The 54,617-nt window shown below is 70.5% G+C and carries 53 protein-coding genes; 34 read left to right on the top strand and 19 right to left on the bottom strand.

All coding sequences use genetic code 11. The annotated features are described in order from the left end of the window. Window positions 1-124: 124 nt before the first annotated feature. Complete coding sequence (locus tag ACWFRJ_RS44260) at window positions 125-2,125, bottom strand: BTAD domain-containing putative transcriptional regulator (RefSeq protein ID WP_453544716.1); 2,001 nt, start codon at window positions 2,123-2,125, stop codon at window positions 125-127. A gap of 148 nt (window positions 2,126-2,273) precedes the next feature. Between ACWFRJ_RS44260 and ACWFRJ_RS44255 the strand changes: the two genes are divergently transcribed. The 3 genes from ACWFRJ_RS44255 to ACWFRJ_RS44245 all read left to right on the top strand — a co-directional run bounded on the left by ACWFRJ_RS44255 (window position 2,274) and on the right by ACWFRJ_RS44245 (window position 6,262). Further along, window positions 2,274-3,152 carry an alpha/beta fold hydrolase gene (locus ACWFRJ_RS44255; protein ID WP_453544726.1) on the top strand — a complete coding sequence of 293 codons (879 nt, stop codon included), beginning with the start codon at window positions 2,274-2,276 and terminating at the stop codon, window positions 3,150-3,152. A gap of 114 nt (window positions 3,153-3,266) precedes the next feature. After that, window positions 3,267-4,415 (top strand): serine hydrolase domain-containing protein, encoded by a 1,149-nt coding sequence (locus ACWFRJ_RS44250; protein ID WP_453544714.1) that lies wholly within the window; start codon window positions 3,267-3,269, stop codon window positions 4,413-4,415. A 212-nt stretch (window positions 4,416-4,627) separates the two neighbouring features. Further along, window positions 4,628-6,262 (top strand): sigma-70 family RNA polymerase sigma factor, encoded by a 1,635-nt coding sequence (locus ACWFRJ_RS44245; protein ID WP_453544712.1) that lies wholly within the window; start codon window positions 4,628-4,630, stop codon window positions 6,260-6,262. A 97-nt stretch (window positions 6,263-6,359) separates the two neighbouring features. On the opposite strand, the gene ACWFRJ_RS44240 is transcribed toward ACWFRJ_RS44245, so the two are convergent. The 8 genes from ACWFRJ_RS44240 to ACWFRJ_RS44205 form a co-directional block, all read right to left on the bottom strand. Further along, on the bottom strand, window positions 6,360-6,776 hold the full coding sequence (locus ACWFRJ_RS44240; RefSeq protein WP_453544710.1) for a GNAT family N-acetyltransferase: 417 nt from the start codon (window positions 6,774-6,776) through the stop codon (window positions 6,360-6,362). A gap of 163 nt (window positions 6,777-6,939) precedes the next feature. Then, on the bottom strand, window positions 6,940-7,962 hold the full coding sequence (locus tag ACWFRJ_RS44235; protein ID WP_453544708.1) for a hemolysin family protein: 1,023 nt from the start codon (window positions 7,960-7,962) through the stop codon (window positions 6,940-6,942). Continuing rightward, window positions 7,959-9,314 carry a hemolysin family protein gene (locus ACWFRJ_RS44230; RefSeq protein ID WP_453544724.1) on the bottom strand — a complete coding sequence of 452 codons (1,356 nt, stop codon included), beginning with the start codon at window positions 9,312-9,314 and terminating at the stop codon, window positions 7,959-7,961. Before ACWFRJ_RS44230 ends, ACWFRJ_RS44235 begins: the two co-directional genes overlap by 4 nt. A 216-nt stretch (window positions 9,315-9,530) precedes the next feature. Beyond that, the gene (locus ACWFRJ_RS44225; protein WP_453544706.1) at window positions 9,531-10,307 is read right to left on the bottom strand and encodes an ABC transporter permease subunit; all 777 of its coding nucleotides are present in this window, start codon (window positions 10,305-10,307) and stop codon (window positions 9,531-9,533) included. Window positions 10,308-10,339: 32 nt separating this feature from the next. Continuing rightward, window positions 10,340-11,290, bottom strand: a complete 951-nt coding sequence (locus ACWFRJ_RS44220) for an ABC transporter ATP-binding protein (RefSeq protein ID WP_453544704.1) — start codon at window positions 11,288-11,290, stop codon at window positions 10,340-10,342. 86 nt (window positions 11,291-11,376) lie between these two features. After that, window positions 11,377-12,051, bottom strand: a complete 675-nt coding sequence (locus ACWFRJ_RS44215; protein WP_453544722.1) for a response regulator transcription factor — start codon at window positions 12,049-12,051, stop codon at window positions 11,377-11,379. A gap of 23 nt (window positions 12,052-12,074) precedes the next feature. Next, the gene (locus ACWFRJ_RS44210; protein WP_453544702.1) at window positions 12,075-13,265 is read right to left on the bottom strand and encodes a sensor histidine kinase; all 1,191 of its coding nucleotides are present in this window, start codon (window positions 13,263-13,265) and stop codon (window positions 12,075-12,077) included. 82 nt (window positions 13,266-13,347) lie between these two features. Beyond that, entirely contained in the window at window positions 13,348-14,856 is a 1,509-nt protein-coding gene (locus ACWFRJ_RS44205; RefSeq protein ID WP_453544700.1) for a serine hydrolase domain-containing protein, read from the bottom strand. Window positions 14,857-15,024: 168 nt separating this feature from the next. On the opposite strand from ACWFRJ_RS44205, the gene ACWFRJ_RS44200 reads away from it, so the two are divergent. Then, on the top strand, window positions 15,025-15,651 hold the full coding sequence (locus tag ACWFRJ_RS44200) for a TetR/AcrR family transcriptional regulator (protein WP_453544698.1): 627 nt from the start codon (window positions 15,025-15,027) through the stop codon (window positions 15,649-15,651). A 37-nt stretch (window positions 15,652-15,688) separates the two neighbouring features. On the opposite strand, the gene ACWFRJ_RS44195 is transcribed toward ACWFRJ_RS44200, so the two are convergent. Continuing rightward, window positions 15,689-16,075, bottom strand: a complete 387-nt coding sequence (locus ACWFRJ_RS44195) for a hypothetical protein (protein WP_453544696.1) — start codon at window positions 16,073-16,075, stop codon at window positions 15,689-15,691. A gap of 460 nt (window positions 16,076-16,535) precedes the next feature. Between ACWFRJ_RS44195 and ACWFRJ_RS44190 the strand changes: the two genes are divergently transcribed. The 8 genes from ACWFRJ_RS44190 to ACWFRJ_RS44155 all read left to right on the top strand — a co-directional run bounded on the left by ACWFRJ_RS44190 (window position 16,536) and on the right by ACWFRJ_RS44155 (window position 25,929). Beyond that, window positions 16,536-18,515 carry a hypothetical protein gene (locus ACWFRJ_RS44190; protein WP_453544694.1) on the top strand — a complete coding sequence of 660 codons (1,980 nt, stop codon included), beginning with the start codon at window positions 16,536-16,538 and terminating at the stop codon, window positions 18,513-18,515. 159 nt (window positions 18,516-18,674) lie between these two features. Further along, window positions 18,675-19,364 carry an alpha/beta hydrolase gene (locus tag ACWFRJ_RS44185; RefSeq protein ID WP_453544692.1) on the top strand — a complete coding sequence of 230 codons (690 nt, stop codon included), beginning with the start codon at window positions 18,675-18,677 and terminating at the stop codon, window positions 19,362-19,364. Between the two features lie 138 nt (window positions 19,365-19,502). Further along, complete coding sequence (locus ACWFRJ_RS44180; RefSeq protein WP_453544690.1) at window positions 19,503-20,789, top strand: NAD(P)/FAD-dependent oxidoreductase; 1,287 nt, start codon at window positions 19,503-19,505, stop codon at window positions 20,787-20,789. After that, window positions 20,786-21,529 carry a DUF1365 domain-containing protein gene (locus ACWFRJ_RS44175; protein WP_453544688.1) on the top strand — a complete coding sequence of 248 codons (744 nt, stop codon included), beginning with the start codon at window positions 20,786-20,788 and terminating at the stop codon, window positions 21,527-21,529. Before ACWFRJ_RS44180 ends, ACWFRJ_RS44175 begins: the two co-directional genes overlap by 4 nt. After that, a complete protein-coding gene (locus tag ACWFRJ_RS44170) occupies window positions 21,526-22,833 on the top strand; it encodes a class I SAM-dependent methyltransferase (protein WP_453544686.1) in 1,308 nt (435 codons plus the stop codon). The genes ACWFRJ_RS44175 and ACWFRJ_RS44170 overlap by 4 nt, the downstream gene beginning before the upstream one ends. Continuing rightward, window positions 22,830-24,149, top strand: coding sequence for a class I SAM-dependent methyltransferase (locus tag ACWFRJ_RS44165; protein WP_453544684.1), 1,320 nt, complete (start codon window positions 22,830-22,832; stop codon window positions 24,147-24,149). Before ACWFRJ_RS44170 ends, ACWFRJ_RS44165 begins: the two co-directional genes overlap by 4 nt. Continuing rightward, window positions 24,146-24,961, top strand: a complete 816-nt coding sequence (locus ACWFRJ_RS44160) for a DUF1295 domain-containing protein (RefSeq protein ID WP_453544682.1) — start codon at window positions 24,146-24,148, stop codon at window positions 24,959-24,961. Before ACWFRJ_RS44165 ends, ACWFRJ_RS44160 begins: the two co-directional genes overlap by 4 nt. A 218-nt stretch (window positions 24,962-25,179) precedes the next feature. After that, complete coding sequence (locus tag ACWFRJ_RS44155; RefSeq protein ID WP_453544680.1) at window positions 25,180-25,929, top strand: ANTAR domain-containing protein; 750 nt, start codon at window positions 25,180-25,182, stop codon at window positions 25,927-25,929. Window positions 25,930-25,960: 31 nt separating this feature from the next. On the opposite strand, the gene ACWFRJ_RS44150 is transcribed toward ACWFRJ_RS44155, so the two are convergent. Beyond that, window positions 25,961-27,145 (bottom strand): hypothetical protein, encoded by a 1,185-nt coding sequence (locus ACWFRJ_RS44150; protein WP_453544678.1) that lies wholly within the window; start codon window positions 27,143-27,145, stop codon window positions 25,961-25,963. A 284-nt stretch (window positions 27,146-27,429) separates the two neighbouring features. On the opposite strand from ACWFRJ_RS44150, the gene ACWFRJ_RS44145 reads away from it, so the two are divergent. From ACWFRJ_RS44145 to ACWFRJ_RS44105, 9 genes are all read left to right on the top strand, one after another. Then, window positions 27,430-28,200: a GntR family transcriptional regulator gene (locus ACWFRJ_RS44145; protein ID WP_453544676.1), complete on the top strand. Its 771-nt coding sequence runs from the start codon at window positions 27,430-27,432 to the stop codon at window positions 28,198-28,200. Between the two features lie 51 nt (window positions 28,201-28,251). After that, window positions 28,252-28,479 carry a 4Fe-4S dicluster domain-containing protein gene (locus ACWFRJ_RS44140; protein WP_190086068.1) on the top strand — a complete coding sequence of 76 codons (228 nt, stop codon included), beginning with the start codon at window positions 28,252-28,254 and terminating at the stop codon, window positions 28,477-28,479. Between the two features lie 11 nt (window positions 28,480-28,490). Beyond that, complete coding sequence (locus ACWFRJ_RS44135; protein ID WP_453544673.1) at window positions 28,491-29,849, top strand: ABC transporter substrate-binding protein; 1,359 nt, start codon at window positions 28,491-28,493, stop codon at window positions 29,847-29,849. Beyond that, window positions 29,846-30,763 (top strand): ABC transporter permease, encoded by a 918-nt coding sequence (locus ACWFRJ_RS44130; RefSeq protein WP_453544671.1) that lies wholly within the window; start codon window positions 29,846-29,848, stop codon window positions 30,761-30,763. Before ACWFRJ_RS44135 ends, ACWFRJ_RS44130 begins: the two co-directional genes overlap by 4 nt. Further along, a complete protein-coding gene (locus ACWFRJ_RS44125) occupies window positions 30,760-31,548 on the top strand; it encodes an ABC transporter ATP-binding protein (RefSeq protein ID WP_453544669.1) in 789 nt (262 codons plus the stop codon). Before ACWFRJ_RS44130 ends, ACWFRJ_RS44125 begins: the two co-directional genes overlap by 4 nt. Before the next feature lie 42 nt (window positions 31,549-31,590). Further along, entirely contained in the window at window positions 31,591-34,320 is a 2,730-nt protein-coding gene (locus tag ACWFRJ_RS44120; protein WP_453544667.1) for a fumarate reductase/succinate dehydrogenase flavoprotein subunit, read from the top strand. Window positions 34,321-34,470: 150 nt separating this feature from the next. Then, on the top strand, window positions 34,471-35,145 hold the full coding sequence (locus tag ACWFRJ_RS44115; RefSeq protein ID WP_453544665.1) for a DedA family protein: 675 nt from the start codon (window positions 34,471-34,473) through the stop codon (window positions 35,143-35,145). A gap of 99 nt (window positions 35,146-35,244) precedes the next feature. Next, the gene (locus ACWFRJ_RS44110; RefSeq protein WP_453544663.1) at window positions 35,245-36,438 is read left to right on the top strand and encodes a sensor histidine kinase; all 1,194 of its coding nucleotides are present in this window, start codon (window positions 35,245-35,247) and stop codon (window positions 36,436-36,438) included. Further along, window positions 36,438-37,073, top strand: coding sequence for a response regulator transcription factor (locus ACWFRJ_RS44105; protein WP_453544720.1), 636 nt, complete (start codon window positions 36,438-36,440; stop codon window positions 37,071-37,073). The genes ACWFRJ_RS44110 and ACWFRJ_RS44105 overlap by 1 nt, the downstream gene beginning before the upstream one ends. 10 nt (window positions 37,074-37,083) lie before the next feature. Here the strand turns inward: ACWFRJ_RS44105 and ACWFRJ_RS44100 are convergent, their stop codons facing one another. The 3 genes from ACWFRJ_RS44100 to ACWFRJ_RS44090 are packed head-to-tail and all read right to left on the bottom strand — an operon-like array spanning window position 37,084 to window position 39,287. Beyond that, entirely contained in the window at window positions 37,084-37,644 is a 561-nt protein-coding gene (locus ACWFRJ_RS44100) for a TetR/AcrR family transcriptional regulator (RefSeq protein ID WP_453544661.1), read from the bottom strand. A gap of 52 nt (window positions 37,645-37,696) precedes the next feature. Further along, window positions 37,697-39,094, bottom strand: a complete 1,398-nt coding sequence (locus ACWFRJ_RS44095; RefSeq protein ID WP_453544659.1) for an amidase — start codon at window positions 39,092-39,094, stop codon at window positions 37,697-37,699. Next, window positions 39,081-39,287 carry a hypothetical protein gene (locus ACWFRJ_RS44090; protein WP_453544657.1) on the bottom strand — a complete coding sequence of 69 codons (207 nt, stop codon included), beginning with the start codon at window positions 39,285-39,287 and terminating at the stop codon, window positions 39,081-39,083. The genes ACWFRJ_RS44095 and ACWFRJ_RS44090 overlap by 14 nt, the downstream gene beginning before the upstream one ends. Before the next feature lie 138 nt (window positions 39,288-39,425). On the opposite strand from ACWFRJ_RS44090, the gene ACWFRJ_RS44085 reads away from it, so the two are divergent. Beyond that, window positions 39,426-40,316 (top strand): MBL fold metallo-hydrolase, encoded by an 891-nt coding sequence (locus tag ACWFRJ_RS44085; protein WP_453544655.1) that lies wholly within the window; start codon window positions 39,426-39,428, stop codon window positions 40,314-40,316. Window positions 40,317-40,320: 4 nt separating this feature from the next. Here the strand turns inward: ACWFRJ_RS44085 and ACWFRJ_RS44080 are convergent, their stop codons facing one another. After that, a complete protein-coding gene (locus ACWFRJ_RS44080) occupies window positions 40,321-41,241 on the bottom strand; it encodes an AEC family transporter (protein WP_453544653.1) in 921 nt (306 codons plus the stop codon). On the opposite strand from ACWFRJ_RS44080, the gene ACWFRJ_RS44075 reads away from it, so the two are divergent. The 4 genes from ACWFRJ_RS44075 (at window position 41,240) to ACWFRJ_RS44060 (ending at window position 45,262) form a co-directional block, all read left to right on the top strand. Next, window positions 41,240-42,286 (top strand): mycofactocin-coupled SDR family oxidoreductase, encoded by a 1,047-nt coding sequence (locus ACWFRJ_RS44075; protein WP_453544651.1) that lies wholly within the window; start codon window positions 41,240-41,242, stop codon window positions 42,284-42,286. The genes ACWFRJ_RS44080 and ACWFRJ_RS44075 overlap by 2 nt on opposite strands. Before the next feature lie 65 nt (window positions 42,287-42,351). Further along, complete coding sequence (locus tag ACWFRJ_RS44070) at window positions 42,352-43,998, top strand: amidohydrolase (RefSeq protein ID WP_453544649.1); 1,647 nt, start codon at window positions 42,352-42,354, stop codon at window positions 43,996-43,998. Window positions 43,999-44,138: 140 nt separating this feature from the next. Further along, window positions 44,139-45,005, top strand: a complete 867-nt coding sequence (locus tag ACWFRJ_RS44065) for an STAS domain-containing protein (RefSeq protein WP_453544647.1) — start codon at window positions 44,139-44,141, stop codon at window positions 45,003-45,005. 98 nt (window positions 45,006-45,103) lie between these two features. Next, on the top strand, window positions 45,104-45,262 hold the full coding sequence (locus tag ACWFRJ_RS44060; protein ID WP_453544645.1) for a hypothetical protein: 159 nt from the start codon (window positions 45,104-45,106) through the stop codon (window positions 45,260-45,262). 14 nt (window positions 45,263-45,276) lie between these two features. On the opposite strand, the gene ACWFRJ_RS44055 is transcribed toward ACWFRJ_RS44060, so the two are convergent. Together ACWFRJ_RS44055 and ACWFRJ_RS44050 are read right to left on the bottom strand one after the other, a co-directional pair. Continuing rightward, window positions 45,277-47,082, bottom strand: coding sequence for an alpha/beta fold hydrolase (locus ACWFRJ_RS44055; protein ID WP_453544643.1), 1,806 nt, complete (start codon window positions 47,080-47,082; stop codon window positions 45,277-45,279). 162 nt (window positions 47,083-47,244) lie between these two features. Beyond that, window positions 47,245-48,303 (bottom strand): VWA domain-containing protein, encoded by a 1,059-nt coding sequence (locus ACWFRJ_RS44050; protein WP_453544641.1) that lies wholly within the window; start codon window positions 48,301-48,303, stop codon window positions 47,245-47,247. A gap of 239 nt (window positions 48,304-48,542) precedes the next feature. Between ACWFRJ_RS44050 and ACWFRJ_RS44045 the strand changes: the two genes are divergently transcribed. Continuing rightward, on the top strand, window positions 48,543-49,145 hold the full coding sequence (locus tag ACWFRJ_RS44045) for a hypothetical protein (RefSeq protein ID WP_453544639.1): 603 nt from the start codon (window positions 48,543-48,545) through the stop codon (window positions 49,143-49,145). A 34-nt stretch (window positions 49,146-49,179) separates the two neighbouring features. Further along, entirely contained in the window at window positions 49,180-49,638 is a 459-nt protein-coding gene (locus ACWFRJ_RS44040) for an SRPBCC family protein (protein WP_453544637.1), read from the top strand. A gap of 32 nt (window positions 49,639-49,670) precedes the next feature. Here ACWFRJ_RS44040 and ACWFRJ_RS44035 read toward each other — a convergent pair whose 3' ends face one another. After that, window positions 49,671-49,973: a hypothetical protein gene (locus ACWFRJ_RS44035; RefSeq protein WP_453544635.1), complete on the bottom strand. Its 303-nt coding sequence runs from the start codon at window positions 49,971-49,973 to the stop codon at window positions 49,671-49,673. A gap of 139 nt (window positions 49,974-50,112) precedes the next feature. Between ACWFRJ_RS44035 and ACWFRJ_RS44030 the strand changes: the two genes are divergently transcribed. The 6 genes from ACWFRJ_RS44030 (at window position 50,113) to ACWFRJ_RS44005 (ending at window position 54,297) form a co-directional block, all read left to right on the top strand. Continuing rightward, window positions 50,113-50,463, top strand: coding sequence for a hypothetical protein (locus ACWFRJ_RS44030; RefSeq protein WP_453544633.1), 351 nt, complete (start codon window positions 50,113-50,115; stop codon window positions 50,461-50,463). 286 nt (window positions 50,464-50,749) lie between these two features. Further along, on the top strand, window positions 50,750-51,157 hold the full coding sequence (locus ACWFRJ_RS44025; RefSeq protein ID WP_453544631.1) for a rodlin: 408 nt from the start codon (window positions 50,750-50,752) through the stop codon (window positions 51,155-51,157). Between the two features lie 159 nt (window positions 51,158-51,316). Continuing rightward, window positions 51,317-51,742, top strand: a complete 426-nt coding sequence (locus tag ACWFRJ_RS44020; protein WP_453544629.1) for a DUF6299 family protein — start codon at window positions 51,317-51,319, stop codon at window positions 51,740-51,742. A gap of 182 nt (window positions 51,743-51,924) precedes the next feature. Beyond that, window positions 51,925-52,188 carry a BatC protein gene (locus ACWFRJ_RS44015; protein ID WP_453544627.1) on the top strand — a complete coding sequence of 88 codons (264 nt, stop codon included), beginning with the start codon at window positions 51,925-51,927 and terminating at the stop codon, window positions 52,186-52,188. Beyond that, entirely contained in the window at window positions 52,185-53,390 is a 1,206-nt protein-coding gene (locus tag ACWFRJ_RS44010; RefSeq protein WP_453544625.1) for a cupin domain-containing protein, read from the top strand. The genes ACWFRJ_RS44015 and ACWFRJ_RS44010 overlap by 4 nt, the downstream gene beginning before the upstream one ends. Before the next feature lie 10 nt (window positions 53,391-53,400). Continuing rightward, window positions 53,401-54,297: a sucrase ferredoxin gene (locus ACWFRJ_RS44005; RefSeq protein ID WP_453544718.1), complete on the top strand. Its 897-nt coding sequence runs from the start codon at window positions 53,401-53,403 to the stop codon at window positions 54,295-54,297. Here the strand turns inward: ACWFRJ_RS44005 and ACWFRJ_RS44000 are convergent. Continuing rightward, window positions 54,267-54,617, bottom strand: a 351-nt coding sequence (locus ACWFRJ_RS44000) for an acyl-CoA-like ligand-binding transcription factor (protein WP_453544623.1), incomplete at its 5' end; no start/stop codon positions are given. The two genes, ACWFRJ_RS44005 and ACWFRJ_RS44000, sit on opposite strands and share 31 nt — an antisense overlap.

The following is a 54,617-nucleotide window of genomic DNA, read 5'->3' as shown; positions in this document are numbered from 1 at the left end:
CCCCGATCTTCGAGCTGGTCGACTACGGCGTCGTCGGCGACCTCTTCGACGTCGTCCCCGCCCTCACCGAAGAGGTCAACACCCGCAAGGGCTGAGCACAGTCCGTCCGCCTTCCGACGACCGCTCACCGAGAGCGGCGGAGGGCGGCGGCAAGGTCGTCCAGGTGCCGTGCGACCGGACCCAGCGTGAGCAGGCCACTGCCCGCCCCCGCCAACTCCCCTGCGGCGGGGGCCAGTTCCGTACGGGCGCGCTCCATCGTCTCCCGGTCGTCGACGGCGATCGCCGCCCGCCCCGCCAGGCACCACAGGGCTTCGAGCAGGAGGTCGCGGGGCGGTTCCGGGAGGCGGCGCAGTGCCTGCGCCGCCTCGTCGCGGCGGTCCTGGGACAGGAGCGCCAGGGGGCGGGTCCAGGGTTCGTAGGGCCCCCAGTCCGTACTGTCGTCAAGTCCCTGGCCGATCCGTACGTCGGCCGAGGCGGGGGAATCGTTCTGTAGGCGCAGGCACAGCAGGGCGAGCGGGAGCAGTCCGCGTTCCAGGCCGGGCATGCCCGCGCCGTCCAGTCCCGAGGCCGCCTCCTGGTAAGCGGCCTCGGCTGCCGGTGCCGCCTGCCCTGTCGCTGCGAGCCGCAGCGCCGCGTACCACTGGGTGAACACGCCCACCAGGGGCAGCTCATGACGCTCCGCCAGGAGGTTCGCGGCTGCCGCGTGGCCGTCGGCTCCCGGGAAGTCCGCGAGCGCGGCGCGGGCCTGGAGGCGGATGAGGTGGCCGAGGACCTCGTAGGTGGCCAGGCCGTGGCGGGCTGAGAGGGCGACAAGCTCGGCGCCGATCGCGTCCCTGTCTGTGGCAAGGCCCGCGCGGTGGAAGGTCTGCATGTACAGCCCGTTGAGGGCGAACGCGAGGAGCGCCGGGTCGTCGAGGCGGCGGGCGATCTCCTCGGCCTGCCGGGCGGCCTGCGGTCCGCGCGCCGATCTCGTGCCGCGCGACTCCAGGGCGATCGTGGTCAGCAGGCGGGCCCGTGCCGCCGGGTGCGCGTCGGGGCGGAGCGCGGCCAGCGTGCGTTCGGCCGCCGCCACGACCTGTGCGGCCTGCCGTGGGTCGTCGACGCGGGTCCAGTTCGCCGGGACGTCGTACGCGCCGATCACGCGGGCGGTGAGTTCCGCGTCGACGAGTTCCTCCGCCGCCTCGATGGCCGCCACCCGGTGCTCGCGGGCCGCTTCGAGGCCGCCGCCTCCGGTCACCGCGAGGTTGCGCAGCAGGCTCACCGTGGAGTCGAGGCGGGCACGGGCTCCGGATGCCACGGTCCGTTCGTAGGCGGTGGTGGCCTGCGCCCACACCCGTTCCGCCGCGCCACCGGCCGGGGGCGCCGGAAGGTCGAGGTGGTGGGCCTGGCCGAGGATGTCCGTCTCCAGGCGGCGAAGGCCCGGTCCTGGATCCACGCCGAGCTGCTCGACCAGGAGCGTTCGGGCCCGGCGCAGGACCGCGAGCGCGTCGCCCTGACGGCCGGTGCGGTAGAGCGCGAGGGCAAGGAGCCGCCACGCGTCCTCGCGCCAGGGGTGTTCGGCCACGTGCGCGTCCAGGTCCGGTACCGCGTCGGCGGCGCGTCCCAGGCCGAGCCGTGCCTCGGCCCGGCGCTCGACGGCGTGCAGGCGCAGTTCGCCCAGGCGGGAGCGCTCGGTGCGCGCCCAGGTCTCCTCGGTGAAGTCGGCGTAGGCGGGGCCGCGCCACCAGCCGAGAGCCTCCTCCAGGCGGTCGAGTGCGTCCTGCGGCGGCAGGGTCGCGGCGTCGGTGACCGCCTGCTCGAAGCGCCAGGCGTCCACCGTGCCGGGCTCGGCGCGCAGGGCGTACCCCGGGCCTTCGGTGACGAGCAGCCGGGCCGGGGTGCGGGGCGGGCGCTCCGGTTCGAGGGCTCGGCGCAGTGCGGCCACGAAGGTGCGTACCGCCCCGGTCGCGTCCTGGGGCGGGTCCGCCCACAGGTCGTCGACCAGACGGGTCACGGGGACGACGCGGCGGCGGGCGACGATGAGCCGGGCGAGCACCGCGCGGTGCCGCGGGCCCTTCAGCGCGACGGCGGCCCCGGCGCCGTCCCGGGCCACCACAGGACCGAGGACCCCGAACGTGACCTGCACGCCTGACCAGCCTTTCCATGGGCATCCGTGGGCATCAATGGGTATCGACGCTGGTCACGGTAGCGCGCTCATCGGATGCTCATTGGCGCCCGGCAGGCTCGGAGGCACCTGTTCCGCCACCGAGAAGGACGCGACGATGCCCCCAGCCATGACCCCTGCCATCGAGGACTTCACCTACCGGCGCGTGCCCGTCGCGGACGGCGTGAGCCTGAGCGTGGCCGTCGGCGGCTCCGGCCCGCCCGTCGTGCTGCTGCACGGCTTCCCGCAGACCCATCTCATGTGGCGGCATGTTGCGGCCGACCTCGCCGCGGACCACACGGTGATCTGCCCCGACCTGCGCGGCTACGGGGCGAGCGACAAGCCCGCGGAGACCGACGGCAGCACGTACTCCAAGCGCACCATGGCCGCCGACGTCGTCGAAGCGGCGCGTGCGCTCGGGCACGAACGCTTCGCCCTTGCCGGACACGATCGCGGCGCCCTGGTCGCGTTCCGTGCCGGGCTCGACCACCCCGACACGATCACGCACCTGGCCTGCCTCGACGTGCTGCCCACGCCGGACATGTGGGACGTGATGCACGGCGTCACCGCCGCAGTCGGCTTCCACCTCTACCTGATGGCTCAACCGCCTGGCCTGCCGGAGGAGTTGATCGCCGCCGCCCCTGACGCGTTCTTCGGCTACTTCCTCGACATCTGGACGAACGACCCGCAGGCGATCCCCGCCGACGTGCGCGCCGCCTATCTGGACGCCTGTCGCTCCGCGGTGCCCTCGATCGTGGCCGACTACCGCGCATCCGCCGGTATCGACGTCGACCACGACCGCGCCGACCTGGACACCGGCAACCGGCTGAAGATGCCGGTCGCCGTGCTCCAGCAGGACTGGGGCTCCGCGCTCGGCTTCGACGCGGCGGCCCTGTGGAGCGCCTGGGCGCCGGACCTGCGGCACACGCCCGTCACCTGCGGCCACTTCATGGCCGAGGAGGCCCCCGCCGCGATCGCCGGAGCGCTGCGGGACCTGCTCGCCCGCTGAGAGGCACTCCGTGGCCCCCTTCCGCGTAAATGCGTTGGAGCCGGCCGCTCCTGCCGCATAGCGTTCCCCGGTCGAACACGGCAGAGCCGATCACGGGCAAGGGGAGAGAACGCGATGGAGTACAGCGGATGGGCCGACGAGCGGTACGGGGCGGTCGCGGACGTCTTCTCGCGGAACTTCGCCGAGTTCGGTGAACTCGGCGCTTCCGTCGCGGTGTTCGCCGAGGGACGCAAGGTCGTCGACCTGTGGGGCGGGGTCGCGGACGAGCGGACCGGGCGTCCGTGGGACGAGCACACGGTCGTCCCGGTCTTCTCGTGCGCCAAGGGCGTCGTCAGCGTCTGCGTCCATCTGCTCGCCCAGGAAGGGCGCCTGGACCTCGACGCGCCGGTGGCCCGGTACTGGCCGGAGTTCGCGCGCGGCGGCAAGGAGACGATCACCCCGCGCACGGTGCTCGCGCACCGCGCCGGGCTCCCCGCCCTTGACCGTTCCCTGAGCTTCGACGAGATCACCGGATGGACGCCGGTGGTCCGCGCGATCGAGGAGCAGGAGCCGCTCTGGGAGCCGGGCACCGCCCACGAGTACCACGGGCACACCTTCGGCTTCGTCCTCGGCGAGCTGATCCGCCGCGTCACCGGGCTCACCCCTGGCGCGTACTTCCGTGAGGCCGTCGGCGACGCGCTCGGCCTGCGGACCTGGATCGGCCTGCCCGAGGAGGAGGTCGCCCAACTGGCCCGGCTCGTCGAGGCGGAGGGGCGGCCGGGCAACCCCGACCCCCAGTCCCTGGTCATGCGGATCGTGACGATGAACGGGGCGTTCGCCTTCCCCGGCCTCGACGAGCCGCACGGCTGGAACGACCCGGACCTGCTGCGCGCCGAGATTCCCGGCGCGGGGGCGGTGTCGTCGGCGCGTTCGCTGGCGACGCTGTACGCGGCTGCGGCGACCGGAGTCGACGGCTCGGCGCGGCTGCTCACGCGGGACACCGTCACCGACGCGCTGCGCGAACTCACCGCGGGCCCTTCCTGGTCGGGCTTTCCCGACCTGGGCGCCCGCTGGGGTTCGGGCTTCCTGCTCGACGCCCCGCGGTTCCGCCCGATGCTGGGCGCGCGCAGCTTCGGCAACGACGGCGCGGGCGGTCACTTCGCCTTCGGGGACGACGAGTTCGGCGTGGGGTTCGCCTACACCGCGAACCGGATGATCGGCCATGGCGACGCGCGGTCCGCGCGTCTCGTCGGGGCGGTCGAGTCGTGCCTGTCGCGGGCGTGAGGTCCAGTGGCCTCACCGATCGTGCGGAACCGTTCGATGTCCGGTAAGCCGTATATATGGATTTACGCATTCCTGGATCGCTTGCGCCGATGACCAGGTGCGTATGCTCGCCGCAGATTTCTGTTCGCGGATTTCTGTTATCTCCGTGCGCTCACGCGATCTCCCAGGTGTAAGGCCACACGTGCCGACGAAGAAAGCGAGTGAGGCAGTCCATGATCGGTGAACACGATCCTCTGGTGACGGCGGCGCAGACCGGGGACCAGCAGGCGCAGGACGACCTGGTGGCCGGATACCTGCCGCTGGTCTACAACATCGTCGGGCGGGCGCTCGACGGCCACGCCGACGTCGACGACGTGGTGCAGGAGACCATGCTGCGGGCGCTCGCGGGCCTGTCGTCGCTCCGCGACCCGGCGAGCTTCCGGTCCTGGCTCGTGGCCATCGCCATGAACGAGATCCGCAGGCACTGGCAGCAGCGCGCGTCCGGGCAGAAGAGCCCGAGCCCGCTCCACGAGGCGTACGACGTCGTGGACCCCGGCGCGGACTTCGTCGACCTGACCATCATCCGGCTCGGTCTTGTGGGGCAGCGCCGGGAGGTGGCTGAGGCCACTCGCTGGCTGGACACCGACGACCGCGCGCTTCTCTCGCTGTGGTGGCTCGAGGTCTCCGGCGAGCTCACCCGTGCGGAGGTCGCCTCCGCCATGGAGCTGCCGACGCAGCACGCCACTGTCCGGGTGCAGCGGATGAAGACCCAGCTGGAGACGGCGCGGATCGTGGTCCGCGCGCTGGCCGCCTCGCCCCGGTGCCCGTACCTGAGCGACGTGGTGGCCCCGTGGGACGGCACTCCTTCCTCCCTCTGGCGCAAGCGCCTGGCCCGGCACGTCCGCGACTGCGCGGTGTGCTCGGGTCACGGCGCGGGCCTGGTGCTCGCCGAGCGTCTCCTTGTGGGCGTGGCCCTGGTGCCGCCGACCGCCGCGCTGGCCGCCCCCGGTGCGATACGCGCGGTGAGCGCGGGCGACGCGCACCACCTGGCGTACGACGCGCCGCACACGGCGGCCGACGCGCACACCACGGCGCCGAACACGTACGAGATATCCGGCACCCGGAGTGCCCCGGCGAGACACGCCGCACAGCGCCACCGCGGGCTCCCGCGCAAGGGACGTACGGTCGCCGCGGGAGTCGCCGTGCTCGTCGTCGCGACCGGGGTCATCTACTCGGCCACCCGCCCCGCGGACGACGAACAGACGGAAGCGCAGACACTCACCGCGTCGCAGCCGCCCTCGTCGGCGGCTCCGACCACCACGGCCCCCAAGCACAGCAAGTCCCCCTCCGCCTCCCCCAGCCGGACGCGGAAGCCGTCCCCCAAGCCCAAGCCTTCGAAGACGAAGACGCAGGCACCCAAGCCCAAGCCGACACCGAAGCCCACCCGCACGAGCAGCGCGCCCCAGGCTCCGGAGGCCCCGGCGGGCAACTCGTACAGCGCCGAGGTCACCCGGCTCGTCAACGCCGAGCGCGCCAAGAGCGGCTGCGGCCCGGTGACCCTCAACAGCAAGCTGGGCAAGGCGGCGCAGGGCCACTCCGACGACATGGCGGAGCGCGACTTCTTCGACCACACCAACCCCGACGGCAAGGATCCCGGCGACCGGGTCACGGCAGCGGGCTACAAGTGGACCACCTACGGCGAGAACATCGCCGCGGGCCAGCGCACCCCGGCCGCCGTGATGGACTCCTGGATGAACAGCTCCGGCCACAAGGCCAACATCCTCAACTGTTCCTTCAAGGAGATCGGCATCGGTTACCGGCAGGGCAGCGGCGGCCCCTGGTGGACGCAGAACTTCGGCGCGCGGTGACCACGGCGGTCGCATGGTGCGGCGGCTCATCGCGTCCTCTCAGAAACGTGGGCGCGTGATGCGCGCCCGGTCTCCGAGTGCCCCGGTCAGCGGCCGTTCATTCCCGACGCCCCAGCGCCCCGCCGGACCTGGATCCCGGTGGCGACGCGGTGATGTGACGGCACCCCCCGGCTCCCGGCACGAAGTCCATGCCCGTCTCCTCCGCCATCGCGGCGAAGAACTTCCGGCCGCCCGCGGACTGCCTGGATGTACTCCACGCATACGCTGACCAGGGGTCCGTGGCGCGGTGGAGTGCCTCGCGCCCGAGGCCCATGCCCTGCCAGGGGCCGGCGATGGCGATGGTGTTGACGTGCGCGGCGCCGCACAGATGGCACACCTGGTAGTCGAGGTGCCCGATGTCGTGGCCCTTGCCGTCCAGGAGCGTGATGACCTGGCAGCCCGCCGCCACCGTCGCCGGGGCCCACCGGTAGATGACCGCCTGCGGGCAGGGAGGAGGCGGTCTGCGGAACTTCATCGCGGCGCCGCGCTCGCGCGGGATGCTGTGTGACGGTGCGTGACTGCGTCGGCACGGGACATTGCGAGCACAGTAGCTACCGGACACGACGCGCGTACATCCCCGTTCCGCGTGTCTTTTCGGCACGGCATTCCATGCCCGGAGGGGCGGAATCGGATGGCCATCAGGCCGCCTGCCGCGGTTCCATGAGGCGGGCGAGGAGGTCGTCCAGGCTGACCAGGCCGGTGAGACGGCCCGATTCGTCGCAGAGCACGGCGAGCGAGGCACGGCGGCGGCGCAGTTCCTCGACGGCGTGGGCGATGGTGTCGTCGGCGGCGAGTTCCGGGACGGGGCGGGCCAACTCGCGGGCGGTCAGGGCTCGGCCGCGGGCGCGGGCCACCAGGGCGTCACGTGCGTGCACCGAGCCGAGTACGGCGGCGCCGTCCCTGACGAGCAGCCGGGTGCGGTCGCTCGCCGCGGCCACCTCAAGGACCTCGTCGATGCTCGCGTCGGCCGGGACGGACGTGATCTGCGCGGCCGCGGTCTGGAGGTCGCCGACCGCGGTCAGCGGTGCGGTGAGCGAGGTGGTGATGAGACCGGAGTCGGCCTCGCTGATCAGTCCGAGCCGCCACGACTCCTGGACCAGGTGCGTGAGTTGCTCGCGGTTGTGCACCGAGGTGAGCTCGTCGCGCGGGGTGACCTTGCACAGGCGGACGAGCGCGTTGCTGATCTTGTTGAGGACGGTGAGCAGCGGGCGCACGACCTTGACCACGGCCCGGAAGGGCGGGGTGAGCAGCATCGCGGAGCGCTCGGGGTGGGCGATGGCCCAGGACTTGGGTGCCATTTCACCGAGGACCATGTGCAGGAACACCACGACGACCATGGCGAGCGCGAACGCGATGCCGTAGCTGAGCCCGGCGGGCAGGCCCAGCTTCGCGAGGAGCGGGTCGAGTTCGTGGGAGATGGCGGGCTTGGAGACCGAGCCGAGGCCCAAGGTGCAGACGGTGATGCCGAGTTGGGCCCCCGCGAGCATCAAGGACAGCTCCCGCATGCCCGCGAGCGCGGACTTGGCGCCGCGCTGTCCTGCGGCGACCGCGCGCTCCATGCGGTGCCGTTTGGCGGCGACGAGGGCGAACTCGGCGGCGACGAAGAAGCCGCTCGCGATCAGCAGCAGGACGGTGACGAAGAGGGCCAGCGGGAAGCTCATGCGGTGGTCTCCTCTGTGGTCTCATCGGCGGTCGGCACATGCGCACCCGGCAGGCGCTCGATCCGTACGCGCTCCGGTACGTGGCGGTCGAGGCCGAGTACGGCGACGGCGACGCGGCTGCCGTCGGACAGGTCCACGGTCAGACGGTCGCCGATGGCCGGGAAGCGGCCGAGCCGGTCCACGATGAGCCCGGCCACGGTGTCGTAGTCGTCCTCCTCGGGCAGGTCGATGCCGGTCGCGTCGGCCACCTCGTCAAGGCGGCGGCCCGCGTCGACGAACCAGCCGCGGCCGTCGGCGACCGCGAGCGCGACGACGGTGTCGGTCTCGTCGGCGATGTCCCCGACGAGTTCCTCGGCGATGTCCTCGTACGTCACGATGCCCGCCACGCCCCCGTGCTCGTCGAGGACGACCGCGAACTCGTCGTCCCGCTCGCGCATCTGCGCCACCGCGCCCGGCAGCGGCAGGGTGTCGGGAAGGAGCAGGGGGCGGCGGGCCTGTTCGCCCGCCGTGGTGCGGTCGAACCGCCCTGTGGGCAGGCGCATCAGTTCGCGGACCCCGATGACGCCCGCGACGTCGTCCGGGTGGTCACCCATGACGGGGTAGTTCGAGTGTCCGTGCCCGGCGATGAGCCGCACAGCCTCGTCCGCCGAGGCGTCCTTGCGCACGAAGGTGACATCCGCCCGCGGCACCATCACCTCGGCCAGTGTGCGCTCGGAGAACTCCAGGGCATGGTCGAGGAGCTCGGCGCTCTCGCGCGGCAACTGACCGTGCTCGTGGGACTCGCCGATGAGGTGGCTGAGCTCTTCGAGCGTGGCGCCGTGGTGGAGCTCCTCGACGGGCTCGATGCCGATGCGGCGCAGCAGCCGGTTGGCGGCGCTGTCGAAGACACGGACGATCGGTCCGACGACCTTCAGGTACGCCAGCGTCGAGGCGGCGAGGGACTTCGCGAGCCGCTCGGGGACGGCGAGCGCGAGATTCTTGGGGGCGAGCTCGCCGAGGACCATCTGGAGCACGGTGGCGACGACGAAGCCGAGGACCACGGAGAGGGCGGAGACGACGCCGTCCGAGAGGCCGGTGCCGTCAAGGGCGGGCTTCACGAGCCCGGACACGGACGGCTCGGCGAGGAAGCCGACGACCAGACCGGTGACGGTGATGCCCAGCTGGGCGCCCGACAGCATGAACGAGAGCCGTTCGAGGACCTGCACGGCGCGGGCCGCCCGCCGGTCGCCCGCCTGCGCCTCGCGGGCGAGCGCGAGGCGGTCCGCGGCCACGTACGCGAACTCCTGCGCGACGAAGTAGCCGGTGCCCGCGGTCAGGACGAGAACGGCGAGCAGACCGAGTACGGCGGACAGCAACAGTGGCTCCATTCCGATGAAGGGGCGTGCCGGTCATTCTCGACGCGGCCGGGGCATCCCGCCACGCCGGAGGTGGCGCCCCGGCCGTACAGCGACAGTGGGTGGAGAAGTATGGCTAACTTCTACACCCACTGTAAAAGAATCGCAAAATACCTCTCCTGAGTCGCTACGCGGACGGGGTCCGGCCGGGGTGTCACCGGATGCCACGGGATGTCATACGTCGCGTCGGCGCAGGCGCCACGCGGCCACGCCGAGGAGCAGCAGGGTGTAGGCGGCGACCGGACCGAGCGAGGGCCAGGCGCCGAGGCTGCCGACCGTCTCCGGGCCCGCGTCGGAGGTCTGCGTGAGCTTCTCCAGCGCGGCCGTCGGCGTCGCCCCGGCGACCCAGCGCTGCAGATCGCCGAGCAGCGGACCGAACAGGGACGGCAGCAGCAGGACGCCGACCACCGTGACGACGGCTCCCGCCGAGTGCTTCAGGAGGGTGCCGACCGCAAGGCCGAGAAGCCCGACGAGCGCGAAGAGCCCGGCGATGCCGAACAGCGCGGGCAGCGGCTCTCCCTGGGCGTACTTGCCGTCCTCCAGGAGGGCGCCGCCGAGGAGATACGCGGCCGTGCAGGAGACGAGCCCGGTGACGTAGAGCAGACCGGCAAGCAGCGTCGCCTTCGCGGCGAGCACCCGGCCGCGGCGCGGTACGGCGCTCAGGGTGGTGACGATCGTGCCGCTCGCGTACTCGCCGCACACGGTAAGGGCGCCCACCGCGCCCGCGACCATCAGCGAGACGACGCTGAGGGTGAGGCTGCCGCCGAGCACCGTGTCGTCGGGCTGCAGGCTGCCGCTCAGGGCGACGAACAGTGCGCCGACGACGGTCAGTGCGCCGGTCGTCAGGAGGGTCGAGCGCGTGGAGCGCAGGCCTGCGAACTTGGTCCACTCGAAGGCCAGGGCTTCGCGGAAGCCGGGGGCGGCGGGGCTCGCCGTATCTGTCGTGGTCATCGCCATCCCTGTCGCCGTCCTCATCGCCGTCCTCATCGGACCGTTTCCTTCGCCTCGGCTTCGTACGTCGTCCGCGCCGTGCCCCGGTACTCCACCGAAGTCCGCGTCATGTCGGTGTAGACCTCCTCCAACGAGGAGTGGACGGAGGTGAGTTCGTGGATCGCCAGGCCTTGGGTGCGGGCCAGTTCGCCGATCTCGACGGGCGTCAGACCGCCGACCCGCCAGCCGCCGCGCGCGTCCAGGCCCACAGACGCCCCCGCCGTCTCAAGGAGCGCCCGCATCCGCTGTGCCTCGGCGTCGGGTGTGCGCAGGAGGGTGACGCCCTGGGAGTTGGTCTCGATGAAGTCCCGCATGTCCGTGTCCGCGAGGAGCCGTCCCCGGCCGATCACGATCAGGTGATCGGCGGTCAGTTCCATCTCGCTCATGAGGTGGCTGGAGAGGAACACCGTCCTGCCGTCGGCTGCGAGGGACTTGAGCAGGTCGCGGATCCAGCGGATGCCTTCGGTGTCCAGGCCGTTGACCGGTTCGTCGAGGATGAGCACGCCGGGGTCGCCGAGCAGCGCCGCCGCGATGCCCAGGCGCTGGCCCATGCCCAGGGAGAGCCCTTTGGCCCGCCGCCCGGCGACGCCCGTGAGACCCACCGCGTCGAGGACCTCGTCGACACGGCGTCCGCCGATTCCATTGCTGCGGGCCAGGCCGAGGAGGTGCTGTCGTGCGGTGCGCCCGCCGTGCACCGATGTGGCGTCCAGGAGCGAGCCGACCTCGCGCAGGGGTGCGGCGAGTCGGTCGTAGAGCCGTCCGTTGACCGTGACCGCGCCTCCGCTGGGTGCGTCGAGGCCGAGGATCATGCGCATGGTGGTCGACTTTCCGGCGCCGTTCGGGCCCAGGAAGCCGGTCACGCGGCCGGGGTGGATGGTGAAGGTGAGCCGGTCGACGGCCGCCTTGCCGCCGTATCGTTTGGTGAGTTCCCGTGCTTCGATCATGCCGTCGACGCTACGGAGGGGCCGACGCCCCGGACATCTGCCGACGGGAGTCGGCCGCTACTCCCCCGGGAGTAGCCGACCACGGGTCAGCTCTCGCCCGCGCGCACCAGGCCTGTCTCGTATGCGAGCACCACCAACTGCGCCCTGTCCCGCGCCCCGAGCTTCGTCATCGCCCGGCTGACGTGCGTCTTCGCGGTCAGCGGCGACATGAGCAGACGTGCGCCGATCTCGTCGTTCGCCAGGCCGCGGCCGACCAGCGCGAGCACCTCGCGCTCCCGGTCGGTCAGCGGATCGAGGACCCGCAGCGCCTCGGCCTCGGGCGCCTTGAGCCGGGCGAATTCCTCGATGACCCGGCGGGTGACCCCGGGCGACAGGAGGCTCTGCCCTGCGGCGACGGTACGGATCGCGGTGCGCAGGTCGTCCGGTTCGATGTCCTTGAGCAGGAAGCCCGCGGCCCCCGAGCGCAGCGCCTCGAAGACGTACTCGTCGGCCTCGAAGGTGGTCAGGACCAGCACGCGTACGGCGTCGAGGACACGGTCGGCGACGATACGGCGGGTGGCTTCGAGGCCGTCGGCCCGCGGCATGCGGATGTCCATGAGGACGACGTCGGGGCGGGTGGTGCGGGCCAACTCCACCGCGGCGAGGCCGTCCGCCGCCTCGCCGACCACCGTCAGGTCGTCGGTGAGGTCGAGCAGGGCACGAAAGCCCGCGCGAACGACGGTCTGGTCGTCGGCGAGCAACACTCTGATCCGGCCGCTCATGCCGCCCTCCTCCTTCCGTCCGCTCACGCCGCCCCCTCCCCCACAGGAACCACCGCACGCACCCGCCACCCACCGCCCGCCACCGGCCCCGCTTCGAGAGCGCCGCCCACCGCGACGGCCCGTTCCCGCATGCCGATCAAGCCGTATCCCTCCCCCGTGGCCGCGCGGCTCACAGGGGTCGTCGGCCCGTCGTCGGTGACCTCCACTGCGAGCAGGTCGCCCGTCGTGGCCACCGACACCGCAGCGTGGCGGGCGTCCGCATGCTTGATCACGTTGGTCAGCGCCTCCTGGACGATGCGGTACGCCGCCAACTCCACCAGCTGCGGCAGCTGACGGCCACCTGTGTCGGTGTGCAGGGTCACCCGAAGGCCGGTCCCGCGCACGCCCTCCACCAGTTCGCCGAGCTGCGCGAGGCGCGGCGCAGGGTCGACGGAGGCCACCCGATGCCCCGCCCGCAACACGCCCACCGTGGCCCGTAGTTCGCGCACGGCCTCCTTGCCGGACGTCCGCACCTGCCGCATCGCCGTCCGTGCCACATCCGGCCTGCTGTCGAGCGCGTCCAGGGCGAGGCCAGCCTGCACGGTCATCGCCGACACCGTGTGGGCGACCACGTCGTGCAGTTCGCGCGCGATACGCACCCGCTCCTGGTCGACCTTGTGCCGCGCCTCCCGCTCCCGGTCGGCCTCGGCGCGCTCGGCCCGGTCTGCGTACTCCCTCATCAACTCCTGCCGCCCGCGCACCACTTCACCGAGCAGCAGGGGTACGAGCGGCCAGAGCATCTCCAGGAGCGGGGCACCCTGGGGCTGCGCCACGTCCTTGCCCGCGATGACCGACACCACCCCCGAGACGAAGGCAGCGACCACGGCGGTACGCAGCGTGCGGCGCCGGTCGCCCCGCACCGCGACGGCGTACAGCGCGACCATCACCGGAAGGTTGAGCAGCTCCCCGATGTGACCGTAGAGCGCCCAGCCCGCGCAGGCCGCCCCGGTGACGACGGTGACGGCGACCGGCCATCGGCTGCGCACCAGGAGAGCCGCGACGGACACGGCGAACAGGAGCCAGGTCAGCCAGTCGGCCTGCCGGTGATCAGGGTCGTTGACCGACGCGTCAAGACCCGTGGGCAGCGCGACGACCGCGGCCACGGCCAGGTCCATGAGCTGCGGGGGCAAGGGCGGCGCGAGGTGCAGCCGCCAGGGGCGGGAGCTGAGGGTCACGGAACTCACGATAGGAGCAGCGCGCACAGGGCGCGTACGACAGCGGGAGTACCCCTGAGGGTTTCGCGACCGAATCCCCTATCTAACTTTGAGATGTGTCAGGAATCTTTGAGTGGATCCGGCTGCCACGCCGCCGCACGTCCCACACCCCGAGGACCGTACGCTCCACCGCGAGCAGCAAGGCGAGCACGATGGCGGCGATGAGGCCCCACCCCACGTCGGGCATCCACAGCAGCGCCATCGACAGCCTGCCGCCGAGGGTCGAGGGCAGCCACCACAGGAGCGCCGCGACGCCGACGGCCACGGTGACCGACGCGATGGTGGTGACGACGATCCGGCGCCGGGAGCGGGCCCGGACCGCGGCGCGCCGTCCGGGCAGACGGCGCAGGGCCGGGGCGGCCACGCTCAGCAGCAGTGCTCCGGCAAGGCCTGAGGTGATCCAGGGCAGGGCGACGGCGAACCCGTCGACGGGCGTGGTGCGGGGGTCCTCGCCGGAGAGCAGTTGCGCCGTCCCGATCGCGGCGTCGCCGAACTCCTTGGCCCGCAGCTGGTGGTAGGCGTTCTGCAGGACGATCACGGCCCGGTCGCGATCGGGCAGCATGACCATCATGGCCTGGAAGCCGGGCAACGCCCCGTCGTGCCAGACCATACGTTCACCTGTGCCCTCGAGCGTGCCGACCGACCAGCCGAGGCCGTAGCGATCGGCGCTGCTGTCGACATGGCCGCGCTGGGTGTCGGCGATCCCTTTCGCCGACAGGACCCGTCGGCCGTCCAGCTGCCCTCCGCCCAGTTCGGCCACGGCGAATCGGGCCAAGTCCCGCACGCTGCCGCCCACATGGCCGTACGGGACGCCCGAGGTGTCGTACGGAGCGTCGAACGGGACAGGGGTACCGAAGACGGAACGGTGGCCGGGTGCCACCCGCTCACGCATGAAGTCCCGCTCGGTGGCGACGGCGTGCTCCATGCCGAGCGGGTCGAGGATCTTCTCGTGCAGGTAGGTGCCGAACGGCCGCCCGGACACCTTTTCGACCAGCGCTCCGAGTACGGCGTAACCGGCGCTGGAGTAGGCGTAGGAGCCGCCCGGTCGGTCGGTGGGCTCGATCCGCGCCAGGTCGCGGGCCGCACCGGCGAGGGCCCCGGGCGCGTTGTCGTAGCGGTCCCCGATCTCGCCGGACGCGGAGGTGGGGATGCCGCTGGTGTGGGTGAGCAGGTGCCGGACGGTGATGCGGTCGGACACCTCCGGGTCGGCGAGGCGGAACCACGGGAGATAGGTGCGCACTGGAGCGTCGAGGTTCACACGGCCGGCCTCCACCTGCTGCAGCACGGCGAGGCCGGTGACCGGCTTGGACAGCGAGCCCCACAGGAACGGGGTGTCGGGCGTGACCGCCCGCCCCCTGGCGTCCTCACCGAAGCCCCGCTGGTGCACGACGCGCCCGCCCTCGATCACGGCGAGCGCGGCACCGGGTGTGCCCGTCGCGTCCAGTCGCCCGCGGACGAAGGCGTCCACCTCCGACCAGTCCCTCGTGCCGGCGGCGGCCTCGGGCGCCGCGAGGACCGCCAGCGCCCCCGCCACGAGCAGAACACGCGTCAACTGCCCTAATCGCGCGCCCCATTGGCGCCTTCGGTCCTTCATTACCACTGTCACTGCCGCTGCCACTGCCATGTCCGCAGCCACCCCCTGGTCGACGTCCCAACGTTTTTACCATATGAGCATATGGTAAAAACATTCCGCAAGGACCCGGGCGGATACCCTGACGGCATGCCGAAGGTCGTCGATCACCAAGCCAGGCGTATCCAGGTCGCCGACGCCGTACAGAAGCTGGTCACCGAAGAGGGGCTCGACCGGGTCACCGTGGCGCGGACCGCCGCGACGGCGGGCTTCTCCGTCGGCCATGTACAGCACTACTTCCCGACCAAGGACGAGATGCTGCTGTTCACCCACGAACGCGTCATCCAGAAGATCCGCGACCGGGTCGCCACGCTGGGGGAGCGCGCCACGCGACAGGAACTGCCGATCCGTGACGTGGTCGTCGAAGGTCTCGCCGAATGGCTTCCGGTGGACCCGCGCCGCCGCTCCGCGCACCGGGTGGTGCTCGCCTTCCTCGGCCGCACCGTCGACAACCCCCGTCTGGCCGGGGCCCACGCCGAGTCGGGCCGGCTCATCCGCTCGACGCTCGCCACGGCCGTCCACAACGGAAAGGAGTGCGGCGAGGTCCCGGCCGACACCGACCCGGACCTCGCCGCACTCGAACTCCACTGCCTGACCGAAGGTTTGGCCCTTCAGCTGGGGTCCGACCCCGACGCCACCGAATCGCGGGCCGCCCTCGGTCTCGTCACGGCACGCGTCCAGGCCGTCTTCCCCGGCCGCTGTCGCCAGTACGGCTGAGCCGCGGCGAGGTCGGTGGTGCGGCCAGTCGGCGAAGTCAGTCGGTGAGGGTGACGCAGGGAAGGCCCACGCTTTCGCCGCCCCGGAAGCCCTCCGCGCAGAGCCGGGTGCCCGCGGGGAAGTGGCGCTGCGGGTAGGCCTGGTCCCGGTAGGTCCTGAACGCGTCGACGTCCTCCACCTTGGTGTTGGCGCTCCAGCCGTCGGTGGTCCAGACGCGGGCGCTGATGCGGTGCGGCTGGTTGGTGTTGATGACCGACACCTCGACCCTGCCCAGATAGGTGCCGCTGTCGTAGGTCTCGATGCAGACCGCGTTGTTGCACCACTTGCCGTCGGCCGCAGCCGGCGGCCCGGCGGCGATGACACAGCCGAGCGCCGCGGCGACGGCTCCGATCCCCGCGGCGATCTTCCTGGTGATGTCGTGCATGATGAGTGACCCTCAAGCCTTCGTCATGGCCCGGCCGGACATGCCGGGCCCCGGCAGACCAACGCCGGGCATGATCATCGGTTACGCGGCTTCCGGGGGAATCAGGCGTTCCCCCGTCGAGCGCCCGTCGCAAGCCGGTCCCGGCCAATCCATCACGCCGCCGCCGACGAATCACAAGTGTCCGACGGGGTGGTGAGGGACCCCGCTCGGACGCACGGAGGTGGCGACGGGTGCGGGTGATCCCGGTGGAGTGCGAGGCATCAGCCTCCTCCGCCCGGACGCCACCGTCGCCATCTCCGCCCTTACCTCCACCCTTACCTCGGCGCTCGCCCTCGCCCCTCGGGGACAGCCCCTGGCGCCCGTACCTGCGGTGACGCGACGCCTGTGACCATCGCACGATTCACTCGTTTGAATCGGGTCAGGACGCAATGTCGTCAGCCTTTGGAAGGCTTCTTGATCGATGAGCACATCGCAACGGCGCCCGGCGAAGAAGACGGGGCGGGTGGCCCTTGACCAGGTCGAAGCCGTCATCGTCGACCAGTACACCCGGCTCGTACGCCTCGCCTACCTCACACTTCCCCACACTCTCAGCAGACACAGGCGAGTCCTCGTCGCCCACGCTCTGGTACAGCGCGCTCTGCCCGGTTTCCGTGTCGGGCGGTCAATATCCCGTGTGCCTGAGCAGCGGAGGGGCACGCAAAAGGCCGACCCCGCGTTGGCGACCACGCGAGCGCGCGTCCTGCGCTCGGCGCTCGCCCATGACCACCGTCCGCGCGGCTGGCCCGCCTTCCTCCCGCCGCCCCGCACACTTCGCCCCATGCTCCCGGTGGTCTGGGGACTGCGCCTGTTCCCTCGCGCGGGCGGCGGCGAGGAGATCGCGCTGGGACAGGCACTCTCCGAAGTACCCGCAGCCGCGCGTGCGGCGTTCGTGCTGCTCAAGCTGGAGGGCCTGTCCCCCTCCGAGGTCGTCGAGCAGCTCACCATCGCCGGTGTGCCTCAGCCGAGGCAGATGCTGCGCGGCGCCCGCGGCGTGGAGGCGACCGCGGGCGGGGCGGCGGAAGCGCTCCTGCGTTCGCGGGAGTTCGACGCCTGTTCCGTACAGACCCGCCCGACCGATCTGCTGCGCCGCAGGCGCCGGTTCCAGCTCGCCTGGTTCACCGCGGGCATCGTCGCCCTCTGTTGTGCGGTACTGATGGTCACCGTCGGGAGCACGCCATCGGCCGAGCCCTCCCGGACCGTCGACGCCCGCCCCCCGATCAGACCGGCCCAGTTGGTCCACACCCCGCCTGACGTCTGGGCCGACACCTCCCGCGTGGACTTCACCGCGTGGCCGGCCCGAGGCACACGCGTCAAAGACGACGCGCTGATCAATCGCGCGCTCGCCACATGGACCGATCCGCCACCCGGCACCCATGTCAGCGTCGCCAAGGCCACCACTGCCGAACCACCGCCCGACAACACACAGTTGCTGTACGCGGGTGACGTCGGCAAGGAGTCGGTCGTGCTGTTCTACGACGGTCGACGCGTCGTGCGCTACGGCGAACCGCCCTCCGCTTCGAGCCCCGCGTCCCTGGACATCGCCCGTTCCGACGAGGCCGACGTGACCACGGCGGCCGCCCTCGTCGTCAGCCGCAAGGCGGGCAAGGTCCGCTACCTGACCGCACCCTGGATCGCCGAGGCGCAGACGCGCGACCTGCTGGCCCCCAACTCCCCCGGCCGTCCGCTCGACGTGTCGGACGAGGGCGTCACCGATGCCGTCCCCGCGCTCCCGGCCAAGGGATCGTGCGACAGCCTGCCGGTGCTGCAACTGCGCTCGTCGAGCAAGATCGTGGAGAAGCACGCCTTCCTCGTCACCGACCTGGGAGGCATCACTCCCGTACATCTCAGCTACACCCCCCTGCCCGGCACCGGAGCCCCGCCCCGGCAGCCTCGCGAGGCCACCAGCAGTACGGCGCTGCAGAGTTGGGCCCGCACCGCATGCCAACTCCCCGAGATGCGGTGGAGCGGCGTGCGGTCCGTCAATCAATGGGACTTCGCCGAGCAGGACCTGCCCGAGCGAGGCGGCAAAGCGGTGTGGTCCTGCACCCGGGCCTCCACCTGGCGCGGCCCCGGCGACGTCCTCGTGCAGTTCCGCACGTCCACGGCGTCCGCGACCGCACCGGCGAAGGTCGTCGGACAGGCACGCTCGACCGCTTCCTGCAGCCGGTTCGGCCAGCACATCGTGGCAAGTACCCCCTGGACTGCGGGCTCCGGGCGTCACTATCTCCTCGCCGCGGGCAGCCGCGAGGTCACCGGCATCGATGTGACCGGCGACGTCGACGTGAAGGAGCGGGGCCGCACCCTGGCCGTCAAGGCTTCCAAGAACCCCGGCGTCACCGTGCGGGCGGATCTGAAGGACGGTGAGACCCTGGACGAGGTCGGCTCGCGCCCCGGGCACTAGGCCCCGGGGCACTGGGCGGCCTCGGACGGAGCCGACGAGCGGCCACTGCGGAGACAAGGCAGAGGCGATCACGTCGTACGACCCATCCGACACCGGCGCGGCTCCGAATAAGTCGTGTCCGGTGCGTACGACCGGTCACCGACATGTCGAGGAGTCTCTGTGCCCTTCCGCGATGGCCATCGCTCGGCGCTGGAGCTGGGAGGTCCCGTCCAGGAGCCACGTGCCGTCGTGCTCATGCTGCACGGCGGCCGGGAGCACGGCACCGCCGCGCCCCCGCCGTGGAATCTGCCGGGCGCGCGGCTGCGTCTCTTCGAGGGCGCGATCCGCCGGGCCACCTCGGGAGGCGGTGTGCTGATCGGTCGGGTGCGCTACCGCCACCGCGGCTGGAACGGCGAGCGGCAGGACGCCGCCGAGGACGCCCGCCGGGCCCTGCGGGAGCTGGAGCTGCTCGCCGGTGAGGTGCCGACCGTCCTGGTGGGGCACTCGATGGGGGGCCGCGCCGCGCTGCGGGCCGGCGGGGATCCGCTGGTGCGCGGGGTGGTCGGCCTCGCCCCCTGGTGTCCCGCCGGGGAGCCGGTGGCGCATCTGCGCGGGCGTCGCGTGGTGCTGCTGCACGGCGACAGGGATCGTACGACCGATCCAAGGGCCTCCCTGGACTTCGCGGCCCGGGCCCGTGCCGCGGGCGCCGAGGCGGCCAGCGTGCTGATGGACGGCAGCGACCACGCCATGCTGAGACGTGCCCCCGCATGGCATGCGTTGACCGGACGGACGGTGGCCGGACTTCTGGGCCTCGCCGAGCTGCCTCCCGTGATCGCCGATCAGCTTCCCTCCACCAGTACGTCGTGGTGACGGACAGTACGTCATAGCTACTTTCAGTGAGGCGTGGTGACGCAGAGATCGTTCCGCTCCTGACCAAGCCACGGCGCGTCCCGCTCCGAATCATCTTCAGAGCACGTCCGGCGGATCCGGACGAGGAGATGGGACGGCATGAGAGAACAGCGACGGCGTACCGCGGTGGTGGGATCCGGGGTGGCGGGGCTCACCGCCGCGTACATCCTGCGATCCGCACATGATGTGACCCTCTACGAGGCGGACGACCGGCTCGGGGGCCACGCGCACACCCACGACCTCTCGGGGTCGGACGGCCGCACACGCAGCGTGGACTCCGGTTTCATCGTGCACAACGACCGCACCTATCCGAACCTGCTCCGCCTGTTCCGGGAACTGGCCGTCACCTCGCTGCCGACGGAGATGAGCATGTCCGTGCGGTGCGAGGGCTGCGGTCTCGAATACGCGGGCGCGCGCGGCCCCCGCGGCCTTTTCGCGCAGCCGCGCAATCTGATGCGCGGCCCGTATCTGCGGATGCTCTCCGAGATACCGCGCTTCCACCGCAGGGCCTCGGAGTCACTGGCCGAGCACGGGGGTGACGCGGACGACACGGGCCCCGACGAGACGTTCGGCGCGTTCCTCACCCGTCACCGCTTCTCACGCTACTTCGTGCGGCACTTCGCGGTGCCCCTCGTGTCGGCGGTGTGGTCCTGCCCGCCGGGTACGGCGCTGCGGTATCCGGCTCGCTATCTGTTCCGGTTCCTGGACCACCACGGGATGCTCACGGTGACCGGCTCTCCCGCCTGGCGCACCGTGGCCGGCGGTTCGCGGGAGTACGTGGAGCGGATCGGCAAGCAGCTCCAGACCGTGCACACATCGACGCCGGTGCGGTCCGTGCGCCGGGGCGACGGCGGCGTGAGCGTCACCACCGAGGACGGCACGACCGATTTCTACGACTCCGTGGTCGTCGCCGTCCATCCGGACCAGGCGCTGCGTCTGCTCGCGGACGCGTCCACGGCGGAACGCGAGATCCTGGGAGCCTTCAGCTACTCCCCCAATCCCGCCCTTCTGCACACCGACACCACGGTTCTTCCGCGCAGCCGCGCCGCCCGCGCCTCGTGGAACTATCTGCTCCCCTCGTGCGGCGCCACGACCGAGAACGTGCGGGTCAGCTACGACATGAGCCGTCTCCAGCGGCTGGACGCCCCCGAGACGTACGTGGTGACCCTGGGCGGCGCGAGCATGGTCGACCCTGACCGCGTCCTTGCCGAGATGGCGTACGAACACCCCGTCTACACCCCGGAGTCGCTCGCCGCGCAACGCCGGCTGCCTTCGCTGAACGGTCCCGTCACCGCGTTCGCGGGCGCCTATCACGGCTGGGGTTTCCACGAGGACGGCTGCCGCTCGGGGGTCGAGGCGGCCCTGGCGATGGGGGTGCGCTGGTGAACGCCTCCCCCGGTCAGGTGCCCGCGCTGTATCCGAGCGTCATCACCCACGTCCGTACGAGCCCGCGTCACTACAAGCTCACCCACCGCACGTACCTGTGGCTGATCGACCTGGACGATCCTCCCCGGCTGCCCCGCGCGCTGCGCCCGTTGGCCCGGTTCGACGGAGGCGACCACTTCGGCGGCCGGACCACGGACATCAAGGCGGGGCTCCAGGAGTTTCTCGCCACCCACGGGATCACGCTGGACGGCGGTCGCGTGCTGATGCTCGCCCACGCCCGCGTCCTCGGATACGTCTTCAACCCGCTGTCCCTGTACTGGTGCCACGGCCCCGACGGGGAGCTGCGCTGTGTCGTGGCCGAGGTGCACAACACCTACGGCGAGCGGCACTGCTACCTCCTGAGCCCCGATGCCGCCGGGAGCGCGGACGTGCCCAAGGAGTTCTACGTCTCGCCCTTCTTCCCGGTCGAGGGCGAGTACCGGATGCGGCTCCCCGTGCCGGACGAGCGCCTCGGCGTCACCCTGCACTTCGAGCACGGAGGCAGGCGCAGGTTCACGGCGACCGTGCGCGGCGAGCGCCGCCCCGCCACCACCGGCGTGCTGCTGCGGGCGGCCGTCCGCCACCCCTGGTCCACGCTGGCCGTCTCGGTGGCCATCCGGCGGCACGGCATCGCGTTGTGGCTGCGCGGCCTGCCCGTGCAGAAACGACCCCGACATCGTCCCCAGGAGGGCATGAAGTGAGTACGTCCGTTTCCGGTGTGTCCGGTGTAGCCGGAGTGCCCCATCCACGGGGCACGATCGACGCCGAGCGGTGGCCAGATGTCGTGGCCGTTCCGCGCTGCTCCGCCGCGCGGAAGGCGGTGGGCAGGACCGTCGTGCGCCACGCCTTGAACAACTTGCCGCTCCGGGTGGCGATGGGCGGCGGTGAACTCTGGGGCCAGGGCGGCCCGTTGCTTGAGGTGCACGACCCCGACAGCTTCCTGCGGCGCATCTCGACGAACGGGCTCATCGGCTTCGGTGAGTCGTACATGGCGCACGAGTGGGACGCGGAGGACCTGGTCGCGGTGCTCACCGTGCTCGCCGAGCACGCGGCCACGCTGGTGCCCGATTCGCTGCAGCGCCTGCGCGCGCTCTGGGCGCCCAGGCACCCTGCCGCGCAGCGCAACACCCCCAGTGGCGCGCAGGCCAACATCCAGCACCACTACGACCTGTCGAACGACCTGTTCGCGCTCTTCCTCGACGAGTCCCTGAGCTACTCCTCGGCGCTGTTCGACCACCTGCCCGCGACCTGGCCCGATCTGGAGGAGGGCCAGCACCGCAAGATCGACAGGTTGCTCGACCTGTGCGGCGTGGGGCCCGGTACGCGGCTCCTCGAGATCGGCACGGGCTGGGGCGCTCTGGCCATTCGTGCGGCGGAGCGGGGTGCGAGCGTCCATTCCGTCACCCTCTCCGCCGAACAGCGTGACCTCGCCCTGGAGCGGGTGCGGGCCGCGGGGCACGAGGACCGCGTCCGCATCGAGCTGTGCGACTACCGCCAGGTGCGCGGGAAGTACGACGCGATCGCGAGCGTGGAGATGATCGAGGCGGTCGGCGCGGAGTACTGGCCGACCTTCTTCCGCACTCTGGACGCCCTCCTCGTGCCGGGCGGCTCGGTGGCGCTCCAGGCGATCACCATGCCGCACGACCGCATGCTCGCGGGGCGGAACACCTACACCTGGGTGCAGAAGTACATCTTCCCCGGCGGGCAACTGCCCTCCGTGGACGCCATAGAGGAGACCGCGCGCGCCCACACCGGGCTGCGGGTCACCGCGTGTGAGGGATTCGGCGCGCACTACGCGCAGACGCTGAAGCTGTGGCGCGAGCGCTTCGCCCAACAGGGCAACGAGGTGGGCGACCTGGGCTTCGACGCCACCTTCCGGCGCATGTGGGACTTCTATCTCGCCTACTCCGAGGCCGGATTCCGCTCCGGTTACCTCGACGTACATCAGATCCGGCTGACCGGAGAGACGACCGAGCAGCCGACCGGACAGGGAGCAGGACAGTGACCTCGATCGCCGAGCGCCTCAACGGACTTCTCGCAGATGTCCTTGGCGGTCCCGTGCCGCTTCGGCTGCGTGCCTGGGACGGCAGTGAGTACGGACCGCCGCAGGCCCCCGTCGTGATCGTCCGCTCCCGCCGGGCGCTCCGTCGCCTGCTGTGGCAGCCGGGCGAACTCGGTCTTGCCGAGGCGTACATCACCGGCGACCTCGACATCGAGGGCGACCTCGGCGACGGTCTTCGGACCATGTGGGCCGGGGCCCGCGAGCAGCGGCTCGCCCCGGTCAGGCCCGGCGTGGGGCAGCTGGCGTCCACCGTGGCGGCGGCGGCCAGGCTCGGCGTCATCGGCCCGCCGCCGAAGGCACCCGCCGGTCGCGCCCGGTTGCGGGGTGCACGGCACAGCACCGCCAGGGACCGCGCGGCCATCAGCCACCACTACGACGTCTCCCACCGCTTCTACGAACTGCTGCTCGACCCCTCGATGGCGTACTCCTGCGGGTACTGGGAGAGCGAGGATCCGGGGTACGGCCTCGCGGACGCCCAGAACGCCAAGCTCGAACTGGTCTGCCGGAAGCTGGGGCTGGTCCCCGGAACCCGGCTGCTCGACGTCGGCTGCGGCTGGGGAGCGCTTTCCCTCTATGCGGCAGAGCACTACAAGGCGCAGGTCACAGCGGTGACTCTCTCCCGTGAGCAGCGGGACTTCGTCCGGGCGCGGGTGAGCGAGCGCGGCCTGGACGACCAGGTCGACGTACAGCTTCGGCATTACCGCGACATCGAGAGCGGACAGTACGAGGCCATCAGCGTGATCGAGATGGGAGAGCACGTCGGGGACGCGGAGTACCCGGGGTTCGCGGCCCAACTGCACGGCTTGCTGCGGCCGCAGGGCCGGATCCTCGTCCAGCAGATGTCCCGGGGCGCCAAGGCCCCGGGCGGTGGCGCGTTCATCGAGTCGTACATCGCGCCGGACATGCACATGCGTCCCCTGGGCGAGACCGTCGGCCTGTGGGAGGGAGCGGGCTTCGAGGTGCGTTCGGCCGAGGCGCTGCGCGAGCACTACGTCCGCACCGTCGACGCGTGGCGCGCCACGCTGGAGGAGCGCTGGGAGGAGTTCGTCTCGCTGGTCGGGGCAGAGGCGGCAAGGACCTGGCGGCTGTATCTGGTGGGCGGATCGCTCGCGTTCGAGGAGAGGCGCATGGGCGTCGACCAGATCCTCGCCGTACGCACCAGTGATCTGGGCCGGTCGGGGATGCCCGCCACGACGGCCGACTGGTACAGAGGGGATCTGTACCGCGGGGACCGGTACCGCGAGGGCGGTGCGTCGTGAACGGTTTCGACTGGGGTGCGTTCGGCGTCAATCTCGGCTTCGCCGCGCTCACCGCCCTGGCCGTTCTCCTGGCCACCTTCGCGCTCGCACTGAAACGCGGGATGCACCGCGTCGTGGACATCGCCTGGGGTGTCGCCTTCGCGGCCGTCGCCCTCGTGACGTACGTCGTCTCGGCGGGCCACGGTGACGAGGGGCGGCGGCTGCTCGTGACGGCTCTGACGGTGGTGTGGGGCCTGCGGCTCGCGGGGCACATCGCCTGGCGCGGGCGGGGGCACGGCGAGGACCCGCGCTACGAGCGCCTGCTGTCCAAGGCTCCGGGCAGCCGGGCCGCGTACGCCCTGCGCATGGTCTACCTGCTGCAAGGCGGCCTGGTCTGGCTGGTGTCCCTGCCCGTGCAGGCCGCCGCCTACATCGAGGGACCGGTGGGCGTGCTCGCTGTCGTAGGAGGGCTCCTGTGGCTGGTCGGTCTGGCCTTCGAGACGGTCGGGGACCACCAGCTCGCCCGGTTCAAGGCGGACCCGGCCAACAAGGGCCGCCTCATGGACCGCGGCCTCTGGTCCTGGACGCGCCATCCCAACTACTTCGGTGACTTCTGCGTCTGGTGGGGCCTGTTCCTCATCACGTGCGAGGCGCCCGTGGCGGCCGCCGCCACCGTAGTCGCTCCCCTGGTGATGACGTATCTGCTGACGCGGGGCAGCGGCAAGGCGCTGCTCGAACGCCACATGGCAGACCGGCCGGGTTACGCCGCCTACCAGCGGCGCACCAGCGGATTCTTCCCGAGGCCACCGCGGACGGCGGAAAAGCCGCGCTGAGAAGAGAAAGTTGACAGGAATTCAATCCTGATTTCAACAGAACAAAAAAGGGCGATTAATTACGGTCTTTGCCGCCTCTCGACCACATCCGATCGGCGTGTGTCTGATGTCAGACGACCGATCGCGCTAATGTGGAGAATATTCTGCGGATTCCCTCAACTGAAGCATGCGCACAGTTCTGTTGGTTGCTGATACGGGGTGTGGAAGGGAGTGGCGGCATGACCGCCATGTCCGAGAGGCGGCGCGAGGAACGACTGGCGTCCGCGTTCGTGGATCTCACCGCACCACTGGTGCGGGATGTGAGCGTGACCGATGTCCTGCTTACCCTGACCGAACACTGTGTGGAGCTGCTCGACGTATCGGCGGCCGGGGTCCTGCTCGACGTTCCGCACGGCCAGGGCGTGGAGGTGGTCGCCTCCGACGAGTACACCCACGCCCTTGAGCTGTTCGGCCTCGAATGCGACGAGGGTCCGTGCCGGGACTGCGCCCGCTCCGAGGCGCACGTCTCCGAGACCCGCCTGGACATCGATGACGCCTGTCCACGATGGCCCCGGTTCACACCGCGCGCCCTGCTCCTCGGCTTCACCTCGGTCGCGACGGTTCCGCTGCGCAGCCAGGACGCGGTGGTCGGCGCCCTGAGTCTCCTCCATGACCGGACGAGACCCCTGGACGACACCCAGCTGCGGCTGGCCCAAGCGCTGGCGGACATCGCCACTGCCTGCGTGATGCAGCGGCAAGTGGTGCACGAGCAGATGACGCAGATCGCGGGGCTGCAGAACTCCCTCGACTCCCGGATCGTCATCGAGCAGGCCAAGGGCTATCTCTCCAACTCCCGTGGATGCAGCGCGGATCAGGCATTCATCCGCATGCGGACGTATGCCCGCAACCGGCAGCTCAAGCTCTCCGACGTGGCCCGCCAGGTCCTGAACGGCGCGGTCGCGGACACTCTCCTCGACCCCGAACGCTGAGCCCTTGCTTGCTTGTCCGAACCCTCTTTCCTCAGCGGCGCCTGAGGGTGCGCGTGAGCAAGGTGCCGAGTGCGATCAGGATGATCGCGGTGATCCCGATACCGAGCAGCGCCCTTGACCGTTGCCCGCTCTCGGCCAGCTCGTCGGGGGGCGAGGTGGGAGGTTGCGAGCTGGACGGCGCGGGTGAGGGCTCTTGCGTCGGGCTCGGCGTGGGGGTGGGCTCCTCCGTGGGCGTGGGCGTCGGCGTGGGGGTCGGCTCGTCCGTCGGGGTCGGTGAGGAGGTGTGCGGATCCTCTGTCGGAGTCGGAGTCGGAGTCGGTGTGGGTGTGGGTGTGACGGGCGGGATCACTTCCGTGGTGGCGCAGGAGCGGTTGTTCTCGGTGTTGTTCTCCCGGGAGCCGGTGTAGACCTGGGCGCAGTTCGTGATGGTCTGGCCGTCCACGCCGGGGTTGGCGTGCATGGTGACGGTGAAGGTACGCGTCTCGTCCGGGCCGAGGGTATGGAGCGGGCAGCTGAGCGTGAGGCCGGTGTCCGGGCACTCGTCAGGCCGCTCCTCGATGGTGGAGAGCTGTCCGTCGGTGGGGTCCTGGACGGTGACGTCGACGGCGTTGGAAGGGCCGTGATTGGTCACTGTCACGGTGAAGGTGTAGGTGCCGTCGGCCTCGACTTCCGGGGTGGCCGTCTTCGTGATCTCCACGTCCGTCAGGGTGGTCGCCTGCGAGATCAAGGTGGTGGAGTCGGCGGGCTGCTGCGAACCGTCCTCGTAGACCGCGGCCTCGTTCCTGATGTTGGTTCCGTCGGAGAGGCCGGGGTCGACGGAGACCGGGATCCGGAACTCTTGTGTGCCTCCCGCCGGAACGGTGACGCCCGCGCCGCCGCAGGTGATCTGTCGGCCCTGCGCGGCGCAGGAGTCCGGGAGTTCGCCGGGGGTGAGCCCCTCCCCCAGCTGATCGGTCACGGTGACGCCCGTAGCGTCCTCGTCGCCGCTGTTCGTCACGGTCAGGGTGTAGACGGCGTCACCGCCCACGACGATGGGATCGGGCGTCACCGACTTCGTGATCTGCAGGTTGGCCGCCGCCCGCTGGTAGGCCGACGCCTCCATGCCGGTGCGGTCGAGACCTGCGCCGACGGGGACGGCCTGCCCGGTGGAGGCCACCGCGGACATCACCACTGCGGCGGAAACGGTCGCTCCGCGGGTCAGTTTCGCAAGCCTCACGTGTGCCTCTCGCTCGGTGGTCGCTCTCGCTCTCGGCAGCCCGGTACGCGAGAGTTCTACCGAACTACATATAGAGGGAGAAATGGTTATGTACCCAGCGACACTCCAAGGGACCGGCTGAAAGGCGCTCTCCCCGGTCAACGGGACCAGAACCAGGCCCCGCCCTGGCAGATCTCCCCGGCAGCTCCACGAACACACAGGTCAGAGGCAGTACGTGTGGTGCGCCGAGTGGCGCAATACTCCGGCAACACCACCGCCCCGGCCACGTCGGTATGGTCCCTCGCATGCCAGCCGAACGTATCCGCGAGCACACTGTGCCGGTCGCCGCCGCACGACGGCGTCGGCTGCGCGCGGACCAGGCGCGGCAGCTGGCCGACCTGTTGCGCCACCAGGTGCGCACCGGGGGATTTCCCAGCGGTGTACTGCCGTTGGAGGGCGCGATCGGCAGCGATTACCACGTCTCCCGGAACACCGTCCGGCAGGCGCTCGATCTGCTCCGTACGGAAGGACTGCTCGAACGGCAGCCCGGTGTCGGCACCCTCGTGGTGTCCGAGAAGTACCCGCACGGCCTCGACCGGCTGCAGGGTCTCGCCGAGACCCTGCACGAACACGGCGACGTCACCAACGAAGTCCGTACGGTCGGTCCCGTCCCCGCGCCCGCACCCGTGGCCCGGCGGCTCGGCCTCGTGGAGCACACCGACGTGCTCTACATCGAACGCCTTCGCCGGCTGAACGGCCTGCCGCTCTCTCTCGACCTCACCTACATCCCGATGGACATCGGCGCCGGTCTCATCGGCTGCGACCTGGAGAACACGGATGTGTTCCGGCTCCTCGAGACCCTGACCGGGCAGCCGCTCGGCACGGCCGAGATCACCCTGGAGGCCGTCAACGCCGACGTGCACTCCGCCGCCGTCCTGGAGGCCCCGCGCGGTGTCGCGGTGCTGATGCTCGAACGGCTCACCTCGCTGTCCGACGGGCGCCCCGTGGACCTGGAGTTCATCCGTTTCCGCGGTGACCGCATCAGCATGAGCGGGCTGCTCCACCGCGCCCTCTGACCCCGCAGGTCCCCAGTTTTTCCACCAGCCACCTCTTTCCGGGAGACAGCCATGCCTCTGGCCCCCCAGCGCGCCGACGTGCCCGTGACCATCGACGAGTCGAAGTGCATCGACGGCTGCACCCTCTGTGTCGACATGTGCCCGCTCGACTCGCTCGCGATCAATCCGGAGAGCGGCAAGGCCTTCATGCACGTCGACGAGTGCTGGTACTGCGGCCCGTGCGCGGCCCGCTGCCCCACGGACGCGGTCACGGTCAACATGCCCTATCTGCTCCGGTGAAGGCGACGAAGATGAAACGCACGGCACACCACACCACCCTGGCTGCCCTGGCCGCCCTCGTGACCCTCCCCCTGGCGGGCTGTGGCGGGGCGAGCGCGGAGGACTCCGGAACCGTCACCGTCACCATCGGCTACCAGTCCAAGACCATCAATACCGTCACCGCAGGCACGCTGCTGCGCTCGCTCGGCTACTTCGAGCGCGAACTCGCGGCGCGGGGCAAGCGTGAGGGCGTCACCTACAAGGTGAAGTGGCAGGACTACGCCACCGGCGCGCCGATCACCGCGCAGATGACCGCCGGGAAGATCGACATCGGTTCGATGGGCGACTTCCCCCTTCTGATCAACGCAGCCCGCGGCTCCCAGCTGAACCGTCCGACGAAGCTCGTCTCCGTCACCGGCTACAACCTCCGCGGCGGGCTCAACACCATTGTCACGAGCCCCGGTTCAAAGCTGGCCTCGCTGAAGGACCTGCGCGGCAAGAAGGTCTCGACGAGCGTCGGCTCCGCCGCCGACGGCACTCTGGTAAGGGCCCTGCGGCAGGCGGACATCGACCCGGATGAGGACATCCGCAAGCTCAACCAGCAGCCCGCGGTGGGCGCTTCGGCGCTCCAGGCGGGCAGCGCGGACGCGCTCTCGCAGTTCGTGGCGTGGCCGGGTCTTCTCGCCTTCCAGGACCGGGCCCGAGCGCTGTACGACGGCGCGGAACTGAACCTGCCGACCTTCCACGGGGTCACCGCACGGGAGGACTTCGCGAAGAAGCGGCCCGGGGTCCTGGAGGACTTCCTGCGCGCCCAGGGCAAGGCGACCGACTATCTCAACAAGCGCCCGGTCGCGGCCGCCGAGTCGGTGGCCGCGGCCACGGGTCTGCCGCCCGAGGTCGTCTACCTCTACAACGGCGCGCACGGCATCGCCACGTTCGACCCCTCACTCAAACCCGCGCTGGTGAACGCCTTGAAGAAGGACGTGCCCGTGCTGAAGTCGGCGAAGCTGGTGGGCGATGTGGACGTGGACGGCTTCGTCGACGATCGGTACGTGAAGAAGGCGTACGGCGACGGGTACGCCACCGCGCTGACCGCCACCCCGAAGCCGCCGCGCAGTGAGCTGTGGCTCAAGGGCGAGAACAAGACCCGGTCGTTCGCCACCCCTGCCGAGATGCTGCGCCAGGCAGCCGCGCGGCAGGGCAAGGTGCGCGCCGCGTACGTCCCCGACACCACCACCGGGACGCCCTGGTTCGCCGACAAGGCCGTGTGGGTGACTGACGGCACGAAGCTGCTGCCCTTCGTCACTACCTCCGCCGCGGGCGCCTACACCAAGACTCATCCGGGCGCTCGTGACGTCTCGTACAACCAAGCGCTGAAACAAGCCTCATGATGGGGCGTCATCTCCTGCGCGTCCTGTCGCTCGCCGCAGCGCTGGGCCTGTGGCAGCTCCTGACCACGTTCGACGTCAATCTGTGGCTGCGCTTCGAGCAGTTCCCGACGGTCGTCGATGTCACGCGGGAGTTCGGGGAGCGCGTCGGCGGCGCGACGTACTGGCAGGACCTCACCGACAGTCTCAGCCGCATCGTCACCGGCTTCGCGCTCGCGGCGGTCGCCGGGGTGGCCGTCGGCACGGCGATCGCCCGCTCGCGCCTGGTCGCCGACCTGCTCGGTCCTGTCCTCGAAGTGCTGCGGCCCATACCGGCGATCGCCCTGGTGCCGGTGGCGATCCTGCTCTTCCCCAGCAACGAGCAGGGCATCGTCTTCATCACCTTCACCGCGGCGTTCTTCCCCGTCATGGTCTCCACCCGGCACGCGGTGCGCGCCCTGACGCCGGTCTGGGAGGAGGCGGTCCTCACGATGGGCGGCGGCCGGTGGCGCGTCCTGGGCTCAGTGGTCCTGCCGGGGGCGCTGCCCGGCATCCTCGGCGGGCTCTCCGTGGGCATCGGTGTCTCGTGGATCTGTGTGATCTCGGCGGAGATGATCTCCGGGGAGTACGGCGTGGGCTACCGCACCTGGCAGGACTACACGGTGGTCGACTACCCCGGCGTCCTCGTCGGCATGGTGACGATCGGTGCGCTCGGGTGGATGACGTCGACGGCGGTGGAAGTACTGGGCCGTCGTGTGACGCGGTGGCTCCCGCGGACGGAGTCCCGTAGCGAGGCGTCCGTGCCGCGCCGGTCCTCCCTGCCGAAGCGCCCCGGACCGCGTCCGCCGCGTACACCGCGTCCGCCGCATTCACCGCATTCACCGCATTCACCGCATTCACCGCATTCACCGCGTCCGCAAGAAGAGGTGACCCCATGACCACACCCCCCGAAACCGCTCCCGCCCCCGTCGTCGCGCCGCCCCGCGGTACCCGGCTCACCCTGCGCGACGCGTCGATCGGGCGCCAGGGGACCGTCGTACTCGACGGGCTCGAACTGGACATCGCACCCGGCGAGATCGTCACCGTCGTAGGACCCTCCGGATGCGGCAAATCCACCCTCCTCCGCACCCTCGCGGGGCTGCTTCCACCACTCGGCGGGGATGTCACCCAGGACGGGAGGCCCATCACCGCGCCCCACGCCGAGCGGGCCCTGATCTTCCAGGACGACGCACTGCTGCCATGGCGTACTCTCCGCGCCAACGTCGAACTTCCCCTGGCGATCAAGGGGTTGAAGCGGACCGAGCGCCGCGCCCAGGCCGAGAGCTGGCTGAAACGTGTCGGCCTGGGCGACGGGCACGGCGCCAGACTGCCGCACCGCGTATCGGGTGGACAGCGCCAGCGTGTCCAGCTCGCCCGCGCCCTCGCGGGCGAACCCCGGGCAGTCCTGATGGACGAGCCGTTCGGCGCCCTTGACGCACAGACCAGGGCGGGGATGCAGCAACTGCTGGCCGAGGTGTTGCGCGGCACGGGCGCGACCGTCGTCTTCGTCACCCATGACGTGGACGAGGCGCTCTTCCTCGGCGACCGCGTCGCCCTACTCGGCTCCGGCACCGGACACGTCCTTCACGTACTCGACGTGCCGCACCCCCGCGACCGTACGGCTCACGGCGACCCCGCCACCGTCGAGCTGCGCCGCACCGTTCTGACGTCCCTCGGCACCTGAGAGCACTGAAAGCACCTGAGAGCACCTGAGAGGCCCCCTCCCATGCAGATTCCCGCAGTCACCGACGCTCAGGAGCTCTCCTGCGACGTCCTCGTCATCGGCGGCGGAACGGCCGGCACGATGGCGGCGCTCACCGCGGCCGAGCAGGGCCGGGACGTGCTCCTCCTGGAGAAGGCGCACGTCCGCCACTCCGGTGCCCTCGCCATGGGCATGGACGGCGTCAACAACGCCGTGATCCCAGGCCGCGCGGAACCCGACGACTACGTAGCCGAGATCACCCGTGCCAATGACGGCATCGTCGACCAGTCCACCGTGCGCCAGACAGCGACCCGCGGCTTCTCGATGGTGCAGCGCCTGGAGTCGTACGGCGTGAAGTTCGAGAAGGACGAGCACGGCGAGTACGCGGTGCGCCAGGTGCACCGCTCCGGCTCGTACGTGCTGCCCATGCCCGAGGGCAAGGACGTCAAGAAGGTGCTCTACCGGCAACTGCGCCGCCGCGAGATGCGTGAGCGCATCCGCATCGAGAACCGCGTGATGCCGGTCCGGGTGCTCACGGCGGACGGCAGGGCCGTCGGCGCGGCCGGATTCAACACGCGTACGGGCGAGTTCGTGACCGTACGCGCCGGTGCCGTGATCCTCGCGACAGGGCCGTGCGGACGGCTCGGACTGCCCGCGAGCGGCTACCTCTACGGCACCTACGAGAACCCCACCAACGCCGGGGACGGCTACGCCATGGCCTACCACGCGGGCGCCGAGCTCACCGGCATCGAGTGCTTCCAGATCAACCCGCTGATGAAGGACTACAACGGCCCGGCCTGCGCCTATGTCGCCAACCCCTTCGGCGGTTACCAGGTCAACCGGCACGGCGAGCGCTTCGTCGACTCCGACTACTGGTCGGGGCAGATGATGTCGGAGTTCGCGGCCGAACTCGCCTCCGACCGCGGCCCTGTGTATCTCAAGCTCAGCCATCTCCCGGAAGAGTCCATCAGCGCGCTCGAGGGCATCCTGCACTCCACCGAGCGCCCCACACGGGGTACTTTCCACGCGAACCGCGGCCACGACTACCGCACCCACGACGTCGAGATGCACATCTCGGAGATCGGCCTGTGCGGCGGCCACTCGGCGTCGGGCGTCCGCGTGGACGACCACGCGCGCACCACCGTGCCCGGTCTGTACGCCGCCGGAGACCTGGCCAGCGTCCCGCACAACTACATGATCGGCGCCTTCGTCTTCGGTGACCTGGCGGGCGCGGACGCTTCCCGATTTACCGCGTACGAGGGCGAGTTGCCCAACGGCCAGATCAGGGACGCCCACGAGCTGATCTACCGTCCGCTGCGCCATCCGGACGGACCGCCGCAACCGCAGGTCGAGTACAAACTGCGCCGCTTCGTGAACGACTACGTCGCCCCGCCCAAGTCGGGTGCCCGGCTCTCCCTGGCCGTGGACCACTTCGAGCGGATGCGCGGTGAGATCGACGAGATGGGCGCGCAGAGCCCGCACGAGCTGATGCGCTGCGCCGAGGTGCACTTCATCCGGGACTGCGCCGAGATGGCGGCCCGGTCGTCCCTTGCCCGCACGGAGTCCCGCTGGGGGCTCTACCACGAGCGCACCGACCATCCGAAACGCGACGACGACGGCTGGCTGCACCATCTGGACCTGCGCAAGTCCCCATCCGGAGCGATGGAGTTCACGGCGCGCCCGGTGGATCCGTACCTGGTCCCTGTCGATGAGTTCACGCCGAGCGGCGGAGCCTCACGCCACCTGGGCGAGGTGCACCCGGAGCACGTGGCCACCGCCGGGCAGCGTGACCTCGCCCCTGTCGGCTCCGGCATCCGCACGGACACCGACTCCAGCACCGCCGCCTCGGGGGACACGGCCGCCGTCTCCCGCTCCCCCCGCATCCTGGAACTGCTCGCCCTCGCCGAGGACGAGCCCGAACTCCCCGTGCTGCGGCCCTTCTTGAGCGACCCGGACCCGGCCGTGCGCCGCGCGGCCGTGGCCGCCCTCACCGAGACGGTTCCCTCGGGTACGGGCCCGGCGCTCGCCGAGACGCTGAAGGACCCGGACGCGGCAGTGCGCGGCGCCGCTGCCGCGTCCCTGCGTGAACTGGTCGAAGTCCTGCCCCCTGAGCCTGACTTGGCGCGTGGGCTGCACGACGCCCTCGGCCAGAGGGACCCCCTGGTCCGGGCTACCTCGCTCGACGTCCTGCGCGCCCTGCGCATCGGCGAAACCACCGCCTACGCCCTCGCGCTCACCGACCCGGACATCGAGGTCCGCATCGCGTCGGTCCGTGCCCTGGTCTCCGTCGGCGCCCTGGACGCCGTCGCCCGCGCACGCGTCGACCCGGCCCGTGAGGTCCGTGTCACGGTGGCACGCGGCCTCGACACCCCGGCGACCCTTGCTCCCCTGCTCCACGACACGGACATCCTGGTCCGTGCGGCGGCACTCACCGCCCTGGCGTCCGCGGGCTGCCCCGCCCCGTACGACATCACGGCGGTGGAAGCACTGGCCGCCCCGTCCTGGCAGGTCCGCACGGGTGCGGCCACCGCCCTCGGCGCGGCGGAACCCCGGCTCGCCGTACCCGCCCTGACCACGGTGCTCGGCGATCCCAACGCGGATGTCCGCAAGGCAGCCGTCCTGGCCCTCCTGAAACACTCCGGGAACTCCGGGAACCCCGGGAACCCAGACGCCCGCGCGGCGCTCGCCACCGCGGTCCTCGACCCGGACGCCGACGTCCGCGCCTACGCGGCTCGGGCGACTGCCCCTGCCTGAGATCCGGAGGGGGTGCCTCCAGGCCCTGCGGAAAACCCCACTATGCTCGAAGGCAACCCACATACCGCCGCTGATCCGCGGTTTCTAGCGTTGCTGGTGCATCCCGGCGCCTGTGCTGCAGCCGCCGTTCCACCAGCTTGGAGAAACCGCATGGATCTCGTGACCCTCGCTCTCCCCCAGGAACCCGCGGGCGGCATAGCGGGCTGGGCGGCCGACCTCGTGGACGCGATGGGCGGCCCCGGAGCCGGTCTCGCCATCGCCCTCGAGAACCTCTTCCCGCCGCTGCCCAGCGAAGTGATCCTGCCGCTGACCGGTTTCGCCGCCGGGCAGGGCGTGATCAGCCTGACGTCCGCGCTGTTCTGGACCACGCTCGGTTCGGTGGTCGGCGCCGCCGTCCTGTACTGGATCGGCGTGCTGTTCGGCCGTGAGCGCATGCACGCCATCTGGGCCAAGCTGCCGCTGGTCAAGGGCTCCGACCTGGAACGCACCGAGCAGTGGTTCGCCAAGCACGGCACGAAGGCCGTCCTGCTCGGCCGCATGGTGCCGATCTTCCGCAGCCTCATCTCGATCCCGGCAGGCGTGGAGCGTATGCCGCTGCCGGTCTTCCTGTCCCTGACCGCCCTCGGCAGCCTGGTCTGGAACTCGGTGCTCGTGATGGCGGGTTACTGGCTCGGCGACCAGTGGGACGCTGTGGAGACCTACGTCGGCTTCCTCTCCAAGGCCGTCCTCGTCCTGGCCCTCGTCGCCATCGCCGCCTACGTGGTCAGGCGCGTCCGGTCCAGGAAGCGGCCTCAGCCGCAGCCCCAGCACCGCCGCACGTCCTGACCCGCGGCGATGACCGGCGACGCGACCACCGCCCGTCCCCTGCCCGCCCAAGCCGAGCGATCTTGTCCCGACGATGCGGCAGCACTAATGTCAGCGGGCGTGGAAGGGGATGTGGAGGAGGATGTGGAGGGGGACCCGGCAGGCACGGACGGCACCGACCGTCTTCCTTCGACGCTCCTCCTCAGGGGCACCGGTGTCCTGGTCAGCTGCTTCACCGCCCTGCTCGGCCTGTTGTACTTCGTCCTTGCCGGTGCCGTGCTCGGCGCCTTCCTGCTGTGGCCGCGCACCCGCCGCCGGGCCCACGCCCTGCTCACCGCGGGGGCCCGCAGACTCACCGCCCTTGAACGCAGGCGCCGCTCGGTCTTCTTCCACGACTCGTTCCCCGAGCACCACGCCTCCGACCAGCAGGTGCTGCGCTACCTCGCGGCCCGTACGTACGCCGGACTGCTGTGCGGCGTCGTGGTCGGGCTGCTCGTCTTCGGTGTCATCCTGGCCGGGCTGCTCGCCGCGGGCGTCGCCCGGTCCACGCTGACCTGGCAGGAGCTCCTGGGCCAGGTGGTGCTCGGCGGCGCCCTGCTCTTCCTCGACGTACAGGGCCTCTTGTCGCTCGCCGCCCTGGACACCCGCCTGGCCCGCGAGTGCTTCGGGCCGTCCGAGCGCGAGCTCCTGGAGCGGCGCATCGACGAACTGGCCGCCAGCCGCGCCGCGGTGGTGCAGGCCGTGGACGCCGAGCGGCGCCGCGTCGAGCGCGATCTGCACGACGGCGTCCAGCAGCGCCTCGTGGCGCTCGCCATGCTGCTCGGCAGGGCCCGCCGCAGCAAGGCTCCCGAGCAGGCGGACGCCCTCCTGGAGCAGGCGCACAAGGAGTCCCAGGAAGTCCTCACCGAACTGCGCGAAGTGGCCTGGCGGGTCTATCCGTCGGCGCTCGACAGCCTCGGTCTCCAGGAGGCGCTCGGCGGGGTGTCCGAGCGGTGCGGCATCCCGTTGAGGATCGAGTACGACGTTGCCGGGCCGCTGCCGCCGCCCGTCGAGACGGCCGCCTACTTCGTCGTGTCGGAGGCCGTGACCAACGCGGCCAAGCACTCATCGGCCGAGGACATCTTCGTCAGCGTCAGGGCGTACGACACGTACCTCGGCATCCTGATACGCGACAGCGGCGTCGGCGGTGCCGACCCGGAGGGCAGCGGTCTGACCGGACTGCGCAGCCGGGTGGCCGCGCTCGACGGCAGGCTGAACGTTCACAGCCCCTCCGGGGGCCCCACCACCATCACCGCGGAGCTGCCGTGCGCGTAATGCTCGCCGAGGACTCGACCCTGCTGCGAGAGGGGCTGATCCGACTGCTCGTCGAGGAGGGGCACGAGGTTCTCGCCGGGGTGGGTGACGCGGTCTCGCTGCTGCGGGAGGTGGAGGCGCAGCAGCCGGACGTGGTGGTCACCGACATCCGGATGCCGCCGACCCACACCGACGAGGGGCTGCGCGCCGCGGTGGAGATCCGCGAGCGCTGGCCCGGGGTCGGCGTGCTCGTGCTCTCCCAGTACGTGCAGCGCAACTACGCGGCACAGCTGTTCACTTCGAACGTCGAGCGGGTCGGCTATCTCCTCAAGGACCGTGTCGCGCAGGTCGACGAGTTCCTCGACTCGCTGGAGCGGATCCACGCGGGCGGCGCCGCCATCGACCCCGAAGTCGTACGGCAGTTGGTCGTCCGCACCACGCACAGCGACCCCCTCTCGCGCCTCACGCCCCGCGAGCGGACCGTCATCGAGGCGCTTGCGCAGGGCCATACGAACGCGGCCATCGCGCAGAAGCTGCACATCTCACTGAGCGCGGTCGAGAAGAACCTCAACATGATCTTCGACAAGCTCGACCTTTCGCACACCACCGGCTACAGCCGTCGGGTGCTCGCGGTGCTGCGCTACCTGGAGTCCTGACACGGCTGCGTCAGATCCGGTCCAGGGCGTGTGCCACGAGCTCGCGCGCGTACGCGGCGTCGAGGCGGCCCGGGCGGAACAGGATGCGGTACATGATCGGCGCCACGACGTCGTCGATCATCAGTTCCGTGTCGGGCACCGGCTCGCCGCGCCGGGCCGCCCGGTCGAGCACGACGTCGATCTGCTCGGCCGCATAGGCGGAGCACTGTCCCGCGTTGGTGCCTTCCGGGTCTCCGAGGAGCGCGTCCCTGATGTAGGCGCGCCCGGACGGAGACGCCATCTCGTCGAGGAACTGCTCCGCCCATGCGTCGAGATCGGCCCGAAGGCTGCCGAGATCGGCGGGATCCGTCTCCGGGCGCAGCCGCTCGACCGCGACGTCGGAGAGGAGTTCCTGCAGATCGCCCCAGCGACGGTAGACGGTGGACGGGGTCACACCCGCGCGGGCCGCCACCATGGGGACGGTCAGCGCATCGCGTCCCGCTTCGGCGACGAGCTCGCGGACAGCGGCATGGACGGACTCCTGCACGCGTGCGCTGCGTCCGCCGGGGCGGGTCATGGGCTTGGGGCTCATGCCGACCACCTTAATGCGAATCCGTTGCTTCTAGGCTTCTCGCGCGAGCCTCTCAGGCCACTGTCGCCATCGGTGCCAGTTGCCCCGTGTCGGCCGCCGCCTCCTCGTAGGCCCGGCCCACACGCAGCACCGTCGCGTCCCGGAAGGGCCGCCCCATCAGCTGCATGCCGATCGGCAGTCCGTCGCGGCCGCGGCCGACCGGAAGGGTGAGGGCGGGTACGCCGGTGATGTTGGCCGGTGCGGAGAGGCGGACGTAGCTGTCGGACACGGCCTCGACGGTTCCATCGGCCCATTCGACCGTGTCCTGGCCCGACGCGGCAGCCGTCATGGGCACCGTCGGCGCGGCGAGGACATCGATCCCCTCGAACATGCGGGCCCAGGCGTCGCGCATCATGGTGCGGGCACGCTGGGCGCGGAGGTAGTCGCCCGCCGAGGTGAGCTCGCCCGCCTCCAGAAGGATGCGGACGTCCGGCGCGTACAGGTCGGCCGTGGTCCGCAATGTCCGCTCGTGGTAGGCGGTGGCCTCCGGGACCATCAGACCCCACTGTGTGGCCTGGATGTAGCGCGCCATCGGGATGTCGACGTCGACGAGCTCCGCCCCGAGCTCCGCCAGGCGCCCGATCGCGCTCCGTACGGCTTCCTCCACCTCGGGCGTGACCCGGTCGAAGTAGTGATTGCGGGGCACCCCGACCTTCAGGCCCCTCAAGTCACCCGTTTCGAGGTAGTCCGTCGTGGGTCCGGGCACGCTCGCCGGATCGCGAGGGTCGTGGCCGGCTGTCGCGGCGAGGACGAGAGCCGCGTCCCGCACGGTGCGGGTGAGGGGGCCCACGTGGTCCAGGGACCAGGAGAGCGAGGTCACGCCGGAGCGGGAGACGAGGCCGTAGGTCGGTTTGAGGCCCACGACTCCGTTCAGGGCGGCGGGCACCCGGATGGAACCGCCGGTGTCCGTACCCAGGGCGTACGTCGCCCCACCGGCGGCGACCGCCACCGCCGAGCCGCCGCTCGACCCTCCGGCGACACGGCTGTGGTCCCATGCGTTGTTCGTCTGCGGAGTGGTCAGTCCGTAGGCGAATTCGTGGGTGTGCGTCTTGCCCAGGAGGACGGCCCCCGCGGCGTCGAGGCGTGCGGCCACGTGGCTGTCACGGTCCGCGACGTGCCCGGACCGGACGTCCGAACTCGCCGTGGTGGGCATTCCCTCGGCATCGATCAGGTCCTTCAGGCCCATGGGGATGCCGTGCAGCGGTCCGCGCGGCCCGCCCTCCGTGATCTCCCTCTCCGCCCGGGCTGCCGCCGCCAGGGCCGTGTCCGCGGCGACGGTGACGTAGGCGCCGAGTCGTCCGTCGACCGCGGAGATGCGGTCGAGTACGGATGCGGTGAGTTCGACGGGAGACAGCTCCCTCGCGCGCACGGCGCGGGAGGCCTCGGTGAGCGAGAGCTCAAACGGTTGCATCGGTGTTCTCCCCTCCGGCTCGGTAGGAGGCCGCGGGAGGCGTGTCGCCGAAGTCGAGCTCGCGCAGCGTGGTGATGACGGAGTGGATGTGGTTGGCCGTCGCGGCCACCCCTTCATGCCGGTCGCCCGCGAGGGGCAGCCCCGCCCGCAGCGCCGACACGGCTGCCTCTTGGGGAGTGAGCTCGCTGGTCATTGCGTCCTTCCGGGTCTGTGTGGCGCACAGGCGTATGAGGCCCGGAGCACCTAAAGCGAATGGTTTGCTTTAACCGACCCTACGACCTACGTTGACTTTAACGCAAACGGATTGCTTTTAGCTTGGGAAGGATCAACCATGTCCACTTCCGCACTCCCCGCCTGGACCGTCGGCGACCACGTCGTCCGGCGTATCGACGAAATAGCCCTGCCCGCCCAAACCGGCCCCTGGCTCCTGCCCGGAGCGACAGCCGACATCGTGAACCGAACGCCCTGGCTGCGCCCCGACTTCGCCGACGACCACGGCGTCATCCGCCTGGCGAGCCACAGCTTCGCCGTCGAGGCCGACGGCATGCGCGTCCTGGTCGACACCGGCATCGGCAACGGAAAGCAGCGCGCCAATCCCGCGTGGCACGACCTGAACAGCGACTACGTGACGCGCCTTCGGTCGGCGGGATTCGCGCCGGAGAGCGTGGACCTCGTCGTCATGACCCACCTCCACACCGATCACGTGGGGTGGAACACCCGCGCTGAGGGCGACGACTGGGTGCCCACCTTCCCCAACGCGCGCTACCTCACCGCACGCACCGAATGGGACTACTGGGCCGGTGTCGACATGGAGGAAGCGCGTCGGCAGATGTTCCGTGACTCGGTCCACCCCGTCCGCGACGCGGGCCTGCTTGATCTGGTCGACGTCGCGGACGACGGCACGGACATCGCGCCGGGCATCCGCCTGCTGCCCACCCCCGGCCACACCCCGGGTCAGGTGGCGGTCGAGTTGAACAGCGGGGGCGAGCGGGCGCTGGTCACCGGCGACAGCATCCACCACCCGGTCCAGCTGTCGCATACCGCGCTCTGCAGCTGCGTGGACATCGACGCGGAACTCGCCGTCAAGACCCGCGATCGGGTTCTCGACTCGCTCGCCGGCACGTCGACGCTCCTGCTCGGCAGCCACTTTCCGCCGCCGACCGCCGGACACGTACGGCGTGAGGGGAACGCGTACCGACTGGCGCCGGCCGAACCGTCCTGAACAGCTAACCGAGGAGGGCGGCGATGGTGATCAGTACCGGTACGGAGGCGAGTGTGGACAGCAGTATGGATTCGCGGGCGAGTTGTTCGGCCACGCGGTACTGCGAGGCGTACGTGTAGAGGTTCTGGGCGGCAGGCAGGGCCGCGGTCACGACGACGGCGAGCAGTTCCGTGCCGTGCAGGTGGAAGAGTCCCGCGCCGAGCCCCCAGGCGACGAGGGGCTGGGCGACCGTCTTGAGGACGGTGGAGAGCACGATCGCGGGCCGGTTGTTTCCACGGGCGGGCAGTCCGCTGCCCCGCAGGGAGATCCCGAAGGCCAGCAGAACCGCGGGGACGGACATGTTGCCGATGAGGACGAGAGGTTCGAGGGCCGGCTGCGGGATGGTCCAGCCCGTGCAGGCCACGGCGACGCCCGTCAGGGAACCGACCGCCGTCGGGTTGCGGAGTGGTGTGGTCAGGCGCCGCCAGAGGGGCGTCGGCTCGCCGGGCCTGTTCAGGTCGAGGACGGTGAGGGCCAGCGGGGTGACGATGATCTGCTGGAAGAGCAGGATCGGGGCGACGAGCGAGGCATCTCCCAGCACGTACACGGCGATCGGGATACCGAGGTTGCCCGCGTTGACGTAGCTGGAGCACAGGGCGCCGATGGTGATCTGCCCCGTGCCCCAGCCTCGTAGGGCCCCGATGGTGATGAAGACGGCGGCTACGGCGGCGGTGCTTGCCGCAGTCACGAGGAGGCGCTCGGAGAGGATGACCGACAGGTCGGCGCCTGCCAGGGTGGTGAAGAGCAGGGCGGGTGTGGCCACGTTGAAGGCGAGCGAGGTCAGGACCGTCCGGCCGTCTTTGCCCAAGTGCCCGCGGAGCCCGAGGAAGTAGCCGACCGCGATGACGACGGCGATCACCGCGAATCCGGTGAGCACTCCCTGCATGACTTACTCCGAGCTCCGGGCTGAAGATCATATCCCGGCGTCGACGGCCTGGATTTCCGGTCGGTCCGGCCTCTTCGCGGGACGGAGCACGGAGCGGGCCGTCCGCGCGCAGGAGTCGGCGCACGGCAGTCGCTCCGATTCCGCCCTGGCCAAGCCGACCACCGCGCGGTACATCACCAACATGACCCCGCACAACGGCTACCGGCGGACCAAGGAAACTCAGGGACCGAAGGGGCGCCTTGACGGCAAGGTGGCCTTCGTGACCGGTGCGGCGGGAGGGCTCGGGCGCGCCCACGTTCATCGGATGGCGGAGGAGGGCGCCGACTTGGTCGTCGTGGACATATGCCGGTCGGTCGACACCGTGCCCTACCCGCTGTCGACACCGGAGGACCTGTCCGAGGCGGTCGAGGAAGTGCGGGCGCTCGGGCGCCGCGTCGTGGCGCGGCAGGCGGACGTACGCGATCGGGACTCCCTCCAGGAGGCGTACGACGCCGGGCTCGCGGAGTTCGGGCAGATCCACGTCGTCGTCGCCAACGCCGGGATCGCGCCGCTCCTTGTGGAGGACAGGGTGCAGGCGTGGCACGACGCCATCGATATCAACCTCAGCGGTACCTTCCACACCATCGAGGTGGCCATCCCGTCGATGGTCGCCGCCGAGCAGGGCGGCTCGATCGTGATCGTCAGCTCCACCGCCGGCCTTGTCGGTATCGGCGGGGGCAGCAACGGCGGCCTCGGCTACGCCGCCTCCAAACACGGTGTGGTCGGGCTGATGCGTACGTACGCCAACAACCTCGCCCCGCACAGCATCAGGGTGAACTCGGTGCACCCCACCGGCGTGGCCACCCCCATGGTGACCGACCCCGCCATCGCCGAGTTCGTCGCCCAGGACGCGATTCTGTCCGAGACGGCGCCCAACGCCCTTCCGGTGGACACGATCGAAGCGGTCGACGTGTCGAATGCCGTCCTGTGGCTGGCATCGGACGAGGCCCGCTACGTCACCGGTGTCACGCTGCCCGTCGACGCCGGATTCATCAACCGCCGCTGAGTCACCTGGGTCACCTGGGTCACCGAGTTAGAGCCGAGCTGAAGCCGAGCTGGAGGTGGAGCGCCATGACCGATCAGTACGCGGACACGATTCTGGTGGGTGGGCACGTCAGGACATCGTCGGGCTGGGCCGAGGGACTCACCGTACGCGCCGGTGTCATCGAAACGGTCGGCGGCGACAAGGACGTACAGCGACGGCGCGGACCGCACACGCGGGTGGTCGACCTGGCAGGCGACACCGTCCTGCCGGGCCTGCACGACCTGCACGTGCACCCGATCTACGCCGGGATCCGCGAACGCCGCTGCAAAGTCCCGCAGGGTTCGAGCCTGGCCGACACCCTGCGCATCGTGGCCGAGCACGTCTCTCGGGCCTCCCCCGGCACCTGGGTCCTCGGCGGGCAGTGGGACACGTCCGCGCTCGGCACCATCCCGGACCGGACCGTGCTCGACGTTGTCTCCCCCGCCCATCCGGTCATCCTGGAGGACACCAGCGGACACAGTTCATGGGCGAACAGCGCGGCACTCAGGGCCGCCGGAATCGGACCCGGCACACCTGACCCGCCGGGCGGCATCTTCGAGCGGGACGCCGCGGGCAATCCGAGCGGCATACAGCGCGAGACCGCCGCCGATCTGCTCGCCGCCTCGGCCCCCAAACCGGCCGACGAGGAAGTGGAGGCGGCTCTGGAGTGGTCGCTCAAGGAGATGCTCTCCTACGGGATCACGTCGTTCACCGAAGCCGCGGTCGGGTTCACCGCCGGGCCGGGAGCCGAACTGCGTGCCTACACCCGTCTCGCCGCGCGCGGAGCCGTCGGGCAGCGGGTGCGTCTCAGTCTGGTGTGGACCCCCGACGACCCCCTGTGTGAAGACGTGATCGCTGCGCGGAACTTCTACGCGAGCGCCCATATCGCGCCCGACTGCGTGAAGATCTTCCTCGACGGGGTACCGACCGACAGCCGCACGGCGGCGATGATCGAGCCCTACGCGGACACGGTGGCGGGGCGGGATGCCGAGGCAGGCCGGCACGGGCTGCTGGCGATCGCGCCGGCGGTCCTCGACCAGGCGGTGACCCGATTCGACCGGATGGGCATCACGGTCAAGTTCCACGCGGCCGGCGATGCCGCGGTCAGGGCAGCGCTTGACGCCATCGAGGCCGCCCGCACGGCAAACGGCCACGGCCCCTGCATGCACAACGTAGGACACTGCACGTTCGTGGCGAAGTCCGACATCGAGCGCGCGTCGCAGATCGGCGCGACGTTCGAAGTCTCTCCCTACTTGTGGCAGCCCTCCCCCATCTGCTCGGACATCGCCGCCGCCGTCGGTCCATCAGCAATCGAACGCGTCTGGCCGGTGCGCGAGATGCTCGAGGCCCGCGCACTGGTCGTGGCGGGGTCCGACTGGTGCGTCGTGCCGTCGGTGAACCCGTGGTCCGCCATCGAAACGCTCGTCACCCGGCAGGCGCCGGGGGGCAGCGCCGACTCCTTCGGCGCGTCCCAGGCCATCACGCTGGAACAGGCCTTCGACCTGTTCACGGTCAACTCCGCACGCCAGGAAGGCATGGCGAACCGCCTGGGCCGCATCGAGCCGGGCATGCTCGCCGACGTCATCGTCGTCGGCCAGAACCCCTTCGAAGTGAAGATCACTCAAGTGCACACCACCGAAGTCAAGATGACGTTCATTGAAGGTGAACTGGTCTTCGATCGCGCACGTGTGTGACAGGTCCGTGGTCGTTGGGGACAGCGACACGACTGGAAACAGCTACGAAGATGTGCGTTCCTGGCCGAATCGATGCCATGACGGACCGGCCTGGTGAAGTGCCCCAGGTCCGGGCGGCGTCGTCTCTAACGTGGGCGGACATGGGCACGGGCACGGGTGGCGGATTGCGGGCCGGCGTCGGGATCGGCGTTGGGGGTGGTGTTGGCGTCCAGTGGGATCAGCCGTCTCGGACTGTCCGGGTCGGCGTCGCCAGAGCGGACGACCAGGTCACCATCCACGTGGCCGGTGAACTGGATGTCGACTCCGTGCCGGTCCTGGCCCGCGAGTTGCACCGCGCCATCGAGCGACCCACCGCCCGCATCCTGCTGGACCTGAGCCGGGTGACGTTCTGCGGGACGGCCGGTGTGTCCCTGCTCCTGGACGCCCACACGCGGGCCGCCGCCGCGGGCAGCAGCCTGGTGGTGGAGCGGGCCCATAGCGCGGTACTGCGCCCACTGCGAGTGTGCGGGGACGTGGCGGGCCTGCGGATGGTCCAGGAACTGGCGACGGCACCGCTGTCGGCGAACGAGCGGCGCCTGCGGCTGTCCGTGCTCTCGGCTGCGCTGTCGGCGGCGTTCGAGATCACCGGGGCGCCGATGGGCAATGCCCAGCTGTACGAGCCCGAGGGCGGCGTACTGCGGATCGTGGCCCAACAGGGCTTCCACCAACCGTTCTTGAGCTACTTCGAGACCGTGGCCGACCAGGAGACCGCATGCGGTCTGGCAGCGCAGGAGCGCACACCGGTCCTCGTCGAGGAAGTGGCCTCCTGCCCGTTCTTCATCGGCACCCCGGCGCTGGATGTACTGGAGGAGGCCGGGGTGGGCGCGTGCGCCTCAGTACCGGTCCTCTCCGGGGACGGCGCACTGATCGGCGTGGTGTCCACGCACCACCAGCAGGCAAAGCGGTGGACGGACGAGCAGCGCCACGCCCTGGGAAGACTCGCCCGCGCCGCCCACCCTCTCTGCTGACAGCAGCCTGTGCGAGCATCGCACCCGAACGGGGGCTCAAGCCCGCTCCCGGATGCGAGCTGTACGTCGTCAACACCGCACCCGGCGAGGACGACGTGGTGTGGGTCACCGAGATCTGGAGCAGCGAGGCGTACCACACGGCCTCGCTGTTCGCGAGCGGTGCCAAGGAACTGATCGGCCAAACCCTGCCACTCCTTGCAGGGCCGCCCGAGCGGATCGAGGTCACCCCCGTCGGCGGAGCCGGCCTGCGTGGATGAACTGCCCCGGCGGCCTAAGAGCCGCTCGGCTGACTGATGGCCCGGGCGACTTCTTCCGCGTGCGTCAGCTGGGGATGGTGGCCCGCGTCGGCAAGCACCGTCACGGTGGCGTGCGGCAGGGTGTCAAGGAGGGCCCGCCCCTCGGCGGTGAGCGGATCGTCGGAGCCCACGACGACATGGACACGCCCTGGGTAGCGCCGCAGCTTGGCCCTGAGGTCAGCGCGTCGCCGTGGGTTCGCGGCGAGGGCGAGGAGCCGGGCGACGGTGGCCGCGACGGAGCCACGGCGAAGGTCCGCGACAGCCGGTCGGAGCGCGGCCGCGTGGCCCGTGGTGCCGGTCAGTCGTTCGGCGAGCGCTTCGGGCGTCGTCCGGCTCAGGTACTGGCGTGTCAGGGGCGTCCACTTGAGCATGCGCGCCGGGGACTGCTGCAGGAAGAACGGTGCTACGAGGGTGAGTTGGTCGACCACGCCGGGATGGGAGATTGCGGCCTCGACGGCGGCCGCGGCGCCGATGGAGTGGCCCACCAGATGACGGGCACCGGTCTCCGTCACCAGTGCGCTCAGCCAGTCCGGCCAGTCCTCGTGGCGTCCCGTACTCATCCCCAGGCCCGGCAGGTCGACGGCGCGGGCGTGTCCGAGCGCCGCGACGGCCGGTGCCCAGGTGTCGGCGTTGACCGGAAGACCGGGCAGCACCACCGTGGGGGCGCTCGCGTCACCGAGCTCGAACGTGCGTATTCCGCCCGGTGCGGTGAACCGCCTGTCACCTGCGGGGACGTCGCCGAAGCGGTGAGCCGCCAGATGGTCGGCCCAGCGGCGGATCGTCGTGACGGTGTCCGGCACGGTCAGCCCGTGCCGGGCGGCGAAGGCATGGGCGGGATCGGTCGGGTAGCGGTCGGTCGACAGGAACGTCAGGGTCTCCGGATCGGCCTTGGTGAGGCGGCGGGGCAGCCGCTTGAGCAGGGGCACCGGGATACGTGTCCGGGGCGCCTTGACGCCGTAGTGCTCCGCGATGAGCGTGAGCAGGTTGGGCAGTGCGGGCGTGTCGTCGGCCAGCGGCCAGTACGCGGTCTGTCGGGTGGCCTCGTCCATCGGGAGCAGGGTCATGAACCGGGCGAGGTGGTCGGCGGCGACCACGGGGACAAAGGTCCGGCCGTTTCCCGGCAGCGCCGCGAGTGAGCCCTGCCAGAGGTCTTTCAGGTTGGCGGCAAGTCCCAGGTACTGGTCGGACTCCCCGGTGACACTGTCTCCGATCACGCTGGGCGGGTTCACGATGGTCCAGGGAACGCCCGCCTGTGCCGCCTCGACCTGGAACACGACGTCCGCCTCGACCCGGGATGCCTCGTAGGCACCCAACTCCCGGTACTTCGAACGTCGTTGCTCGTCGCTCCACAAGACGGAGGCCTGACCGCCCACGCGGTAACCGGAGACCTGGACCAAGCGCCGCAGGCTCGGTTGCCGCGCCGCGAACGCGACGACCGCGCGGACACTGTCGACGTTGGCGCGACGGGCCTCGTCCACCGCCATCCCGAACCGGTACGCCCCGGCGCAGTTGTAGATCTCGGTGATGTCGTCGAACTCGCCCTGGATCAGCGGCGCCTTGGTGAAATCGACCCTGAGGTCGGCCGGGGCCTGGTCGTGCCCGTGCCGGGCCAGCCACCGGACCAACCGCCGGTAGGACTCCTCACTCCGACCGGCCGCGCTCACCCGGACGCCGGTCCGGCCGAGCGCGAGTACGACATGGCGTCCGATGAATCCGCTCGCGCCAAGGACCAGTGCGTGTCTGGCCCCCTCGGCTTCCTTGGCTCCCTCAGTTTCCTTCACGAGTGAAGACTAGACCGGTCTATATATTTTGCAAGACGCCAAGACGCCAAGACGCCAACGGGTCAGGTCCAGGTCGTGGTCAGATGTAGCGCGCGAACGGGGCCGGTTCGACCGGACAGCGGGACTCGGTCGAGGGGCAGGAGGGAGGAGGGGTCGGGCGTCTCAGAGCATGATGAGCAGACGCGTCTTCGGCTTGAGCTTCCTGTTCACCGAGCGGCTCTGCACATAGACCTCCAACTTGGGATTGTTGCCCGCCTTCACCGAGACGGTTCCCTGAATACCCGAACCGAACAGAAGGCTGCGCGCCGCGTCTCCCGTATAGGCGCGATCGGTGTCCTTCTCGACGACGATGACTTCCTTGTTCGGCTGGACCTGAGCGCGGGCGCCCAATTGGTAGTAGCAAGCACCGCGTTCGTACGCCACACCCGGATGTGAATCGACGAAGGGGCGGATCTCGATCTCCTTGTCGACCTTGAGGAGCCGGTACATGTCGGCCGGAATCGGTTCGAGATTCGCCCGCACTTCGTCAATCGATATGTCCTGACCGACGGCGAACAGATTCTTCGTTCCGCGCACACCCTGCTCGCGGGCCCGGAGGAAGCTGGTGGCGGCCGCACGTACGGTACCTATCGCCTCCTCGACGCCCTCCTGGGAATCCGCGTCCCAGATGGCTATGTTTCCGGCCGGGAAGCCGTAGTTCTGGGCGGTCCGCTTGGCCAGGGAATTCGGAACGAGGATCGCCGAGGTCCAGTGGCCAGGGAGCCCGCCCATCTTCGCCGCGATCTTGTCCAGCCAGGGTCCGAGGATGGTCATGTCGCCGTCGTGCCGCCTGTTGCCGCCGGAGGCGTTCTCCTCGCCGTCCGTCACCACTATCTGGAGGAAGCTGTGCTCGCCGTATTCCTCCCATATGTGTTCCAGGTCGGCCAGGGACTTCAGCGAAGCCTCAATGAGCGCCGTAGCACCATTGTTGACCTGGTACAGACCCCGCATGGACGGCAGGTGTTTCACGTCCATGTCCCACACCAGGTTCTCCACCCGGTGGTCGAAGGAGTAAAGGCTGATTCGGGTCTCGTGGCCGAGGCTGTCCGATTCAGCTTTCAGCCCCGCCACGAACTCGTCCACGACGCGGATGAGCTGATTCTGGTGCGGACGCATGGAACCCGAACAGTCCACTACCAGCGCCACGTGATTCACCTTGTGCTGGATCATGTTGGCGGACATGTTTCTGCTCCTTCTTCGAGGGCTTCCCGACTGATTTCACTCTATGGGTAGGCACTGACAACGGCCTTTGACGCACGATCACCTGCCGTCGTCCGGCGCCGCGTTCGGCACCCCGGAAGACGACCGGAGCCGACCGGGAGCCCCGCCAACCGGGCCAGGCTTCCGCGCCGGTCCGGTATGGCTTCGGGCCGACGGCACGACGCGCCTGGATACTGACGGCCGGACCAGGCGGGAGCACCATGGACGATCACAGCAGTCGAGGCGCCAGAAGGTCGGCGGCGTCCACAGGGCCGGCGGGCCCTGACTCTTCCGCCCAGCCGGGGGTCATCGGCATCGCGCTCGCCGCCGTGCTGACGGCCATGCTCGCGCAGGGTTCCTGGCAGTGGTTCGCCACGTACGTCGGGGCGACGCTCCTCGCGGTGATCTTCTCCTTCTACCGCCTGCCGATGTGGACGCCCGGCCTCCGATCCTCGTACGCACGGAACCTGACGGCGTATTCGCTGGTGGTCGGCCTGTGTGTGGCGATCACTCTGGCCCCCATGCTGCAGCGCTGGGCATGGCTGTTTCCGATGCCGGGCACTCGCGACAGCTGCGATGCGCTGGGCACGTACGAGAGCATCCGGACGGAGGCGGCTCTCGCGAACCTGACCGGCCGCGACGGAGCCGCCCTGGCTCAGGCACAGGATGTCCGGAGCCATGAGGCGATCGCCGACTGCTTGTCGGCCACGACGACCCTGTGGCTGCCCGTCTACGCGGCCGGAGCGGCCGTGGTGGTCGGCCTGGGTGCATGGTCCATCGATCGGGTTCGTGCAAGGAGCCGGGCGGGAGTGACAGGCCGTTGATCCTCGCGCCGAGTGCTCGTGCGAGCATCCCGGCATGAAGCGCTTCGAGACCGTCACGCACATCGCCGCGTCTCCGGCGACCGTATTCGACCTGTCGTTGGACGTGGACCTGCACACCGCGTCCATGGCCGACTCCGGGGAGCGGATCGTCGGCGGAGTCCGCGCCGGACGTATGACGCTCGGCGACACGGTGACCTGGCAGGCCCGGCACTTCGGTGTGCGGTGGCGGATGACCTCACGCATCAGCGCGTACGAGCGGCCCGAAGGATTCGTGGACGAGCAGGTGGCCGGGCCGTTCAAGCGGTGGCACCACACGCACCACTTCGCACCGGACGGGCGCGGGGGCACGGTGATGCGCGACGTGATCGAATTCGCGGCGCCGTTCGGCCTGCTGGGAGCGGGTGTGGAGGCGGTGGCGCTCGGCCGGTACATGCACAGGCTCATCGATGCGCGCAATGTGTACGTGAAGGAGCGCGCGGAGGCGTCCACGTAGGGCGAACCGGTCCGCTTCAGGAGAGAGCACCCTCATTGTTCCAGTCGGTGCAGGCAGTCGTTCCAGCGTCGGCGCCGTTCGGTCAGGGTCTGTTCCCACCAGGCTGTGCCGCGCTCCCCCAGTCCTGTCTTCGCGAGCTGCACGCGGGCTCGGGCCGCTTTCCGTGCGTCTTCGTCGTCGCCCGCGGCGGCCACGGCCCGACGGGCTGACATCAGGTGGTGGGTCAGGCGCTCTTCCACTCCGTGGGGCAGGCGGGGGTCGGTGGCCCGCCAGCGTCGCCCCTTGATGATGACGAAATGGCCGTCTTCGGTGCACTGCACGTCCTCTGTCGCCACGAAGCCATCATGACCCGCCGCCGGCGAGGATGCGCCCCCTGCGGTTCCCGCGCGTGTGACAGGTACACATAAGATCGTCCCGCGCCCTCGGGCTTGAACACAGGTACAAGCATGGGCACATCAGAACTGGAGCACCCTTTTGAAGAAGCGTCTCATCGTTCCTGCGGTCGTCACGGCTCTGTCGCTGGCCGGATTCATACCGGCGGCCTCCGCCACGACGACCGCACAGAGCGGCACCGCGGCCACCACGACCGCCGCGAAGTGCAAGAGCCTCAAGTCGCTCAGCACCCTCAACATCCGCAAGTCGGCCACCACCAAGGCCACCATCCTCGGCACGTGGCCCAAGGGTGCCAAGGGCTGCGACATCTCGGGCACCACCGGCGGCTCGTACAAGAACGTGTGTGGAATCGACAAGTACAACGGCTGGCGCAAGGCCAACTACCGCGGCACCGTGGGTTACGTTCCCAACGTCTGCGTCGTCTACTCGTAGTCGACACATCGCGGGATTCGCTGTCCCGTACGTCCGCTGACGACGCTGTGCGCCGTCACCCCGGGCACACGCCGCACTGGTCAGAAGTCATCGGCCAGTGCGGCGACGCGTTTCACGCAGCCCGGCGAGCGCCGAGGCCGGCTCGCCCTACTGTGCTCATACGCTTTCCTGCCCTGCCGTCAGCCCCGCTCCGCCGACACTCTGCCAATGGGCGAATATGTCCGGCCTCAAGGCCTTGGCGCTGTATTGATTCATGTCCTCAACCAAATTTTCGTAGTGGAGTGACATGCGAACCCGTACCTTCCCGCTGGCTCTCAGCCTTGCCGCCCTCTCCCTGGTCGGCAGCGCCGGTGGCGCGGCCGCCATCGGCGACGACGACGGCACCACCAGCGCCAGTGGCAACAACGCCGAGGAGGCCTTCGGCAACAGCGCCACCCACGGCGACCAGAGCCTCCAGGGTGCCGCGATCCAGGGCTCGTTGAACAAGCTCTGCGCCGGTGTGCCCGTCAAGGCGAACGTGGGCTCCCTGGTCGGCATTCTCGTACCGGTCGCCGCGCAGGACATTCCGGTCCTTTCGGCGCCTCAGAACCAGCAGTGCGCCGAGAACTCCACGCAGTCCAAGGGCGACGAGCCGCTGTCGCACCTCGTCAACGACGTTCCGGCGCTCTCCGGAAACGGCACAGCCAACGGATGAACTGACGTGGCGGCGAGACGGCGGTGACCGCGTGCCTCCCGCTCGTCGCTGCCCCGGTTGCCAGGAGGTACTCCCCTCCGGCAACCGGGGTTCGCTGTTCCACCAGGCCCGCTGTTGACGGAACTTCGAGTTCCGTCTCCCCTCACCCCAAGAGGCCCCATGTCATCGCGTAAGGCCACCATGGTCTTCACCGCTTCACTGTTGCTGTGCACCGCACCCGCCGCCGATGCGTTCGCCGACCCGTACGAGACGGTGACCGTCGCCCCCACAGGCCGCATCGCCCCGGACGGCACCGTCACCCTCTCCGGCACCTACCGGTGCACCGGCGGCACTGGCCCCGTCTTCGTGTCCTCCTCCCTGACCCAGGGCAATGGCACCGTCCGGTACGGCATCGGCGGCACCCGTGCGATCTGCGACGGCGAGCAGCACGCCTGGACCAACACGGGACGCCCTTCGCCCGCCGCCCTCAAGCCGGGCGTCAGCCACGTCGAGGCCTCCGTGATGGAACTGGACTCGGGCGGCGGTCTCCCACTGCCCCGCTTCCACGCCGCGAAGCGGCAGGACGTCGTGCTCACCCAGAGCTGACGGTGGCCTCGCCGGCGACTGCCGGCCGCCGACCGTCGACCGTCGACCCGAGAAGCCGACCGGGCGCCCCGTGATCCCTTCAGGTTGCCGACCCCCATCGCGTGAGCGAGCTTGGTGGAAGCAGACAGGGCCCTGTCTTGAGGGTGCGCCCGATCCCAGCCGTTCGATTCTCAGGAGGCATCATGTCCAACCCCGAGCAGGATCCGAACCAGCAGGAAGGCCCGGCGGACGGCGGAGCGGCGGGCACCCCCGGCGTCCATGACGGCGGCGCGGACGGCGGAGCCGAAGGCCCCGCGGACGGCGGAGCGGCAGGCCAGCCCGGCGTACACGACGGCGGCGCGGACGGCGGAGCCGAAGGCCCGGCGGACGGCGGGGCAGCAGGCAAGCCCGGCGTACACGACGGCGGCGCCGACGGCGGAGCCGACGAGTCCGGCAGCGGCGTTTGAGTGCTCCCCCGACCGAGCTTCAGGACGTCGGCGCCACAGCGGGCGTCGGCGTTCTGGAGACACGTCTGACCGGCCTGAGCCGGGAGGAGTTCGCCCGCGACGTCTGGGCGCGCACAGCGCTGCTCACGCGCCGCGCGAGCGACTTCTCCGACCTGTTCTCCGCCGACGCCGTGGACGAACTCGTCTCGCGTCGCGGGTTGCGTACGCCTTTCCTCCGCGTCGCCAAGAACGGCTCCACGCTCCCCGATTCGTCGTTCACCGCGCCCGGCGGTGTCGGCGCCACCATCGCCGACCAGGTCGACGACACCGCTCTGTGGCGCGAGTTCGCCGACGGCGCCACGCTCGTCCTGCAAGCTCTGCAGCGCACGTGGGGGCCTGTCGCGGACTTCAGTGCCCTGCTGAGCACGGAGCTGGGGCATCCGGTGCAGGCCAATGCCTACGTCACTCCGCCGCAGAACCGCGGGTTCGACGGCCACTACGACGTACACGACGTCTTCGTACTGCAGATCGACGGCACAAAGCGCTGGCTCATCCATGAGCCGGTCCATCCCGACCCGCTGCGCGACCAGCCCTGGACCGATCGCCGCGACGCAGTCGCCGATGCCGCGAAGGGCGAGGCCTGCATCGACACCGTTCTCGAGCCCGGTGACGTTCTCTACCTCCCGCGGGGCTGGCTGCATGCCGCGCGGGCGCAGGGCGAGGTCTCGATCCATCTGACGCTCGGGATCCACGGCTGGACGCGCTACGGCCTTGCCGAACAGCTCGTCAAGGCCGCACTCGCGACGTTGCGCGACGATCCCCGGATGCGCGGCACACTGCCCCTGGGCGTGGACGGGCCGGAGGGTGAGATCGACATCGTCCGCGAACACCTCGTCGCCGCCCTCACCAAGGCCGATTCCGCGCCGTTGTTCCACCGCGCCAGGCGAGGCCAGGGGCGCCCCGCGCCGCTGGGGCTGCTGTCCCAGCTCGCGGCCGTCGACAGCCTGGGTCCTCATTCACCGGTGCGGCTCCGTGAGGCGCTTGAAGCGCGGCTTGAGGGCCGGCGCCTGGCCACGCGCGTGGGCTGGCTCGACTTCCCGGAGGCTGACCTGCCGTCGGTCAGCCGTGTGCTCGACGGCGAGGTCCACATGTCCGGTGATCTCGGCGTCGACCTCGTCGAGAGGCTGTTGCGCGCGGGTGTGCTGGTGCCCGCCGGACAGTGACGTGGCCGCGGTGACGGCGGCGGAGCGCTTCTTCTGCGCCGAGGCCGCCCGGACACGCGGCGACTCGCTCGCGGGCACAGCGCCGTACGGCTCTGTCTGGATCCTCATCGAGTACCGGGGCGGCTGGCCGCCCAACGGTTTCGACGGCCTCGCTCTCGATCCTGCGACCAAAGACCTGGTGTTCTCCGCCGCCCAGGCGGTGCGGGCACGGATGCTTCTGATCAGGCGGCACGGACGCCACAGTCCCGAGGGCCCCAGGCGCTGGGCCGTACTGCGCTACGACAGCTCCGGCGCCCACCGCCAGCAATGGGGCACGTGGAGCCGCGACGAGGACTTGGCGCAGATCGTCGATGCCCTCGGCGCCCCCGGAGAGCTCGACCGTCCGCCCGTCGTTCTCGTCTGCGCCCACGGTCAGCACGACACCTGTTGCGCCGTGCGCGGCCGTCCTGTGGGGCGCGCCCTGAGCGAGCGCTGGCCGAACCTGGTGTGGGAATGCACCCACGTGGGCGGCGACAGGTTCGCCGCCAACGTCGTTGTCGCGCCCGACGGTGTCTACTACGGCAATCTCGATGCCGGATCGTCCGTGGCAGCGGTCGAAGGGCACCTGACCGGCCGTATCCACGCGGAGCATCTGCGCGGATACACGGATCTCTTCCCGCCGCAGCAGGCCGCGGTCGCAGCCGTGATCGGGCGCTTCGGCCCGGCCGGCCGGCATGACTACGCGATCGTCGAGACGTCCCGCGAGGACGACCGCTGGCGAATCCGCATCGCCGGCCGCCCGCCTGGTCCGGCGGCTCTCGACGTAGAGGTCCGTTCCCATCGCACACCACCGAGTCAGCTGACCTGCCGCGGGTTGTCGATGAGTTCGGCCGTCCACTACGAGGTCACCTCGATCCGCGTCGACTGAGGCTGCGGGATTTCCGCCGCGTCAGGGGCGACCACGTCACCGACCACGTCGCCGACCGCTCCTCCGGTGGCGTCGCGCACGGCCCGCGCCACGCGTCGGATCACGTCGCCTTCGAAGTCCTCGGGAATGTCACCGCACAGCGCGGCGGCGCCGATGTGCTCGCTGAGTACGCGGACGGCGGCGGAGGCCGCTGCCGCGTGCAGGCGCACCTGGAGGTCGTCGGCCGGGAGACCGAGCCGCTTCGCGATAATCCCGGCCATCTCGCGCTCCACCTGGTCGCAGGCCATCAACCAGGCCGTACGCAGGGGCGGTTCGGTGTC

This window comes from Streptomyces sp. NPDC055239, from assembly GCF_053606205.1.
The sequence above is the reverse complement of the archived record's forward strand: the minus strand, read 5'-3'. Positions and strand labels throughout refer to the sequence as shown.

What these genes read in the sequence shown, in the direction of transcription:
- ACWFRJ_RS44255 (WP_453544726.1), top strand. Translation starts at nt 2,274, where the DNA reads ATGACCCCTGCCATCGAGGACTTCACCTACCGGCGCGTGCCCGTCGCG.
- ACWFRJ_RS44050 (WP_453544641.1), bottom strand. Translation starts at nt 48,303, where the DNA reads ATGTCCGCCAACATGATCCAGCACAAGGTGAATCACGTGGCGCTGGTA.
- ACWFRJ_RS44045 (WP_453544639.1), top strand. Translation starts at nt 48,543, where the DNA reads ATGGACGATCACAGCAGTCGAGGCGCCAGAAGGTCGGCGGCGTCCACA.
- ACWFRJ_RS44250 (WP_453544714.1), top strand. Translation starts at nt 3,267, where the DNA reads ATGGAGTACAGCGGATGGGCCGACGAGCGGTACGGGGCGGTCGCGGAC.
- ACWFRJ_RS44040 (WP_453544637.1), top strand. Translation starts at nt 49,180, where the DNA reads ATGAAGCGCTTCGAGACCGTCACGCACATCGCCGCGTCTCCGGCGACC.
- ACWFRJ_RS44100 (WP_453544661.1), bottom strand. Translation starts at nt 37,644, where the DNA reads ATGAGCCCCAAGCCCATGACCCGCCCCGGCGGACGCAGCGCACGCGTG.
- ACWFRJ_RS44120 (WP_453544667.1), top strand. Translation starts at nt 31,591, where the DNA reads ATGCAGATTCCCGCAGTCACCGACGCTCAGGAGCTCTCCTGCGACGTC.
- ACWFRJ_RS44130 (WP_453544671.1), top strand. Translation starts at nt 29,846, where the DNA reads ATGATGGGGCGTCATCTCCTGCGCGTCCTGTCGCTCGCCGCAGCGCTG.
- ACWFRJ_RS44070 (WP_453544649.1), top strand. Translation starts at nt 42,352, where the DNA reads ATGACCGATCAGTACGCGGACACGATTCTGGTGGGTGGGCACGTCAGG.
- ACWFRJ_RS44065 (WP_453544647.1), top strand. Translation starts at nt 44,139, where the DNA reads ATGGGCACGGGCACGGGTGGCGGATTGCGGGCCGGCGTCGGGATCGGC.
- ACWFRJ_RS44025 (WP_453544631.1), top strand. Translation starts at nt 50,750, where the DNA reads ATGCGAACCCGTACCTTCCCGCTGGCTCTCAGCCTTGCCGCCCTCTCC.
- ACWFRJ_RS44155 (WP_453544680.1), top strand. Translation starts at nt 25,180, where the DNA reads ATGACCGCCATGTCCGAGAGGCGGCGCGAGGAACGACTGGCGTCCGCG.
- ACWFRJ_RS44240 (WP_453544710.1), bottom strand. Translation starts at nt 6,776, where the DNA reads ATGAAGTTCCGCAGACCGCCTCCTCCCTGCCCGCAGGCGGTCATCTAC.
- ACWFRJ_RS44080 (WP_453544653.1), bottom strand. Translation starts at nt 41,241, where the DNA reads ATGCAGGGAGTGCTCACCGGATTCGCGGTGATCGCCGTCGTCATCGCG.
- ACWFRJ_RS44085 (WP_453544655.1), top strand. Translation starts at nt 39,426, where the DNA reads ATGTCCACTTCCGCACTCCCCGCCTGGACCGTCGGCGACCACGTCGTC.
- ACWFRJ_RS44135 (WP_453544673.1), top strand. Translation starts at nt 28,491, where the DNA reads ATGAAACGCACGGCACACCACACCACCCTGGCTGCCCTGGCCGCCCTC.
- ACWFRJ_RS44095 (WP_453544659.1), bottom strand. Translation starts at nt 39,094, where the DNA reads ATGCAACCGTTTGAGCTCTCGCTCACCGAGGCCTCCCGCGCCGTGCGC.
- ACWFRJ_RS44140 (WP_190086068.1), top strand. Translation starts at nt 28,252, where the DNA reads ATGCCTCTGGCCCCCCAGCGCGCCGACGTGCCCGTGACCATCGACGAG.
- ACWFRJ_RS44105 (WP_453544720.1), top strand. Translation starts at nt 36,438, where the DNA reads ATGCTCGCCGAGGACTCGACCCTGCTGCGAGAGGGGCTGATCCGACTG.
- ACWFRJ_RS44200 (WP_453544698.1), top strand. Translation starts at nt 15,025, where the DNA reads ATGCCGAAGGTCGTCGATCACCAAGCCAGGCGTATCCAGGTCGCCGAC.
- ACWFRJ_RS44020 (WP_453544629.1), top strand. Translation starts at nt 51,317, where the DNA reads ATGTCATCGCGTAAGGCCACCATGGTCTTCACCGCTTCACTGTTGCTG.
- ACWFRJ_RS44225 (WP_453544706.1), bottom strand. Translation starts at nt 10,307, where the DNA reads ATGACCACGACAGATACGGCGAGCCCCGCCGCCCCCGGCTTCCGCGAA.
- ACWFRJ_RS44220 (WP_453544704.1), bottom strand. Translation starts at nt 11,290, where the DNA reads ATGATCGAAGCACGGGAACTCACCAAACGATACGGCGGCAAGGCGGCC.
- ACWFRJ_RS44215 (WP_453544722.1), bottom strand. Translation starts at nt 12,051, where the DNA reads ATGAGCGGCCGGATCAGAGTGTTGCTCGCCGACGACCAGACCGTCGTT.
- ACWFRJ_RS44125 (WP_453544669.1), top strand. Translation starts at nt 30,760, where the DNA reads ATGACCACACCCCCCGAAACCGCTCCCGCCCCCGTCGTCGCGCCGCCC.
- ACWFRJ_RS44075 (WP_453544651.1), top strand. Translation starts at nt 41,240, where the DNA reads ATGACTTACTCCGAGCTCCGGGCTGAAGATCATATCCCGGCGTCGACG.
- ACWFRJ_RS44195 (WP_453544696.1), bottom strand. Translation starts at nt 16,075, where the DNA reads ATGCACGACATCACCAGGAAGATCGCCGCGGGGATCGGAGCCGTCGCC.
- ACWFRJ_RS44090 (WP_453544657.1), bottom strand. Translation starts at nt 39,287, where the DNA reads ATGACCAGCGAGCTCACTCCCCAAGAGGCAGCCGTGTCGGCGCTGCGG.
- ACWFRJ_RS44190 (WP_453544694.1), top strand. Translation starts at nt 16,536, where the DNA reads ATGAGCACATCGCAACGGCGCCCGGCGAAGAAGACGGGGCGGGTGGCC.
- ACWFRJ_RS44115 (WP_453544665.1), top strand. Translation starts at nt 34,471, where the DNA reads ATGGATCTCGTGACCCTCGCTCTCCCCCAGGAACCCGCGGGCGGCATA.
- ACWFRJ_RS44245 (WP_453544712.1), top strand. Translation starts at nt 4,628, where the DNA reads ATGATCGGTGAACACGATCCTCTGGTGACGGCGGCGCAGACCGGGGAC.
- ACWFRJ_RS44145 (WP_453544676.1), top strand. Translation starts at nt 27,430, where the DNA reads ATGCCAGCCGAACGTATCCGCGAGCACACTGTGCCGGTCGCCGCCGCA.
- ACWFRJ_RS44235 (WP_453544708.1), bottom strand. Translation starts at nt 7,962, where the DNA reads ATGAGCTTCCCGCTGGCCCTCTTCGTCACCGTCCTGCTGCTGATCGCG.
- ACWFRJ_RS44180 (WP_453544690.1), top strand. Translation starts at nt 19,503, where the DNA reads ATGAGAGAACAGCGACGGCGTACCGCGGTGGTGGGATCCGGGGTGGCG.
- ACWFRJ_RS44015 (WP_453544627.1), top strand. Translation starts at nt 51,925, where the DNA reads ATGTCCAACCCCGAGCAGGATCCGAACCAGCAGGAAGGCCCGGCGGAC.